The following is a 56,032-nucleotide window of genomic DNA, read 5'->3' as shown; positions in this document are numbered from 1 at the left end:
ACGCTCTAGCTCATACCGTATGACGGCGCCTTTGGGAAGCCAAATAGGTAGGCCTTGTCCTACCTTGGGATCGAACAGAAAGAGCTCCAGCTCCTGGCCCAATTTGCGATGATCGCGCTTTTTGGCCTCCTCAAGCCGACGCAGGTATTCCTTGAGCTGGGACTCCTTGGGAAAGGAGATCCCGTAGATGCGCGTCAGCTGAGGCCGATCGGCCCTTCCCCGCCAATAGGCCCCGGAGGTGTTGAGCAACTTAACGTGCTTAATATATCCGGTGGAGGGCAAGTGCGGACCGCGGCAGAGGTCCGTAAAATCGCCCTGTCTGTAGAAAGTGATCGTGCCATCGGCGAGCTCTTCGAGAAGCTCAAGCTTATAAGGATCGCCTTTTTGCCGAAAATAGGCGATGGCCTCGGCCTTGGAGACCTCCCGGCGCTCGAAGGGCACATCGCGCCGGATCAGGTCGCGCATCTTCTCCTCCAACCGCGCCAGGTCCTCTCCGGTAAGCCGGCGATCGCCTAGGTCTACGTCGTAGTAGAATCCGTTGTCGATGGGGGGGCCGATGCCGAATTTGACCCCCGGGAACAAGGCCTCCAGGGCTTCGGCCATCACGTGAGCCGTGGAGTGCCAATACGTCTTGCGGCCCCATTCGTCGGCCCACGTAAGCACTCGCACCCGGGCCGATCGGGGTATGGGACGGGTAAGATCCCACACCTCCCCATCGACCTCTATGGCCAGGGCCTCCTGGGCGAGGCGGGAGCTGAGCTGTTCTGCCAGCTCCAGACCGGTGATGCCCTCAGGAGCTTCGACCTGACGGCCGTCGGGCAGGGTGAGCGTGATCGGCATATGCCCAAATATGGGGTAACCTTGGACGCGCCGAAATTACATGCGGCCTCCAGCCGAGGGCAACCGCTTGCGTTGCACAGCAGATCCAGAGGCGAGATATTGCGGAGGCGCAACCTATTAGACTCCGGTTTTCGAACAATCCACCCGTGCGGCTTCCTCGATGGCCTCATGGCGGTTGGCTGCTAGGGGCTCTAGCCCTAAACGGGCTCGTTTGGGGACTGGACGTCCTTCTGTTCGCCCTTCGGGCCGGGGCCGGGCCTGCGCTCGAGGTGCCCGAACTGGGCTTTGCGCGCGGCCTGGTGCTCATCGCAAGCTACGGGGCTCTGTTCGCGTACTTTCACCACCGCTACGCGGCCAGCCGGCCTGCGCCGCTAGAGGCGCTTTGGCGGATGCTGCTGGGGGGCTTGGGCCTACTGTTTCTGAGCTGGGCTCTGGAGGCCGCGTTTGGCCCTCCGATCGCCTCCTCCCCCCCTGTCGGGTTTGCGGCCCTGCTGCGCGCCCATCTGCTGGATTTGGCCCAGGCTGTGTACGCGTTCTGGGCCCTGTTCAACCTGCGCGAGCTTGTCCTCTACAAGCGCACCCCTAAGGCGGTCCGCCGCTGGAACGCCATGCTTTTGGGCTTCGCCTTGAGCGCCTTGAGCCTCTTTATGGTGCCGTATCGAGAGGCACCTCACGGGCTGGCCATTGTTTTGGCCCTACTTTCGGGCCTGCTTATGCTCTGGTGTAGCTTTCGACTGGCTTGGCTCGTATACCTGCCCGCGCGTAAGAAGCTTGCCGCCCTGGTCCTGGCGGGCCTGAACGCCTTCCTTATGGGCGCGCTGCTTGCCCAAAACACCCTGGGCTTCTGGCCCACGGAGGCGGCGCGCCAACGGGCCGGCTGGCTATACGACTACCCGCTGGAGATGTTCGGGCTGCTGGTGCTCATCTTCGGGGTGCTGTACAACAGCACGACGATCTTGAGCGCGCTCTTCCACCTACCCACATCGGCCGTCTTTGAGCGCAAACACGTTGAACTCAGCAGCCTGCGCAACGTAAGCCGGCTCATCACGGAGCTTTTCGACGCGGACAAGCTCGTGCGCACCATAGCTGCCTCGGCCGCCGAGGCCGTCGACGCCCGGGCGGCCTGGCTGGAGCTGCTCGACCTGGAATCTGGCTCCACGCGGCCTCGCCTGGCCGCCTCGTACGGGATGCAGGAGGCCGAGATCAAACGTTGGGCCGACGGGGAGCTTTCGCGCACCGTCTTGGAAAGGCGACAGGAGCTTCTGCTTAGCCGCCTGCCCGACGGGAAAGGATCGCTACTGGCCGTTCCCCTTTACGCGCGCGAAGAACCCATGGGCGTGCTTTATGTGGCCAAAGACGTGGCCTTCGGCTTTGAAGAGGACGACGTCCTGCTCATCCGAACCCTGGCCGACCAGGCCGCCTTGGCCCTGGAAAACGCCCGGCTTCTGGAGGCCTCCCTGGAGCGGGAACGCCTGCGACGCGAGCTGGAGATCGCGCGCGCGATCCAACAGCGCTTGCTCCCTCAACAAATCCCGGAACAGCCGGGCCTGCGCATCCGGGCACGGGCCCTTATGGCTGAGCGCGTGGGGGGCGATTATTACGATTTTCTTTGGCGCGCCGACGGCCAGCTGGCCTTCGCCATCGCGGACGTCTCCGGCAAGGGGATATCGGCTGCGTTTTACATGGCCGAGCTGAAGGGTATCTTTCAAACGCTGGCCCGTGAGGTTCCGAGCCCGACCGATCTGCTAGAGCGCGCCAACGCGGCCTTAAGTGCGCACCTGGATGCGCGTCTGTTTGTGAGCATGTTGGTGGGATGGCTCGACCCCCGCACGTTTCGGCTGCGCTTGGCCCGTGCCGGACACCCGCCTGCGCTGCTGCGGCGCGCTGGCGGCGAAACAAGCTTCCTGCGCACGCAAGGTCCAGGCTTGGGGCTGATTCGGGATGGCCGCTTCCGAAGCCTGATTCAAGAGTGCATGCTCACGCTAGAGCCCGGAGACCTGCTCTTGCTCTACACCGATGGATTGGTGGAGGCCCGCAGCGCGCGCGGTGAGGAATTCGGATACGAGCGGCTGCTGGCCTTGTTGGCCGAGCACAACGGACCCCTTGAGGCCCTCGAAGAGGAACTCCTCAAGGCGGTGGCCTGGCACACGGGCCAGGCCGCCTGGCAAGACGACTGCACCCTGGTTATGTTGCAACGCCCAAGAGGGGAACCATGAGCCAGTTTTCCGTCTCCTTCCGCTCCCATGACGGGGTCGAGATCTTCTACCTGCGGGGCGAGCTGGACGCCCATACCGCCGCTGAACTGGAGGCCGCCTTTGAGCGGTCGCTCCAAGAAGGGCGCTACCGCATAGTGGTCAACTGCGCGGAACTCTCCTACATCTCTAGCGCCGGTCTGGGCGTGTTTATGGCTTACGTAGAAACCGTGCGCGCCCAAGGAGGGGATATCAAGTTCTGCCACATGAGCCCGAAGATCTACAACATCTTCGATCTGCTGGGCTTCCCCCTTGTATACGAGATCGTGCCGACCGAAGCCGAGGCGGTCGCCCGCTTTGCCCGCCATGCCGAAACCCCGCGACCGGAGTGAGCTCACCGTCCCCAGCCGAACCGAAGCCCTGGCCCGCGTGCGCGAATTTGTGCGCGCACAGGCCCTGCGCTCGGGCTTTTCGGAGGATCAAGTCGATCAGATCGTGATCGCCGTCGATGAGGCCTGCACCAACATCATCAAACACGCCTACGGAGGAGACGCCTCGCGGCGCATCCGGATCCGCGTGGAAGCGCACTCGGATCGATTGGAGATCGTGCTCCTGGATCGGGGCAAGATGTTCGATGAGGCCGCCTACCAGGAGCCCGATCTAGCTGCGCTCATCCGCACCGGCCACCGGGGCGGATTGGGCCTCATGCTCATGCGGCGACTCATGGACGCCGTGCGCTACGAGCACCGCAACGGCACCAACATGGTGCGCCTTATCAAGTACCACCGATGCACGCCTCCTTGATCGGTCCTGAGGCCCCGCAGCGCTACGACCTGAGCTCGCTTCTGGAGACGAGCCGGCTGCTGGTCGGCTCGCTGGATGCGGACTTCATCCTGGACAACCTGCTCCGAATCGCCATGGCCAAGCTGCTCAGCACACGCGGGGCGATCCTGTGGCGAGATGCATCGGGCCTGTTTCGTATAGCGCGCGCACGCGGCATCCCCGGCTGGAAGCCCGGAGGCGCGCTACGGCTTCCGCAGGCGCTCATCCGAGGCGAACTGGAGCCAGAGAACTGGCCTGAGCCGCTTCGCAAGGCAGGGCTTGTTGCGCTTTTCCCCCTCGTAGCCCAGAACGGACCCCTAGGTGCGCTGCTACTGGGCGCCAAGGCGACCGGGGAGACCTATTCTGCCTATGAGCGGCAGTATTTGGAGGCGCTGACGAACATCACGGCGCTGGGCCTTTCGAGCGCGTTCGTCGTGAAGCAACTGCGTCAGACCAACCGGGAACTGGACCGCCGCGTACACGAACTGCAGACCCTGCTGGACCTTAGCCGCACGCTCAACAGCACCCTCGATCGGGAGGCCCTGCTAAAGCGCATCGGCTACACGCTCATGGGACAGCTGCTCGTGTCCCGATTTGCGATCTTGTTTCGCCCACCCGGCCGCCCTGCAGCGATGCTGCTGGCGCGCGGACTGCCCGCACCGCTGTCGGCCGAAGCCATACCCGCGGCCTGGCTGGAAGAACCCCGAGCCCGGCGCATCGCATCTGAAGAAGCGCCCCCAGACTGGGGGCTGGAGTGGATCGTGCCCATTCGGCTGCAAGACGGTCCCCGGGGCGTGCTCCTTGTTGGCCCTCGCGCCGCGGGAACACCTCTAGAGGAGGCCGAACTTCGGTTTCTGGAGGCTGCCGCCCAGCTGGCCGGCATCGCCCTAGAGAACACGTACCTGATCGAGACCTGGCTGGAAAAACAGCGCCTCGATGAGGAGCTGCGCCTTGCGCAGCGTATCCAGCAGGGTCTGCTACCCCGCAAGCTACCGGACATCCCCGGATTTGAGCTCGCCGCCTACGCGCATTCCATCCGGCCTGTGGGGGGGGACTACTACGACGTGCTGCCCCTGGAGCGCGAGCGGTTTCTTGTGGCCATTGCGGACGTAACAGGCAAGGGCGTGCCAGCCGCTCTGCTTATGGCGAATCTCCAGGCCATGTTGCATGTGCTCGCCTCCATACCTATGTCGATAGAGGAGGCCACAGCCCGCATCAATGCCATCATTTGCCACAACACGGATCCCGGCACCTTCATCACCTTCTTTTGGGGGATTCTGGATCCGGGTCGGCGCACTTTCCGGTACGTCAACGCAGGTCACGTCCCACCGCTATGGCTGCGCGCCAACGGGGATCTGGAAGAACTCAGCACCGGCGGCCTGCTTTTGGGCGTCCTGCCCACGGCGGGCCCATATAGAAGCTGCGCTATCGAAATGGAACCGGGCGATGTGCTTTTTCTTTATACCGACGGGCTGACGGAAACCTGCGACCCGCAGGGCACATGGTACGACGTGGATCGGCTCCGGATGGCCCTGCGCAAATGGCGCGATACCCCTGCCCCGCTGCTTCTGGAGGCCCTACTGGGGGAGCTGCGGGCCTTTAGCGGCAGGGAAACCTTTGACGATGACCTGACCGCGCTCGTACTGCGCGCGCATCTATAGGGACCCCCGTATGCCTCGCGCTCTAGAAGAAGTACGCCTGGAAAGCCTTCCACTTGTAGAAGGTGTTCTCATCAAGGCCTACCGAGATACCGTGCGGCTGCCCAACGGACGGACCGCTATACGGGAATGGATCCGCCATCCGGGGGCGGCGATCGCCGTGCCCCTGTTTCCGGACGGCAGCACCCTGCTGGTGCGCCAATTTCGCTACGCGGTGGGCAAAACCTTTGTCGAGGTTCCGGCCGGCAAGCTCGACCATCCGGAGGCGAATCCGGAGGAGACGGCCCGAAGGGAACTGCAAGAGGAAACGGGCTACCGAGCCCAAAGGCTCACCTTCATCGCCCGCTTCTACCCCTGTATCGGCTACTCCAATGAGGTGATGTACCTCTATCTGGCCGAAGAGCTCACCCAGGAGCCCGCACCAAAGGAGGAGGACGAGCTCCTGGAGCCGCTTCGCTTGCCATGGCCCGAAGCCATGGCTATGGTCTACCGCAACGAAATCGAAGACATGAAATCCATGCTGGCCCTTTTGCTCATCGACCGCTACCTGCACCGGCGCCGCCTCGAGGACACTCCCTCTTAGTCTCCTCAAGAGGACGATAGGCCCAAAGCACCCGCGAAAGCCCCCCGTAATCCCGCTCCAGATGAGCCGGCCATCCGGACTCCTGAAAGAGCCGCTGCGCCGCAGGGCCATGATCGGCGTGCACCTCCAAGACCACCAGCCCCGCGGGGGTCAGCAGACGCGGCAGGTGCCCCAGGATGAGGCGATAGAAGAACAGGGGATCCTCCCCGCAAAACAGGGCTTCCTCCGGTTCGTAGGCCAGCTCCGGCTCCAAAGTCGGACGCTCAGCAAGGGGGATATAGGGCGGGTTGGAAACGATGAGGTCAAAAGGGGCTTGAGCGGACAGAAAATCCGGGCTTTGCACGTCCGCCTGCGCCCAGCGCACCCTTCGATTCAGGCGTCGGCCGTTTTTCCGGGCCACGGCCAGAGCCCTGCGGCTTACGTCCACGGCCCAAACCTCGGCTTCGGGGAAGAACCGCTTCAGCGTAAGCGCTAGACATCCCGATCCGGTGCCGATGTCCAAAATCCGCCTGAGATCCCTTGGGGCCCGCTCGCGCACCACCTCGACTACGTGCTCCGTCTCGGGCCTGGGCACGAGCACAGCGGGGGTGACGTAGAACAGGTCCTCATAGAAGGGGGCTTGCCGCAGGATGTAGGCTACTGGCTCCCGTCGGGCGCGCCGGCGCAGCAGGGCCCGAAACCGGGCCCGCTCAGAGGCCCCAAGAGGCTTTTCGGGGAACCCGTACAGGTCCAGACGCCGGCAGCCCAGCACATGGGCCAGCAGCATCTCGGCGCTCTGACGGGCCTCCGGCACCCCGTGTTGCGTTAGATACGCGACGGCCGCGCGCAGGGCCTGTAAGACGTTTTCCATTTAACATGGATGGATGCGGACAGGCGCCTCAAGGCGGGATGCGTTCGGAGGCGCGGCCGGTACAACGCCGCAAAAACATGAAGGCCAGGCCCGCAGGCCCGGCCCCGTGGACAGGGAGGGAGTCGAACCCCCGACACGAGGATTTTCAGTCCTCTGCTCTACCGCCTGAGCTACCTGTCCGGTGTGGGCCAAAAATACGTTCGGCGGAGGGCCTAGTCAAGCTTACCGGAACCCTGAGCGCGCACGAAGTCCTCAAAGCGCATGCGCTCAAAGGCCCGCTCTCCGATGTAACGGGCGATGAGCAGGAACCGCTCCGGGGGGTGATAGCCTGGAACGGGCGCGATCAGGCTGCCGTCGGGCTCCAAGAAAAGCGCGGTTGGATAGCCCGAAACCCGAAAGGCGCGCGCCCAAATGGCCGGCGTCACCTCTTGACCTCGGAACCGAAACCGGGTGCGCGCATCCTCGGCGTTAAGCCGCACGGGCACAAAGGCCCGGGCCAGATAGGCCTGCACCTCGGGGTGCGCGTAAACCTCCCGATCCATGCGCCGACACCAGGAGCACCAGTCCGTGTAGACGGCGACCAGTAGCGGTTTGCCGCTTCGCTGCGCCTCCTCTAGGCCCGAGCCGGGATCGAACCAACGAAACCCCTCTGCCGCCCCCTGCGCCCATAGGGGCCCAGAAAGCACCCAGCACGACAGCACCGCAAACAGAAGCCCGCCTCGCATAAGCGCTCCCCGTCGCCTTTACAGATGCGCCGAAACAGCGGAGGCCGAGCAGCCGTCGGCCCCGAGCCCTCCGTACGCCCTCAGGAGCGCGCGCACGCGCTCCAACACCCGTTCTGGGGTGAAGCCGAACCGCTCCCACAAGACCGCCTGTGGAGCCGAGGCCCCGAATCGGTCCAGCCCCAGCACGGCATCCGCATAACGGTCCCAGCCCAGCGTGCTGCCCGCCTCGATGGCCAGTTTCGGAACGCCTGGAGGCAGAACGGCGCGCCGGTAGGCCTCCGGCTGGGCTTCGAAAAGCTCCCAACAGGGCAGGCTCACCACGCGAGCCGCTATACCCTCCTGCCGCAGCCGTTCCCAGGCGGCCAAGGCCAAGGCCACCTCTGATCCCGTGGCGATGAGCACCACCTGAGGCCCAGGAGCGTCCCGCAGCACGTATCCGCCCCGCAGGACCGCCTCCGTATCCGTGCCCTCCAGCACGGGCACAGCCTGTCGGGTGAGGGCGAGCACCGTGGGGCCATCGCGGCGTTCGAGCGCGATGCGCCAGGCGTAGACGGTCTCGTTGGCGTCGGCGGGGCGGACGAGCCAGCAGTTGGGCATGGCACGCAGGGAGGCTAGATGCTCTACAGGCTGGTGCGTGGGGCCATCTTCGCCGAGCCCGATCGAGTCGTGCGTGCACACGAAGATCGTGGGAATCTGGGACAAAGCCGCCATCCGGATCGCGGGCCGCATGTAGTCGCTGAAGACCAAAAACGTGCCCACATAGGGACGCAGACCGCTCAAGGCCAGGCCGTTGGCGATGGCGGCCATGGCGTGCTCCCGAACCCCGAAGCGAAAGTAACGCCCCGCATAACGCCCCTGCTGAAAGTCCTCCACCGTGCCCTCCGGACGCGTGTTGTTGGAGGGGGTCAGATCAGCCGAGCCGCCCACCAAGAAGGGCATCCGGGGCAAGATCGCTTCCAACGTCTTGCCCGAGGCGGCTCGCGTGGCCAGATTCGTTCCCGGCTCGAATCGAGGGCGCGCCTCCCACCAGCAGCTCGGATCACCGCCCTCCGTGAGCAGCTCCTCCAGCTCGCGGGCCTCCTGCGGGTAGGCCTTTCGGTAGCGGGCCAACAGCTTGTTCCATCGGTTCTCCCAGATGCGCCCTCGCCGCAAGGCTTGCCGAAAGTAGCGCAGCACGGGCTCTTCGACCACGAAGGCCTCATCCGGAGGAAAGCCAAAGCGCTCCTTGACCAGGCGCACCTCTTCTGGGCCCAGCGGCTCTCCGTGGGCCTTGGCCGTATCTTGCTTGTTGGGGCTTCCGTAGCCGATGTGCGTGCGCACCTTCAGAAGGGCCGGCCGGCCCGCCTCGAGCGCCCCGCGAATGGCCTTGCGCAACATGCCCAGGTGGTTGCCGTCGGGCACTGCGCGCACATACCAGCCATAGGCCCGATAGCGGGCCATAACGTCCTCGCTCCAGGCCAGCTCCGTGGGGCCGTCGATCGTGATGCGGTTGTCGTCGTAAAGCACTATGAGGTTGTCCAGCCTCCAATGCCCGGCCAGCGCGGAGGCCTCCGCGGTCACGCCCTCCATCAGATCCCCGTCGGAGGCGAGCACGAAAACGCGGTAGTCGAAAAGCGCAAAGCCGGGCCGGTTGTAGCGCGCGGCCAGGTGCTTGCCCGCCGCGGCTATACCTACGGCCGTGGCCAACCCCTGACCCAGGGGCCCCGTGGTCACCTCCACCCCGGGCGTAAGCTCCCGCTCCGGATGCCCGGGGGTGCGGCTTCCCCACTGGCGAAACCGCTTGAGCTCCTCTAGCGGCAAATCGTATCCGGTAAGATAAAGCAGGGCGTACAGCAGCATGGACCCGTGTCCGGCGGAGAGCACGAAGCGGTCCCGATTGGGCCAATGCGGATTGCTCGGGTTATGTCGCAAAAACTCCGTCCAGAGCACGTAGGCCATCGGCGCCGCCCCCATGGGCATGCCGGGATGCCCGGAGCGGGCGCCTTCTACGGCGTCAACGGCCAGCAGGCGGATCGTATCGATGGCGCGTCTGTGGTTCATCACGAAGGCCTTTTGTCCGGAGCAAAAATCCGACCGCGGCCCAGTTGGGCGCAATCCAAGGGGGTTTCCGAATCGTTGCACTTTGATCCGGCTCAAAAGCGTATTTTCCGGCGTAGTCTGCGGGAGGCGGCATCATGCGTCACGTGATCCTGCTTTGCACCTGGCTTGTGCCCACTGGCCTCAGCTGGGCACAGGGGCTGGATTCGGCTGCGATCGTGCGCACCTACCGGCCCGTCGCCGAGCGCATTATCCGGGAGGCCACGCGCGACAGCTTCGCCTATGCGCGCTTGGCGGAGCTTTGCGATCGCTTTGGGCCTCGCTTCAGCGGTACGCCGAACCTGGAGCGGGCCATCGACTGGATTTTGGAGCAGATGCGGGCCGATGGACTGGAGAACGTGCGAGGGGAGCCCGTGCCGGTGCCCCGCTGGGTGCGCGGGGAAGAGTCGGCTGAACTCCTGGCCCCCGTGCGCCGCCGGCTGCCCATGCTCGGCCTAGGGGGCAGCATCGGCACCCCCCCTGAGGGCATCACGGCCGAGGTCTTGGTCGTGCGCGATTTCGAGGAGCTACGCCGTCGCGCCCATGAAGCCCGCGGCAGGATCGTGCTCTTCAACGCTCCGTTTACGAACTACGGCGAAACGGTGCGCTACCGCACCCAAGGGGCTATCGAGGCCGCGCGCGCAGGCGCCGTGGCGAGCCTGATCCGTTCGGTAACGCCGTTTTCCCTGCAAACGCCGCACACGGGCAGCATGAGCTACGACCCGCAGGTGCCGCGCATTCCGCATGCGGCCATAACCGTGGAGGACGCGGAGCTGATCGCGCGCTTTGCGGCCCGCGGAGAGCGCCCCGTGGTCCGCCTGCAGATGGGAGCGCGGCAGCTACCGGATACGCTTTCGCGCAACGTGATCGCGGAGCTCATCGGCCGGGAACGGCCCGAGGAGGTGGTCGTAATCGGCGGGCACATCGACTCTTGGGACGTCGGCCAGGGCGCCATGGACGACGCCGGGGGCTGCGTAGCGACCTGGGAGGCCGTGCGCCTGCTCAAACGCCTCGGCCTACGGCCTCGGCGCACGATTCGGGTCGTGCTCTGGACAAACGAAGAAAACGGGCTGCGCGGGGCGCTGGCCTACGCGGAACGCTACCGGCAGACTCGACACGTGCTGGCCATCGAGTCCGACGCGGGGGTCTTTCGCCCGCTCGGCTTCGGCTTTACGGGATCGGAGGCGGCCTACAGGATCGTGCGCGCGATCGGCTCCCTGCTGATGCCCATCGGAGCCCACCAGATCAGCCGAGGGGGCGGGGGCGCCGACATAGGCCCTCTTATGCGCCAGGGGGTCCCCGGAATGGGGCTTGTGGTCGACGGAACGCGCTACTTCTGGTATCACCACACGGAGGCCGACACGGTCGATAAACTCGATCCCGGGGAGCTCAACCTGTGCATCGCGGCCCTGGCCATCATGGCCTACGTGGTGGCCGAGCTTCCAGAGGGGCTGCCGCGAGATTAGCAGAAGACCACCTCTTCGATCACGGCTCGGCCAAGCCGCTCGTTGATGCGCTCTCGCCAGTGTGAACGGCTCAGGTGCAGCTCCTGGCGCCAGACGGGGCTTGCGATGCGCACGTAAAGACGGCCGCGCTCCACCCAGGCTTTTTGGGTAACGCGGGCGATCTGGGGTCCGGCCACCTCAAACCATTCCACCGCGGCCCGGGCCTCGTAGAAGGGCTTTTCTAGGCCGGCCTGTCGGATCCAATCCTCAAGCGCTTGTCCCAGCAAGCGGGGGCTGCCCATGTCCGACTCCCAAGTCCATGCAGGAGGGGGCCGCGATCTCCAGCAGACGCACATTCGGGTGCGCCTGCCTGAAAAGATCGGCCTCCGTGGTGGTCAAAAACACCTGTCCAAAGCGGCCGCTGCGCAAAACCTCCAAGAAGGCCTGAGCCCGACGGGCATCCAGATCGCTTAAGACGTCATCCAGCAGCAACAGGGGCCGCTCCATCAGGACCTCCTGCAGGTAGGCGTACTGCGCCCACTTGAGGGCGAGCACGAAGCTGCGGTGCTGCCCCTGAGAGGCGTACCGCCGAAGTTCGACGCCGTCCAGGTAAAAGACGACCTCATCCAGGTGGGGCCCCACCAGGGTGCGGGCTCGACGGCGCTCAAGGGGCCAGGCCTCCTTTAGGGCCTCATGAAAGCGCTCCGCTATGGCCTCCGGGCCCGCTACAGGCGCCACCTCAAAGGAGGGGCGATACACCAGGCGCGGCTCCTCGCTCACCTCGGCCACCTCCTCATAAGCCCGCCGCAGCAGGTCCTGAAAGGCTTCTAGGAAGCGCATTCGGCGCCAAAGCAAGCGGGAGCCGTAATGCACCAAGGCGTAATTCCAGGGCTCCAGCACCTCCAGCCACGCGGACTGGCGCTCCTGCCGGTGCTTCCAGAGCAGGGCGTTGCGCTGCCGCAGCGCGCGCCGATACGCCAGCAGATCCTCCAGATACAGGGGGCTGGCCTGGCTGATCACGTTGTCCAAAAATCGACGTCGCGTCTCCGGCCCCCCCGCCGTCAGGTCTCGATCCTGCGGGGCCAGGACCACCACGGGAAAACGGCCCACCAGGTCCGCTGCGCGTTCTAGGGGTGCCTGATTAAGCCAGAAGCGCTTTCCCGATTCGGGCTCATAGAAAACCCGAATCGTCCAGGCCAGGCCTTGATCCGATTCCAAAAAACCCTCAAGCTCAAAAAACGGCCGACCGAACTGCACTAAATGACGGTCCTCGAGGCCTAAAAAGCTTCTGCTCAGACAGAGCACATGAATGGCCTCTAGTACGTTCGTTTTGCCCCTTCCGTTGGGGCCGACAAGTACGTTCAAGACGGGCCCGAAAAGAAATTCCGCATCCCGATGGGCCCGAAAGTGGCGCAGCCGCAGCCGATTAAGGCGCATGCGGTAATTTACAACACCTGCGCCGCGGGCCCCAAAAGGGTGCGCGGGCGGCGCCCCAGAGCCGGGCCGCCGCCCGCTGACCTATACGTCGAAGTACAGCATAAACTCATGCGGATGCGGCCGCATGCGCATTTGCTGCACTTCGTTGTCGTATTTGTATTTGATCCAGGCCTGGATGACGTCTTCGCTGAAGACCCCCCCTACAAGCAGAAACTCGTGATCCCGCTCCAGAGCCTCGAGGGCCTCCTCGAGCGCCTTGGGGGCCTGAGGCAACGCGGCCAACTCGGCCGGATCCAGGTGGTAGATGTCCTTGTCAACCGGCGCGCCGGGATCGATCTGCTTGCGAATCCCATCTAGGCCGGCCAGCAGCAGGGCCGAGAAGGCCAAGTACGGGTTGCAGGAGGGATCCGGGAATCGGGCCTCGATGCGCTTGGCCTTCGGACTGTCGGAGTAAACGGGGATGCGCACGGCCGCGCTGCGGTTACGGGCGGAGTAGACCAGGTTCACCGGAGCCTCGAAGCCCGGAACCAGACGGCGGAAAGAGTTCGTGGTCGGATTCGTGAAAGCGATCACAGCCGGCGCATGGTGCAAGATCCCGCCGATAAACCAAAGGGCGAGCTGGCTCAAACCCGCATACCCACCTCCAGAGAAAAGCGGCTGCCCATCCTTCCACAAGGACATGTGCACGTGCATACCGGATCCGTTGTCGCCGAAGATGGGCTTGGGCATAAAGGTGACGGTCTTGCCGTGCTTCCAGGCCGTGTTCTTGACGATGTACTTGTAGTTCAACAGCGCATCGGCGCACTTGAGCAGGGGCAGGTAGCGGATGTCGATTTCGCACTGCCCGCCGGAGGCCACCTCATGATGCTGCGCTTCGACCTCGATCCCGATGGAGAGCATGTGCAGCACCATTTCGGCCCGCAGGTTCTGCAGCGAATCCGTAGGCGGCACGGGGAAGTAACCCCCCTTTGTGGTGGGCTTGTATCCCAGACTATCGTGCCGGCCGCGGTTCCAGAAGCCCTCATCGGAATCCAGCTTATAAAAGGCGTGATTGGGACCCTCGTCAAAGGAGGCGTGATCAAAAACGAAGAACTCCGCCTCCGGACCGAAATAGGCCACGTCCGCGATGCCGGTTTGCTTCAGATACTGCTCGGCCCGGCGGGCGATGCCTCGAGGGCAGCGGGGAAAGGGCTCCAAGGTCCCCGGCTCGTGGATCTCCCCCAGCAGGACCACGGTCTTGTGCTGGAAGAACGGATCCACGAAGGCCGTCGTGGGGTCCGGCAGCACGAGCATGTCCGATTCGTGGATGCTCTTCCAGCCCCGAATCGAGGAGCCATCGAAGCCTACGCCCTCGTCGAAGATCTCCGGCTTGAAATGCGCAACGGGAATGGAGAAGTGCTGTTGCTGCCCCAGAAAGTCGACGAAGCGGATGTCCACCATCTGGGCGCCGGTCTGCTCGATGAGGTCGAAGACCTGCCGGATGGCCTCTCTGCGCAGCTCCAGAGGCATGTCCATGGTAATCGGGGGTGGCATACGTCCTCCTAGGTCATTTAGGGGTTTCAAGCTCGACATGGCGCTCGGAGGGCTCAAGGGGCAACGCGCGCGTTTCCTTGAAAGTGGAAAGCACGATGCTCGTCTGCGTCTGCCTGACCCCAGGCCAGGCTTGAATGGTCGAGAGCAACCGCTCCAGCGTGGTTGTGTTGCGCGTGCGCACCTTCAACAGATGCGAGCCCTCACCCGTAATAGAATGACACTCCAGCACCTCGGCTAGCGCCGTGGCCCGCTGCACAAAGCCGCTATAATAACGGGAGCCGTCCACGAAGACCCGCACGAAAGCCGTGATATCGATCCCCAGGGGCTTGTGGGCCACCACGGCATGATAACCCTCGATTATGCCCCGCACCTCAAGCTTGCGCATCCGCTCCGAGACAGCCGGAAGCGACAGCCCAACGCGCTCGGCCAGCTCGTTGCGCTTCATGCGCCCGCGAGCCTGTAACAACAGCAAAATCTGCAGATCGATCGGGTCTAGAGTTTCCTGATGCATGTTCCGTAATTTTTAATGACGGTTCCAATATATGCCTAAATTATTCACATGTCAAGCGCTTTTCTTAATATTTTCTTAAAGTCAAAAGCGGTTTGACATTAATGTCAAAGAGGCCCATGAGCGAACAGACTAGCTCAGTTTAGCGGGGGATGCGTAAGCGAGCCGGGGCAGAAGGGAGCTCTTGTACAGAAAAGGGCCTCGTTTCTGCGACGAGGCCCTCTTGACCGGCGGTCCCGACGGGACTCGAACCCGCGACCTCCGACGTGACAGGCCGGCGTTCTAACCAACTGAACTACGGGACCGATTTGCGAACAAATATAGGGTCCTTTAGGGGACGCGTGCAAGCTACGGTTCGGCGCGGTATAGAATAGCTACCCCGATCTGCACGAAGCCGGCCAAGATCACCAGAGGGGCCAGATACAGGGAAACCCAGCCGTCTACGGCGTTCTCCAGCCGCATAGCCAGGAAGCCCGCGCCGATTAATACGACACCCAGAATCAGAAGCCCGTAGTTGATGGGCTCGAAGGGAAGTTGCACGCTGGGAGGCTTCGAGGCCGTCCGGCGCCGTCGCAGTGGTGCGGACATAGCTCATCTCCGGATGGCGACAGGCAAACATAGCTTACGTCCCATCCCGCAAGCAAGCTGGACTTTAATCTTCGATGCGACGCAGCTCCACCTGCCGACGTAGGCGCAGAGAGTCGCGCAACGAAACCTCCCAGAAGCCCTCCAAGCGAGCCAGATCTTGGTGCGCTGGATCCCAGCTCAGCCGCATTTGGCCTTGGGCCGGCTCGTCCTGCTGGCGAGGGCTAAGCTGCAGGCGAAGGCTCTGGTCTTGAGCCTGGTGTGCCGAAAACCGCCATGGCCCGTACTCCCAGATTCCTGTTCCTTCGTGTATCCAGCCGGCTAGCTGCGGACCTAGGGCCCAGAACAGGTCCTCTGGGATCAGGGGGATAAACAGGCGGGCACGTCGAGTCGACTTGGGTCCCCGTGCGCCCCAAGTGAGCGCACCCGTCTTTAGGTCCACATGCCCGATAAGATCCCAGTATGGCTCCTCGGGCTCCGGGCTTAACGTCCAGCCCCAACCGGCCGGGGCGGACAGAAGCTTTGGGGCATGCTCCGAATCCGTTATGAATAGGTACAGCTGCCGTTCCAGCTCCACTCGGCCGTCCCGATAGAGCAAGGCGTGTGTGCGGGCCCACCGCGCCGGAAGAGCCTTTAGATGGAGCTGGGGGCCTCCTTCCGGCTCCAGCACTAGGTCGAGCAGCACGATCTCGGCCCCGATGCGATCATAGGCCGCGTGCAATACCCGAACGCGAAAGCGCACCTCCAATCGAAGCGCACGCGCCCAGCGCCTCCGACCCGACTCCAGATACAACACCTGCCGATAGCCATAGACAGCCGTCCAGCGGGGCCCGAAGCGCGTCCAAAGCAGTTGCGCAAACGCAGGCCGTTGCCACTCGGAACGATGCTGGCAGTCCCAAGCTCGGCAGCGACGGCAGTAAAAGGCTTGCTCCCCTTGGGCCCCCGGCCTTCGGATTTGGGCTTCGGCTGCCGGCGCGGTCAAGGGGGGCTCAAACCGAGAGGTTGACGCCGGTTTAGGGGGCCCTTGAGGCGGGCGCGCCGGGCGTTCCACATCGAGGCGCCGCACCCGCAGGCTGTCCTGATGTAAAGCCCAAGCCCACGGGGCGAGATGGACAAGCGCCAACCCCAGAAGACCCCACGACGCGATCGCAGCCAACATGGCAGCCCTTATAGCGGACCCGTTCCGTGCTCACTAGCTTCGTGCCAATGGTCCGGCGCTCTGGAAATTGTCGTATTTTTCCCGGGGCCGAGGCGGCCTCGCCGTCCCGGATCACGGACACCGTGTCCTACAAGAGGGGCTTTGTGCGTGCAGACGTAGCCAATCGCCTGCTAAGGGCGGCCGAGCAAGCGGCCTTCTGCAGCTATGCACCCTACAGCGGTCGTCCAGCTGGATGCGCCGTTTGGACGGCCTCCGGTGAGGTCATAGGGGGAACGCGCGTAGAGAACGCCTCATACGGCCTGCTCATCGACCCCCTGCAGAACGCGCTAAGCACCGCCTTTGCATATGGACGGGAGCCTGTGGTGGCGATCGCGCTCACAGAGCCGTTTTCGCAGACAGATCTGGCCCTATGCGCCGGCTGGATAGAGGAGGCATGGCTGATCGACCCGGACGGCTTCGCCTTGCTCGGGCAGCGCCTGGGCCGGCCAGCAAAGACGGGGCCCCCGATGCTTCCAGAGGCCTGGAGGTTGCTCGATCCGTTTCTGAGCCAAGGCGAAGAGGCGAAGGGGCTTCTGCTGGCCCGTCAAGCCGCCCAAAGGGCCCGAGCGCCGGAGTCGGGCTTTCGCGTGGGCTGCGCAATACAGACCGCCGACGGCCGCTGGGTGCTGGGATGCAACGTCGAGCACGCCCACTGGCGGCATACGCTCTGCGCCGAGCGCAACGCCTTGGGAACCCTGCTGAGTTACGGAGGGCCACGGGCTCGGGCGCTTTACATCAGCACCGATCGGGGCTGGCCCTGCCCGCCTTGTGGGGCCTGTCGGCAGGTGATCGTTGAACTAGTGCCGCCGGAGGCGGAGATCGTGTTTTCCGAAGACGGGCGTCTTCCGGCCTCGGCGCTATTGCCCTCGGGCTTTCGGCCGGAGCTACTGGCCCGCTCCCCATGAAGCGCGTCGCCATCTTGGGCACAGGCCTCATCGGGGCCTCCCTGGGCTTGGCCATCCGGCGCGCCCAGCCCGAGTGGATCCGGGTGGGCTACGATGAGCCCCGGGCGCTTCGGCTCGCTCTGGAACGGGGCGCGGTGCAGGAAGCCGCCCCGTCGGCGCAAAAAGCGGTACAAGAGGCCGACCTGGTGGTGCTGGCCGCTCCGGTGGGGGCGATCGAAGAACTGCTGCGCCGGATCGGCCCTCATTTGGAGGACGGCGCCTTGGTCACGGACACGGGAAGCGTGAAAAGTTCCGTCCTGGCCAGCGCCCGCCGGTGGCTACCCCCTCGGGCTTACTTCGTCGGGGGCCATCCTATGGCCGGATCGGAGCGCTCCGGACCTGAACATGCTCAAGCGGAGCTTTTCAGGGGGGCCACGTATGCGCTCTGCCCCCTGGATGAACCCAGCTGGCAGGCGGCTGGGTTTCTGGTGGAGCTGCTTCAGAAGATCGGCGCTCGCCCTTTAAGGCTAGAGGCGCAGGAGCACGATCGCGTTGTGGCCGCCACAAGCCACTTGCCCCAGCTTGTGGCCACCGTGCTCATGCAGACTATCGGAGAGCTGGGGGGCTCTGACCCCCTATACCGCGCTCTTGCGGGAGGCGGGTTTCGGGATATGACCCGCCTTGCGGGCTCTTCGTTTGGGATCTGGCGCGACATCTTGGAGCACAACCTGCCGGAGGTCTTGGCCGCGCTGGGAGCTTTCACGCGGCATATGGAGCGGCTTTTAAGCGAGCTGGAGTTTCGCTCCTGGAATGCCGTAGCGGAGCGCTTTGAGCAAGCCCGCGCCCACCGGGAGGCCTTCAGGCGGCAGACGGAGGGCTCATAGGCCCCCGCGCCAGGCGTAAATCGTATCGGGTTTAGCGCCCCCGGCGCGGAGCGGCCGTCGGGGGACCGAGCGGCCGCGGCGTAAGCACCCTGCCGGGAAGCGCGCCCGTCAGCCGGCCCTCATCGAGCACTGGTACGCCGTTTACGAACACGTATCGGATCCCCTCGGCATGCTGATGGGGATCGAAGAAGGTGGCCTTGTCCTCGATCCGATCCAAATCGAAGATCACCAAATCCGCATAGTAGCCCTCGCGGATGTAGCCGCGATCCTTAAGCCCCAGGATCTGGGCCGGCAGCCCGCTGGAGCTGCGGATGGCCTGCTCCAGGGAGATCACGCCCCAGTCGCGCGCGTAACGGGCGATCTTGCGCGGATAGGTGCCATAGAAACGCGGGTGCACCGCCGGGCCGTCCTCGGGCAGCGCGATGCCGCCGTCTGTGGCCGTGGCCGTCCAGGGCTGCTGCATGTAGAGCCGCACGTCCAGCTCATCCATGGAAAAGCCCCGCATGCGCGCCCCACCAGGCCGATTGAAGCCTTCGCGCTGTATGCGGATGGCCGCCTCCACGGGGGAAAGCCCCCAAGCCCGCGCCACTTCGGCCAGCGATTTGCCGATCAGGGAGGAGTCCGGATACTCGAAAAGCACGATCCGATCCGGCCCTCCGCGGCGTTCGATCTCATGTTGGATATCCGCTCGCAAGGCCTGGCCGCGCTCGGCCAGCGCGCGCTCGAAATGGGCCTTGTAGTCGGGTCGTTGCCCATCGGTGCCCCGAGCTATGCCGGCAAAGACCCAATCCGGAATGAGCACCGTATTGCCATCAGAACCCGAGGTCGTGTAGGTGTACTGATCGGCGTAGATCTGAACCCCCTGTTTGCGGGCCTCATCGATGAGGTAAATTGCCGCTTGACTGGAACCCCAATAGCCGTAGTTTTTGGCCTTGATGTGCGAAGCCACCACGACGGCGCCGGTCTGCCGGCCGATCTCGATCGTCTCTTGCACGGCATCGAGCAACGTAGGTGGACCCGGCGGGTCTTGGCTCGGCCAATACCACATGGGAGTGCGGCCCTCGCTGCGTTCATGGGCGATATAGACGCCCCCATATGGGACGATCTCGCGCACCAAGGCGATGAGCTCATCGGTCGTGCTCCAGCGACCGGGCACGTACTCCAGTCCGGCTGAAAGCCCCCAAGCGCCCTCCTGCATGCCCTGACGCACGAGCGCGCGCATGCGCTCGATCTCCTCCGGGGTGGCCGGCCGTCGGAAATCTTGTCCCATCACCTGCGCGCGCACCGTGCCGTGACCCACAAGCAAGATCGCATTGGGGCCGATTCCGAGCCTTTCCATCTGCGCGCGCTGCTCCTGAATAGGCCAAGGGGAGCGGCCGTCCTGGTTGACGACCACGGTCGTGATCCCCTGGCTGATCAGGTTGGGCCCGCTTCGGCGCCGGGCGTCCTCATGCCGCAGCCCTCGATAGGCCGGGGAGCTATCGTCGGCGTGCGAATGCAGGTCGATAAAGCCCGGGCATACGTACAACCCCGTGGCGTTGATCACCCGGCGGGCCGTAGCGTGCTGAAGATTGCCGATCGCCGCAATTCGGTCCCCACGGATGCCGATGTCCGCGTAAAACCAGGGATTGCCTGTGCCGTCGAGCACGCGCCCGCCGCGGATGAGCACGTCAAACTCTTGCGCCCAGGCGGAGCCGACAAGCAAAGCGCTTGTTAAGAGCCCTAGCCATCGCATAAGATGCCCCTTTCTTGCGTTTCGATGAGGATGATAGGTCAGGGCCCTTCTGGAGGCAACGGCGGAAAAGTGAAAGTTTCGTAACGGCATCGGAAACCCCGTCTCCATGCCGGGCGTTGCCATTCCGTCCCAAAGGAGCTGATCGCGATGCGCACCTACTTGGAACAGGAACCTATCTGCGCTCTGGCCACCGCACCTGGGCAGGGAGCGTTAGCCGTCATTCGCGTCAGCGGCAAGGGGGCGATTGCGCTCGTCGCCTCCCACTTTCAAGGCAAAGACCTGCGCACGGCGCCCAGCCATACGGCGCACTTTGGTCGGATTCTGGATGCGCAGGGTCGCACGATCGACACGGTCGTGGTGACCCTCTTTCGCGCCCCGCGCTCTTACACGGGCGAGGATGTGGTCGAAATCAGCGCCCACGGCGGCTGGCTGGTAAGCCGGCTTATCCTGGAGACGCTGATGGAAGCCGGCTGCCGGCCCGCCGAGCCCGGCGAATTCACGCGGCGAGCCTTCCTGAACGGCAAACTGGACCTGGCGCAGGCGGAAGCCGTTGCCGATCTCATCCAAGCCAGCTCCCGATGGGCGCATCAGGTCTCGATCGCCCATTTAGAGGGGAAGCTATCAGAACGCCTGCGCGGTTTCCGGGACCGGCTGCTGCATCTTGTGGCCATGCTGGAGCTTGAGCTCGATTTCGCCGAGGAGGATGTTGAGTTCGCCGATCGGGCCGAGCTGCTGGCCCTTTTGGAAAGCCTGATGGCGGAGCTTGAGGCGCTGGTCTCCAGTTTCGCCTTGGGACAGGTGATCCGCGAGGGCGTGGTGACCGCGATCGCCGGTCGGCCCAACGCGGGCAAATCGACCCTACTTAATCAACTTGTGGGCCGGGATCGGGCGATCGTCTCCGAGATCCCCGGCACGACGCGCGATCTTATTGAGGAGCAGCTGCAGCTGGACGGGCTGCTGTTTCGGCTCTTTGATACGGCCGGCATCCGGGAAACGGGCGATGTGATCGAGGAGGAAGGCGTGCGCCGCACGCTTCGCATCTTGCAGGAAGCCCACCTGCTGCTCTACGTATACGACGCTACGGTGGGCTGGACGGAGGAGGAGAAGCGGTTTTTGGAGGCCTACCGGCTCCGCCATCCCGAGAAAGCCGTGCTCGTGCTGGCCAATAAGGTCGACCGGTTGCCCCCCGGCTATACGCTTTCCGATGCGACGCATCTGCCCATATCCGCCCAAACGGGCTGGGGCTTGGACCGGCTGCGCCAGGCCATGCGGGAGTGCGTCATAGGCGCAGGGGTCCCACCGGAGGCCTCTGGGGTCATCACCAACGCGCGACACCATGCCGCCCTGCGCCGGGCCCTTGAGGCCCTAAACCAAGCCCAGGAGGCGTTCCGGGCCGGACGTTCCTCGGATCTGCTCGTGGTGCCCCTCAAGGCGGCCCTGCACGAACTGGGCACCATCACAGGCGAGGTGACCACCGAGGATGTGCTTGCGTATATCTTCGCGCGTTTCTGCATCGGCAAATGAAACCGAGGCTCTGGCCATATGGGCCGGCGCTGCTGGCGCTGGGTCTGTACTGCGATCGGCCCATGGTGGAGGTGGCCCCGCCGCAGATCCACGTGCTGGCCCCCGATCCAGCGGAGGTAATACGGACTTCGGAGGTCGAGCTCGTGGTGCGGGCCACGAGCTTTCGGCCCATAGCGGGCCTGTGGGCCAACGGCCAGCCCCTCCTGTACCAGGAGGCCGACCGCAGCTGGCGCGGGCTAATCGCGCTCAGGCCCGGTTTGAACCGAATTCTGCTGGAGGCGGCCGACCGGGAAGGGGTTCGGGCCCGCGACACGCTCCCCCTGCTTCGGGCTAGCCTGTTGGTGCGCCGGGGATCGGACATGCATGGCCCGCGGGCCTTTCATACGGCCACGGTCCTCCCGAGTGGGGAGGTGCTGTTGGCCGGCGGATTTGCCGACATGGAGGAAGAGGCCCTGCGGACGGCCGAGCGCTACGACCCCCGAACCGGCCGGAGTCGGCCTACGGCGGAGCCCATGCGCGTCGGCCGGGCCGGGCACGTAGCGCTTCAGCTCCCGGACGGACGCGTGCTTCTTATGGGCGGTGTGCGGCGTTATCCCCCTCGCACAGGCGCCGATTTCGTGCAGGAGGTCGAGCTGTACGATCCGCAAACGGACTCGTTTCGGCTGGTGCCCACAAGCGGCTATCCCGTGGATCGAGCTTTTTTCGACGCGGTCTGGTATCCGCACCCCAGCGGACCTTATGTGTGGACGTTCGGCGGTTGGGGAGACTTAAGCCCCGCCTCGCCGACGTTTCTGCTGGGCATCCGCCAGGACGGTCGGTTTTATCTCTTCCGCAACGACTCTCTTTTGCTTTACGGCGCAAGCGGCTCCCCCTTGTATCTGGAGCCCTCCTTTGGGCACAGCTTGGTCGCGTTTCGCGATCGGCTCTACGGGCTGTTTAACACCGCCTTTTACGCCTCCGGGGCCGCCTCGCAAAACCGGCTGCTGGATCTGTCGCGGGTCCGCACGAGCCCGCTTACGGGCTTCCGACGGGAGCGCACCTGGCATGCTGCGGCCGAGCTAAAAGACGACCTCTGGCTCGTGGCCGGAGGGGCTAGCCTATCCGGAACGGCCCCTCGCGCGTTTCTGGGCACGCTGGAGCTTTTCAGCTTTGAAGTCCAGCGCTTTTACTTGTATCCGGAACCGCTTTTTCTGGCCCGGGCGGGCCTGCGTGCAACAAAACTGGCCGACGCCCGAATAATGCTCTCAGGCGGCTGGTCCGCTTACGGGGTTAGCCGCGCTGTGGAGTGGATCGCACTGCTTCCGTAGAGTTACATAGATGCGCCCACTGGACTACCTGTTGCGGCTTGTGGTGATCGCCCTAGTGGCCGCGCTGGCCATTGGGCTCCTGGGCCTGCTCTTTCAGATCGGGCTGGGCCTGCTTCGGCTGGCCTTCCGGATCTTCCTTTTTCTCTTGATCCTGGCCGTTGTGCTGCGTATCCTAGCCGCGCTGCGGCGCTAAAAGGCGCATGCGCCATGAGGCGGCTGATTGTGCTGTTGGCGCTCCTCTGTCTATCGGCTTCCCTTCACGCCCAGGGCTTCCGGATCTGGAACGGGCGCAATCATCCGGAGCTGCGCTGGCAAAAACTTGAAACCCCGCATTTTCGGATCGTCTACCCGGAACACCTGACCGCCCTGGCCTTGCCCACGGCGGCGATCGCCGAAAGCACCCGATCGGCCCTTGTTCGCGCCCTGGGCTTTGCCCCGCGGCGCAAGCTAGGGGTCTATCTAATCGACTCGGATGAGATCGCAAACGGCTACGCAAGCCCAACGGGCAACGCCTTCATCTGGGCGCATGCCCTGGATGCGGCAGAGCTTTTTAGCGGCCCCGAGAAGTGGCTGCGCAAGGTCGTTGCCCACGAGGTCGCGCACCTGATGCACTTTGAGGCCACGCGCACGCGGCTGGGCCTATGGGGCTACGTGCTGGGCCGGCCCCTGCCAAGGGCCTTCGCCGAAGGCCTGGCGCAGTACTGGACCGAATCCTGGGACGCGCTGCGAGGCGACCTCTGGCTGCGCACGGCGGCCATGGACGGACGGCTTTCGTATGCCGACGGCCGATCGGCTTGGAGCGGACGCCTGCTGTACGCCGTCGGCCATAGCCAAATTCGCTACCTGGCCCAACAGAGGGGAGATTCGGCCATAGCGCGCCTGCTGAAATGGCGCAGCCGATGGGGCCTATACGACTTCCCGAGCGCCTTTCGGACCGCTACAGGTCTTAGTCCGGCCCAGTTCGAAGAGGAATGGCGCCGCGCTGTGCTGCGCTACTACAACGCGCAGGCGGCCGTCCACGATGCGCTCCCCAGAGGGCGGCAAGATCGCTGGACGCTTGGGCCGCGCTATGTTCATCAGGTGCGCTACAGCCGCGACACGCAATGGGTGGCACTTACGGGGCTGTGGGACCTGGACCGTCCGAATCGGGGCCTATGGGTTCGACGCACCCAGCGGGGATCCCGGTTTCGGCTGCTCGCGATGGGCGTGGAGCCGCATTTTGCCCTGCATCCGGAGGGCCGTGCGGTCGTATACGCCCGATTCGTGCGCGGCGCACATGGCGAGCTTGTGCGCGACCTTTTCGCAACCGAGCTCGCCACAGGCCGCACGCAGCGGCTGACGCGCAACGCGCGAGCGGCCCACCCAGACTGGTCTCCGGACGGATCCTGGATCGTCTACGTGCGAGCCGAGGGCCCGGCGGCCAACCTATGGCGGATCCGCGCGGATGGCACCCAGGAGGAACCGCTTACGCGCTTTCAAGACGAAACGCAGTGCCTGCATCCGCGCTGGTCGCCCGACGGACGCCGGATAGCCTTCACGCTTTTTGATGCGGCCGGAAACCGGGACATCGCCGTGCTGGACCTTGAGCGACGGCTCGTGTTCGTGCTGACCTCGGATGCAGCCGACGACCGGGGGCCCGTCTGGTCCCCCGATGGACGCTGGATCGCCTTCACCTCCTTCCGGGACGCCATACCCAACGTCTACCGCATCTGCTCAGACGGCGCCGCAAAACCGGAGGCGCTCACCCGCTTCGCCTACGGCACTCAGGTGCAGGCTTGGCTGCCCTCCGGAGAGCTTGTGCTCATCGTGACGGCCTCCAAGGAGTACGATCGCGTCTATCGCCTCCAGCCCAGCGCTGCACCACCAGGGACCGCCTCGGACTCCATCGGGATGCGGGTTCTGTCGCGTTTGGGGGCCTGGACGAAACGTCGTCCGCCTGTGCCGCTTGCGAGCTCGCCGCCAAGAGCCGATTCGGGCCTTGTGCGAACGCAGGGCCCGTATGTGAGCTGGCGTCACGTGCAACCCGTTCTAAGTGGGCTTCTGCCCTGGTACGGGTCAAACCGCCACTGGGGGCTAGCCGGGCTTTCCCTCTGGATGGAGCCCCTGGGCAAGCACATGCTGCTGGGGGCCTTCGTCCTGAACGCGGCCCGACCGGGCCGGTCTAGCTTTCTGTTGGCCTACGAAAACGCACAGCTAGAGCCTACGATCGCGATCTCCGCGGGGCGTCTGCCCAGCTACCTTAGCCTGTCGCCGGATGGGAAACTTGAGCTCGAAGAGGCCACGCAGCTGGAGCTGGATCTAAGCTGGCCCGTAAACGCGCTTGAGACCCCCCCGCGACGAGCGGCCTGGGGCCTTCGGCTGCGCCACGTCCGCTACGAAGTTCGCACCCCAGAGATTTTCCTTCGCTGGCCGGAGCCCATTCGGCCCCAAGACGGCTCCGCAAGCGAGCTCATCCTCTGGGGGATGGTGCGCTCAGAGGAACCCTACCGATTGGCCTCTGTTCTGCCCCAACGCGCCTACGGCTTAAAGTTAGCCTATCGCCTTTCGGCCCCCCTACTGGGCGGCACCTCCAATCGATTTCGCGTAGACGCGGACGCCTTTCTTTCCCACCCCGTGGGAGGCGGCTGGGTGCTCTACGGTCGAATCCTAGGCGCCTACCGCGCGGGCGCCGATCTGCCTCGGGAGTACATCGGCTTTAGCCGGGGCGACTACGTCACGATCCAGCCCCCCTCCTCTATCTGGCCGGCGCGGGGGCCCGCCGGAGGCACCTTCTTTTGGCGGCCCCGCGTGCGCGGTTACCGGGCCTTCGCCTACGGAGATCGGCTCTTTTTCGGCACCCTGGAGGCGCGGCGTCTGCTGCTGCCTCACCTGCAGAGCGTCCTTTTGGGACTTGCGCAGCTAGGCGGACTAAGCGGGGCGCTCTTCTGGGAGGCCGGATCCGTTTGGGACCGCTATGGAAGCCCGGTGAGCCGGCGCGCGGGAACGGGCTTGGAGCTAAAGAACGAGCTCCGATTGGGCGCTTTTGCGCTTACGCACGCCTTCGGGGTGGCTTGGGCGCTTGCGGGGGAGAAGGGCGCGCGGTCTCGGGAACTTTACTACCGCGTGCAGGCGAGTCTTCCGGTCTGGTAACCTAGGACCCGGCTCGATACCGGGCCGCGTAGCGCACGTAGTTTTCGGCCGCCTGTTCTAGCTCCGCCCGTTCCTGCTCCGTAAGCGGCCGCACGACGCGAGCCGGAACCCCCAACATCAGATGTCCGGCGGGCACGCGCATGCCGGGTGGCACCAGGGCGCCTGCACCGATCAGGCAATGGTGTTCCACATAGGCCCCATCGAGCACGGTCGCGTGCATGCCCACGAGCACGCAGTCTTCGATCACGCAGCCGTGCAGCACGGCGCTGTGTCCTACAGTGACGCGGCTGCCCACCACAAGCGGCCAGCGCCGATGCGTTACATGCAGCAGACAAAGGTCTTGGATGTTCGTCCGCTCCCCGATGCGGATCTCGTGCACATCACCCCGGATTACGGCGTTGTACCAAACGGAGCTATAGGCGCCGATCTCGACGTCGCCGATGATCCGCACCCCTTCGGCCAGGTAAACCGTGGGATGCAGCCGAGGCCAGCGGCCCTCAAAAGATTCGATTGTGACCCCTGCCGGCGCCTTCATGGCGCCCTCGGGGGATTCCAGCTGCCGCGCTTCCATCGGATGAGCTCCACGGTAACATGTCCTACGATCACAGACAGCCGGGCCCGCAAGGGCACGCGGGCCTCATCGGCAGAAAACCAGCCTTCATACGGCCCCTTAAAGCCCAATAGACCTTCGAAATGGGCGATCCCCTCAAGACGCCAGGCTGCCACAGGATACGGCGCGGCGGGTATCCGCACCGCGCAGCGCTCAGGTTGCGGTTCCATCTCCGTTACACCAAAGCGGTAACTCACCCATGTGGGCTCTTCGTAGCGCGCCTCTGAGCCCACGATGAAGCGCGTAAAGAAAAACGTGCTGATTCCGTCCTGCCCCCGCTCTCCCAGCGGGAAAGTGCGCGTCTCGGATCCGTTGCGCGCCGAGCGCCTCCAGGTCGTGGCGCGACGGCGGGCGTAGTCGAAACGATACTCCGAGAGCAAGCTGTCTCCCGTATCCCGCTCCTGAGCCCAGAAGTAGCGGCTGCGCAGAAGCGAACCCACGCGCTCAAAGTATGAATGATACACGCCGTTGATGTCCACGAGCGCCGATACGGCGGGCGCGGACCGAATCTCCGTACTGGCGTAGTACACCGGAGATCCTTCAAAAGCCGCAAGGCCGTGCAGCCGAACCGTAATCCAACCCAACGTGATCGGCCCCCAGCGAACACGATAGACAAGTTCTTCCCCCGGCCAGAGGATATCGGCTGGCTTCGTCTCCGGGGACACCAGAGTGCCCATTGATATGGCCAACAGCCACCCCCACATGCTACCCAAACCGCCCGGGCTCGCCTGCGAAGATACCGGCCCCCTTATGTCCGGACAACGTTCCCTTTTCGGGCCCCGATGGCGTATCTTGAGGCGCCAAAGGGAGAGCGGGCGGCGATGCGGATCGGGGTGCTTTTCGGCGGGGTCTCGGTTGAGCACGAGGTCTCGATCTTAACGGGCCTTCAGGCCCTTTACGGGCTTCAGCAAACCGTCCATGCGGCCTATCCCGTGTACATCGACAAACAGGGCCATTGGTACACGGGTCCTGCGCTGGCGGAGCTGGAAAGTTTTCAGCAGATCGAGGCGATACCCCGCAGGGCCACGCGCGTAGCCCCGGTGCGTACTTCAGAGGGTCGCGTGGTGCTCGAGGAGCTGCCTGCCCCCCGCTGGCGCCGACCGCGGCGATGGCCCCTCGATATGGCCCTGCTGGCGTTGCACGGCGGCGAGGGGGAAAACGGGGGCCTTCAGGGGCTGCTGGAGACCCTCGACGTGCCCTACACGGGTAGCGGCGTGCTCGGCTCGGCTCTGGGCATGGACAAGGTGCTGACCAAGTTCGTCTGCCTGGCCAACGGCCTGCCCGTGTTGCCCTTCGTCTGGTTCCGAGAACGGGATTGGGAGCAAAACCCCGTGCGCTGGACGGCCGAGGCCGAGCGCTTGGGCTATCCGCTTGTGGTCAAGCCCGCTCGGCTCGGATCCAGCATCGGAGTGCGGCGCGTAACGGACCGCCCCTCTCTGGAAGAGGCCGTAGAGCAGGCTTTCGGCTTCGATGATAAGGTTCTTATCGAGACGGCCCTCCTAGAACGCCAGGAGATAAACTGCGCCGTGCTGGGGACTCCGGAAGAGGCCCTACCTTCGGTCTGCGAAGAGCCCGTAGGGGCCGATGAAGTGCTCTCGTATGCGGATAAGTACTTGCGCGGCGATGCGCGCAAGGGCATGGCCGGAGCGCAGCGGCGCATCCCGGCGCCCATATCGGAGGCGCTTGCGCGTCGGATTCAAGAACTAGCCGTGCAGGTCTTCCGGCTTTTTGAGCTTTCCGGCACCGCGCGCGTGGATTTCCTAATCGACCGGGCCACGGAAACGGTATACGTAAACGAAGTCAACACCATTCCGGGCTCGCTGGCCTTCTATCTTTGGGAGCGCTCCGGCGTGCCGCTTCCGGAGCTGCTAGAGCGCCTGATTCGAATTGGCCTAGAGCGTTATCGCGTTAAGCACACGCGCACGCGCTCCTATGCGACTAACCTGCTAGCCAAGCGGAGTCAAGAGGGGCTTAAGCTGCTAAAGGGGCCATAAAATAAGGATGAGAGCACCTTCTCCTGAAGGGAGAAAAGCGCTCTCACCCCAAGGAGACCACCAAGCGTCAGGAAAGTACGATCACGCCCCATGTCTTGTCAAGCATCGGAGAGCTTACACATGCAGACGAGCTTTAGGGCCCGCGTAGACGTGCTGCGCCAAGCGGAGCTCAGCCTCGGAGCGCAGGCTCTGGGCGTGGTGGGGTTTGCCCTGCTAACCGCCTTGGGGGCCAAAGTGCGCCTTTATCTGTGGGAGGTGCCCTTTACGCTGCAGACCCTCGGCATGTTGGGGGCGGGGCTCTTTCTTGGGCCCCGAAACGGGTTGCTGTCGCAGACGTTGTATCTCGGCCTGGGCCTGTTTTTGCCCGTGTTCGCCGGATCCGGATATGGGCCCGGCTACCTATTGGGGGCCACAGGGGGGTATCTGTTGGCCTTTCCGCTTGCCGCCTACGTCGTGGGCCGCTTAACGCAGACGCAGCGCTCCTGGTCGGCTTGCTTGGTCGCACTCCTTGCGGGAGGGGCGATCGTTTTCGGAATTGGCCTGCCGTGGCTGCACTGGGCTGCGGGACACGCTAGCTGGTCGGAGACGCTCCACAAGGGCCTGCTGCCGTTTCTACCCTGGGAGGCCACCAAGTGGCTCCTGCTTAGCTCTCTGTACCGAGCCCTGCGTAGTTGGAGGTGAATCGCGCTTATCCGAGCCTGCTGATCGGGTGGGTCCTGCTTGGGCTCGGATCTCCCGTAGGTTCAGCTTGGGCGCAGCCGCGTTCGATCTTAGAGGACACGCTCTTTACGCGCCAGGTGCGCCTCGGGCTAGATCGGCTCTACAATTTGGACTTCAGCGGAGCCCAAGCGGCCTTTGAGCCGATTCTGCGGCGCTATCCCCAACATCCCGTGCGCGCCTTTCTGCCGGGCCTCATGGTTTGGTGGCGGGTCCTGCTGGAGCTGGATGTGAGCACCGCGCACGATGAGGCCTTCTTTCGGCAGATGGACGAAACGGCGCGCCTGGCCGAGACCCGGCTGCGAAAAGATCCCAACGATCCGGATGGGCTCTTTTACCGCAGCACGGCCTTGGGCCTCAAGGCTCGTCTGCTGGCGAATCGGGACCGCTGGTTAGCCTCCCTGTGGGAGGGACGCAAGGCGCTGGGTGATCTTTTTCGGCTGCTGCGCGTGGACTCCCAAAACGTCGACTTGCGCTTGGGGCTAGGGCTGTATCGCTACTACGCCGAGGCGATCCCGGACCGCTACCCCGTCACACGGCCTTTTGTGTGGCTGCTCCCCTACCCGGGCAACCGCCAGCAGGGACTGGGAGACCTGGAATGGGTCGCCCGCCATGGGCTATATACGCGCACCGAGGCGGCCTATTTCCTGACTATGATCTTTATCGAATACGAGCAAACCCCGGCGCGCGCCCTGCCGTATGTGCGCGCGCTCCGGCAGCAATATCCGCACAACGCCCTCTTCCACCGCCTGGAGGCCTATGTGCTGCTCTCGAGCGGAGATTGGCATACGGCCGCCGCAAGCTATCAAGGGATACTGGAGCGCTACGCGCAGCGCCGCATGGGCTATCACGCGCGCCTGGCGCAAGAGGCGCACTATCAGTTGGGACAAATCGCGCTGCGCCTGGGGCGCCTAGATGAGGCCCTAGAGGGCTTCCGAGCAGCCGAGCGGTTGGCTCTTGAGACGGAACCCGCTTCCCCGTACCTCATCCTATCCCGGCTGCATCAGGGCATGACGCTTGACCTCATGGGCCGCCGCCAAGAGGCTATCTTGCGCTATCGGGCCGTGCTCGAGATGCCCGATCAGGCTGGAGCGCACCGACGCGCCCGCCGCTATCTACGTCAACCATACGGAGATGGCTAGGCGATCGGGGGTAAAATTTCACCTCGCCTCCGCTTGCAAAGAGACCACCGCCTGTGTAGCATTGAGCCGACGAGCTCATTAGGAGGTAGCGCATGATCCCACAGCGCATTCTGGTTCCGACGGACCTATCCGAGAACGCCGCGCGCGCCTATCCCTATGCCCGAGCCCTGGCCGAACGATTCGGATCGCGCCTGGACGTAGTGCACATCATCCCCTCCACGGATGAGCTGTCCCTGCTGCTTGCGCGCTCCGGCGCACCCTTTGAACAAACAAAAGAGCTCTACACGATGCTGCAAGCCGAACGGCAGGCTCAACTGGAGGCGATCGCCCAGGAGGCCTTCGGAGATCTATTGGGGGAGATTCGGATCAGCCTAGGACGGCCCTTTGAGGCGCTCTTGGAGAGCATCAACTCGGGCCGTTACGAGCTGGTCGTGCTCAGCACCCGTGGAGCGGGAAACGTCCCCGTGGGAGCGGGGGCTACGGCCGAACGGATTCTACGACGTGCGCAGGTGCCCGTATTCGCCGTGCCCGCCGACGCCCCCGAAACGCCACGCTGGGAGCGCATTCTCTATCCCACGGACTTTTCGGAGGTCTCCCGCGCCGCCTTGCCGTGGGCCCTGTTGCTGGCGGAGGCCTTTGGGAGCACGCTCGTCGTCTTCCACATGCTGTATCTGGGCGAAGACCCGCAGGTGATCGAAAAGGCCCCTTCCGAGGCGGAACTAGAGGCCATGCGCCAACGGCTGCATGCGCATCTGGGGACCGTTCATCCCCTGGAGTCCGAGGACAGCATCCGACGCACAGCCGAGTCGGCCCCGGTGCGCCTTGAACGCGTGCTCGTGCGGGGCTATGCAGCTTATGATGAGATCTTGCAATATGCGGAGGAGCAGGCCGATGCGATCGTGATGGCCACCCACGGACGCACAGGACTAGCGCATCTGCTTTTGGGCAGCACGGCCGAAAAGGTGCTCCACCATAGCCGAAAGCCCGTGTTGGTCATCCGTCCGGAGCGCTTTCGCTCCTAGACCACCGCCACGGGGCCCGACGCATCGCCTCCACGTCGGGAGAGCCGGTGAGGAACATAGCCGCGCGCAGCTGCCAAAGGAGCTGCTCCGCATAACGCTCTAGCTCCCCACGACCGCCGCGAGCCAAGGCGAGCAAAAACGGGCGGGCGATGCCGACCAAATGAGCCCCCAGGGCCAAGCATTTGGCGACCTCCAGCCCGTTGGTGATGCCTCCGGAGGCGATTACCGTAACGTTCGCATCCACAACCTTGAGCACCTCTTGAAGCGCTAATGCCGTGGGGATGCCCCATTCGCGGAAGACCCAGCCAGGCTCTTCCGGGGCGTTGCGCCGCAGGAGCTCCACCGCCGCCCAGCTCGTGCCCCCAGCCCCGGAGACATCTAAGATCCGAACCCCCACCTCCACCAAGCGACGGGCCACGGCGCCAGACAGCCCCGCACCGGTCTCCTTAACAATAACGGGCACTGGAAGCGCGTGCACCAGCCGCTCCAGGCCCCGCAAGACGCCCCGAAAGCGAGGACACCCTTCGGGCTGCAGCAACTCCTGCAGGGGATTCAGGTGCACAGCCAGGGCGTCGGCTCCGATTTCCTCCACCAACCGACGAGCCTGGTGTTCCAGAAGCCCTTGGGCCACCTCGGCCGCCCCGATGTTGCCGATCAGCGGGATCGAGGGGGCCCGGCGGCGCACGACCCGAAACGTCTCCCACTGGGCGGGGTCCTCCAAAGCGACCCGCTGGCTGCCGACTCCAAGCGGAAGCCGCTTCGCCTCACAGAACTCAGCCAGCTGCTCGTTGATCGTGCCCCCGTCGGAGAACCCTCCCGTCATGGCGGAGACCAGCACAGGCATGCTGATGGACCGACCTAAGAACTGAACCTCGGTGCACACCTCCTCGAAGTCCAGCTCCGGCAGCGCACAATGCAACAACTCCACCTGCTCCAGCCCGGTTGTCTTTGTGTAAGCCACCGGACCTGACAGGCATAGCTGTACGTGATCGGCCTTTCGAGCCGAAATAGAGCGCGGCGAATCCACAGCTGCCCGCCTTTTTTACGTGGCGGCTAACGCCGGGCGCCCCTCCAAGAGTTTCACGATGCGCCGATGGACCTCCTCCACCTCTCCGACGCCGTTGATACGGTGCAAAAGCCCCTGTGCTTCGTAGTACGCTTTTACGGGCTTGGTCTGCGCCTCGTACACGGATAAACGCCGGGCGATGGCCTCAGGTCGATCATCTGGGCGTTGTGCGATCGGGCCTCGGGCGCAAGCCAGACAACGGCCATCTGGAGGCGGAGGACGAAAAAGGAGGTGATAATTTTCCCCGCAATGCTCGCACACTCGACGTTGCGACAAGCGGCGGATGATCTCCTCGGCGGGAACCTCTAGGCTGATCACAGCCTGCAGGCTCAGCCCAATCCGGTCCAACAGCTGATCCAGCGCTGCAGCCTGAGCCACGGTCCGGGGAAAACCGTCCAGGATAAAGCGCCCGTTTTCGAGCTGTTCCAAGCGGCGCTCCACCATGCCGATCACGATCTCATCGGGCACGAGCATACCCTGCTCCATGTAGCGACGAGCCTGCCGGCCCAAAGGCGTATCGTGATGCACCTCCTCCCGAAGCATGTCGCCGGTAGCGATGACAGCGGCTTGATAACGCTCCCGAAGCAGCTTCGACTGGGTCCCCTTGCCTACTCCGGGGGGACCAAACAACACCATCCGCATGCGCGCTTCCTTACCCGTGACGCCGCGACTGGGAACACGACCCGACCGTGTACCAGGCGATGATGGACTGTCGAAAAATACAGAACCCAAAGGGCTGGCGCAATGCAAAGATCCCATGAAAAGCGCAGATCGGGTTCCGCACCCGGCCGGAACCCGATCTGCCTCTCCACATGCCCCCAAACCCCACCGGGAGTGCCGGCACATATGCTATGATAACAAGGGACATGCCGAAAGCGTATGGACCTTCATAACAGGCCACCCCGGACCGGTTGTCCCAGAGCAAGACCCAGAGCGGGACTAGGACAGCACGCGCGTAGAGAGCACAAGCGCCGTTATCGTGCGCTCGATTTCGGGAATGCGCTGAATGGCCGTGATGACACGTTCCAACTGCTCCGGGGTGCGCGCTTCGATGCGGATCAGGTAGTCCGTGGACCCGGTGAGGCTATGGACCTCTCGAACCTCGGGCATGCCCTCCAGGCGCAGAGCCAAGGAGTCCGTGTCCAGTTTGGTCACGACCTGCACAAAGGCCACCTGCAGGGGCCCCAGCTTGTCGCGCGCCACCACGGCGCGATAGCCCAGGATATATCCCTCTCGTTCCAGGCGTTTGACGCGCTGGTGCACGGAGGGCGGGCTCAAATGAACCGCCTCGGCGATCTCCCGATACGTAGCCCGGCCGTTTCGCTGAAGATAATCCAAAATTTTCAGATCCAACTCATCCAACATGGTGCACCCGCTAGCTACCCGGCACGGGAAAATACAACTCTCCCCTCGTCCGGAGCAGCGAGAGAAAAAACTACCTGCGCCTGAACAGACAACCGCCCCTCTTTTAAGCGAACCTCACGCAGAAGCGCATGGAATGGCCTTTGCTTGCCCGTCGCACATCGAGCGCATACCTTCGCATCGTATGTCGAGCTTGCTTGGCCGTATACCGCTGGCGCTATGCGTCTTCGCCCTGGGCTTAGCGCAAATAAGGGTCTCCGCAGCACAGCCGACGTTGCTGCGAGAGATCACCGTCGTCCCACGCAAAGATGGCCAAGGTTATGTGGTGCGTTTCCACACCAACCGCTTGCCGAGGGAATATAGCTGGCAAATGGGGCCAGCAGGGCACATCCGCATCTTGCTCCCCCAGGTGCGCTTGGCCAGGTTTTCGCCTCCTGCTGCGCCCATAGGCCCTGTGCGATCAATCCGGCTGCATAAGCAGGGCTCCACACTGCGTGTGGAGCTGGCGCTAGATCCCACCCTTCCGGTGCGCCCGGCGCTATATCCAGACGCCGAACGCCCCCACCTGCTGCTCGGCTTGACGCTTACGACGCCCGAAGCCCCAGCCCCCACGGCCCAGCATAGCGCCCCCAGTGCTGCGCCAACGCCACAAGGGGAGGTGAGCAAATCCCGCTGGAGCTTGGACGTAGTGGCCATCGACCCGGGACATGGGGGACACGATGCGGGAGCCGTCTACCACGGGGTGCGGGAGAAAGACATCACGCTAGGCATCGCGGAGCGCCTGGGCCGGATGTTAGAACAAGAACTCGGGCTGCGGGTAGTGCACACGCGCACCGATGATCGCTTCGTGGACCTGTATCGAAGGGGGCAGATCGCCAACGAAGCCGGAGCCAAACTCTTTATCAGCATCCATGCCAACGTCTCCCCTAGCTCGCGGCATACGCGCGGCACCGAAACGTACTTTATGGGGCTACACAAAACCGAAGAGGCCCGGCGCGTAATGGAACGCGAGAACGCCGTTATCCGGCTTGAGGCAGATCCAGAGCGCTACCGGGACTTCACCGAAGAGCAGCTCATCATCCACACGCTCGCCCAAAGCGCATTTTTGCGCGAGGCCGAGCGCTTAGCTGAACTGGTGGAGAAGGCCTTCGCGGCGCAAGGCCGCCCGAGCCGAGGGGTAAAGCAAGCGGGCTTTGTGGTCCTCTGGCGTCCCTCGATGCCCAGCATTCTTGTTGAAGTGGGGTTCCTGAGCAACCCCGAAGAGGCCCGCTGGCTGGCAAGCTCGGAGGGACAAGAGTCTGTGGCGCGCGCCATCTTCAGGGCCGTGGCGCAGTATAAGCTGCGCTACGAGCGCGCACTGCAAGCTAGCTTTGCCGCCGACAGCAACCCGTAAGGAGAACCGGCTAGGGGGCGCCCTACGAGGTGGCCGACTGCGCCTCGGGCACGGCCGTCTCGGCCGGCGCGTTCAGGGTCATGATGAGGCGCACGCCGTGTAACACCAAGTACGGATCGTGCTCGTCTACGGGCAGGTATTGCGACAAAAACCCCGACCAGCCGCCGGTGAGGATGACCTTGGAGTCCACCTTCAAGTGCTTGCGGATGCGCTGCACCAGGCCCGTGACGAGGTCGATCATCCCATAGAGGACCCCCACCTGAATGCAGGCCTGCGTGGAACGCCCCACTGGGTAGCGGGGTAGCTGCAGGTTGACCTCAGGCAACAGGGCCGTATCCTGGTGCAGGGAGCGCAAAATAAGCTCTAGCCCAGCCGTAATGGCCCCTCCCAGAAACACCCCTTGATCGTCCACCACGTTAAACGTAAGCGCTGTGCCGGCATCTACGACGATCACGGCCTGCCGATGCCGGTTAAAGGCCGCCGCCGCCCCACAGAGGCGATCCATGCCCAACGTCTCCGGCGTATGGTAGCCCATCTGCACCGGAAGCTTGAGCTTAGGCTGCACCAGCAGCGGCGCAGAGCCCGTAACAGCCTGAATGGCCTCGTTCATGACGCCCGTCAGGGCGGGGACCACCGAAACCAGCCCAGCGCGCTCTACGGAGCGATCCCCGATCCCCTCGCGCAGCCAATCCACATAGGCCGAAACGGGGGCGCTGGCGTCGGTTCGGCGCTGGAAGGTGTGCACGAGCCGATAGCCTTCGAACAGGCCCCCTACGACGGTCGAATTACCGATATCCACGGTCAGCCACATGGAGCTCTCCTCCGATTGACACCTCTGCGGCGTACACACAGGCCTCTTGGCCCGCTTGGGTTCGTATGCGCAACCCCCCGTCAGGGGCCAGCCCCAGCAGCAAAACCTGCCGTGGGGCGGCCTCAGGCGGCCATCTGAGCGGAACCCAGGAGCCCCGAAAGAGCATCCGGGCCTCGTATGCGGCCTGAAGCGAGTCGATCCGCCCCTCCTGCAGGATCTCCCACCAGGCCTCCAAGCGCTCCAAAATGGCCGCCAATAGCGGCTCTCGTTCTACGAGCCGGCCGATCTCGCGGCGCAAGGAGGTGGCGCGCTCCGCCAGCGCTGCGGGAAACAAGCCCTCGTTCACGTTCAGCCCCACACCCACAACCAGACGCTCGGCGGCAGATTCGATCAAGATACCGGCCACCTTACGTCCATTGAGCCAAACGTCGTTTGGCCATTTGAGCTGCACTCCGCACCCCGGCGCCCACTCGGCCAGGACCTCCGCTAGCGCCACCGCGCAGGCCAGCGCCTGCCATCCCGCCGCAACGGGGGCCGGCTCCAGTAGCACCGAGACCAGCAGGTTCTGCGCCGGCGAGGAAAGCCAAGAGCGCCCCCATCGGCCCCGACCGGCGCGCTGGTAGTCGGCCACCACAAGCGCCCCCGTCGGAGCCCCGGCCTTGGCCCACGCCTGCAAGAGCGTGTTCGTCGAGTCCACCTCGGGCTCGTAACGGGCCACCCGCCCCAAGAGCCGAGTGCGCAGACACGCCTCAAACCGAGCAGGTTGCCAGTTTGCCAGGGGCTGTGCATTTTTGTCTGTCATAAGCTGAATCGACAAAAAATAGCCTCTTAAAGCCCGAAAGTCAATCAATTTAGGCATATAGCCATATTTAAACGGTCCATATCAAAGGTGAAATACCGATTAGTCGGCTGCATAGTGACGCTAGGTGGGCTTCTTTCCGTAGTCACAGCCCAGGCATCGGAGCTGGAGCTCGTGCGTCAGGCTATGGAGGCGGGGCGCTGGATTGAAGCCCGAGCCCGCCTGGAACGCCTGCTTCGGGAACGGCCCGATTGGTATGCAGCGCGCCGGATGCGGGTGGAAGTATACCTGCGTCTGGGGCTGCTGGCCGAGGCCGAGGCTGAGGTGACCGCCCTGCGCGCCCAAGGGGAGTCGGATCCCGAGTGGTGGCGCCTCATGGGGGATGTGCAGGCGGCTGGGGGGCGTTGGGACGGCGCCTATGAGGCCTATCAACGAGGCCGGGAGCTCAGCCCCCGGGATCGAACCCTGCTGCTTCGCCTGGGCGGGGCCGCGCTTTGGATTCAGGCCTTTGAGCCGGCGCGTCAGGCCTTCGAGGCCGTGCTTCGGGAGCGGCCTCAGGATCCCGAAGCGCATTACGGACTGGCACGCCTGGAAGCTCTTTTGGGAAAACCGGAGCTCGCTCTGCGGCATCTGGAGGTCTGCTTTGCACAGGGCTGGATTCAGCCGGAAGCGATCCGCAGGGATCCGGTCTTCGTCAAGGTGACGCGCTTGCCCGGCTTCCCCCGCTAACGAACTGTAGCGGCCTCTAGAGGCCAACCCATGCGCCGCAAAACGCGGGTCAGACGGCAGACGGCCTCCTGAACCTCTTCGGGGCGCGTGGGTTTGCCCGTGGAGATGCGCACCGAAGCGCGAGCGGTGGGCTCATCGAGCCCTATGGCCCGCAGCACATGAGAGGGCTCAAAGGCCCCACTGGAGCAGGCCGCCCCGTTGGAGACACAGAGGCCCTCCAGATCCAAGTTGAACAGCAGTAGCTCCCCGTCCAGCGCGCGGCCCGCTCGGGGAGGAAAGGAAATGTTCAGGATGTGAGGCAGTCGGTCCTGTTCGGGGCTGTTTATCCGCACCGCCGAGCCCAGGACGGCGCTCAACTCGGCCAACAGCAGCGCGCGCAGCCTTTCGGCGTGAGCCCAGTATCGAGACGCCTCTTGCCAGGCCAGCTCCAGGGCGCGCGCCATGCCGACAAGGCCGGCCACGTTCTCCGTGCCCCCCCTGCGGTTGCGCTCCTGCGACCCGCCGCGCACAAGAGGCTCAAACGGGGTTCCCGATCGCACATACAGGAACCCGACCCCCTTGGGACCATAAAACTTATGCGCCGAGGCCGAAAGCAGATCCACGCCGAGCTCATCGACCCGGAAGCGAAACTTGCCCATGCTTTGCACGGCATCGACGTGCACCCAGACCCCCCGCTCCCGGCAGGCGCGCGCGATCTCCGCAACGGGATTAAGGGTTCCGAGCTCGTTGTTGGCGTGGATCACCGAAACCAGAGCCGTATCGGGCTCAAGTGCCGCACGCACTTGATCCGGGTCCACGCGGCCCCACGCGTCAACCGGCAACACCGTGGCTCGCACCCCGAGGTGCCTTAAGGCCGGTAGCACGTGCAGCACGGCGTGATGCTCCACGGCCGTGGTTACAATGTGCCGACGGCCTGTGGCCAAGACCAGCCCCCAGAGGGCCATGTTGATGGCCTCTGTGCCGCCGCTTGTAAAGATTAGCTCGCCCGGCTGCGCCCCTATAAGGGCGGCTATGCGCTCTCGGGCCTCCTCAAGGGTAGCGCGCACGCGCCGACCGGCCTGGTGAATCGAGGAGGGATTGCCGTACTCTGGCCCCAGATAGGGCATCATGGCCCTGCGCGCGCGCGGGTCTAGAGGCGTAGTGGCCGCGTAGTCCAGATAGATCGCGCTGGCCGATCGACTCGCCATGGCGTAACTTGTGGCCTCTTGGCTTTAAGCATACCTAGCCCGCCGAATTCGGGTTCCAAAGGCAAAGGGCGTCTGCATGGACAAGCTCGTCGTCATAGGGGGAAGGCCGCTTGTGGGGGAGATCGCGGTCAGCGGCTCCAAGAACACCGCGCTGCCGTTGATGTCGGCGGCCGTGTTGGCCGATGGGGTCACGACGCTATACAACGTGCCTCGGCTGCGGGACATTTACACCTACAGCAACGTGCTGCGGGTTACGGGGGCGCACGTACACTACGATCCCGAGGAGCGCACGATGCAGATCGACGCCTCTCGGGTGGTGCACTTTGAGGCGCCTTATGAGCTCGTCAAAAAAATGCGCGCCTCCTTCTACATCTTGGGCGCCCTGCTGGGCCGCTTCGGCCGGGCGCGCGTCTCCCTTCCGGGCGGGTGCGCTTGGGGCCCGAGACCCGTGAACCTGCACCTGGAGGGCTTTCAGGCCCTGGGGGCCGAGATCATCCTGGAGCGCGGCTACGTCGTGGCCCGAGCGCCCGCCTCCGGCCTACGAGGAGCCCGCATTCGATTCGATCCCCCTAGCGTGGGGGCTACGGTGAACGTGTTGCTGGCCGCTGTGCTGGCTAGAGGCAGCACGCGCATCGAAAACGCGGCCATGGAGCCCGACGTGGTCGTCTTCGGCCAGGCGCTCAACCAAATGGGCGCCCATATCGAGGGCCTCGGTTCTCCGGTCATCGAGGTAGAGGGTGTACCGGAGCTTAAACCCATCGCGTTCAGCACGCCTCCGGATCGCATCGAAACCGGCACCTACATGATCGCCGCCGCTATGACGCAAGGCCGCGTGCGGCTGCTCCAGACCAGGCCGGATCATCTGGGCCAATTTCTGGAGATCTTCTCCCAGACAGGCGCGCAAGTCGAAATCGGACCCGACTGGATTTACGTAGAGGGACCTGAGCGGATCCGGCCCGTAAGCATTCAGACGGGCGTCTACCCGGGGTTCCCGACGGATTTGCAGGCTCAGTGGACCGCTATGATGACCCAAGCCGACGGGCCCGCGACGGTTACGGACACGATCTATTTTGACCGCTTCAAGCACGTGCCCGAGCTGGTCCGCATGGGCGCCGAAATCCGCGTCGTGGGCAACACCGCCCACATCACAGGGGGCAGACGGCTCATGGGCGCTCAGGTCATGTCCACGGACCTTCGGGGTAGCGTCTCCCTCGTGCTAGCCGGCCTTGTGGCCGAGGGCCGCACCGACGTGCTGCGGGTCTACCACCTGGATCGGGGCTACGAGGAGCTGGAGCGCAAGCTGGCCGCACTCGGAGCGGACATCCGCCGGGAGCAGTACGAGGAATTCGGCACCCTCGTGCTTCCGCTTGAAGAAGAGGAAAACTCCTAACGGGCTTGCATTCGGGGGCTTAGGCGGCGTATTTTATCGCCGTATCGTGGCGCATTCGTCTAGGGGTCTAGGACGCCGCCCTCTCACGGCGGAAACACGGGTTCGAATCCCGTATGCGCTACCACAAAAAAGCGGATGAAGCAGACGCTTCATCCGCTTTTCGTTTCTGGACTAGCCTTGTATGCGGGCCAGCGCCCGCTCTATGGCCTCCAGCAGGTAGGCCTCGGGCACGGCCCCCTCGACGTGCTCCACTTCGTTGATGACCGTCTTAGGCACCCCATAAACCTGATAACGGTTGGCCAGGTGCGGAAACTCGATCGCCTCCACCATGGCCGCCCGCACATGGGGGTTAAGGTAGGCGAAACGGAAGGCGGTGACCACAGCCCGCGGGCAATACGGACACGTAGGGGTCACGAAGACCTGCAGGTCCACCGGCTGATCCAGCCGCCGAACCCGCTCGATGAGCTCCTCCGAGAGCCCGGTTTGGCCCGTGGACAGAAGCCGGATCGCCTCAAGGAGGCTGGCGAACTCGTATCCTGAGGGGATCCCGTAGAGGCGGATCCCCACATCGGAGTCCCCCATCACGACCGTGGCCGGGATCTTGTCCACCCCGTACAGGGCAGCCTGCTCCCGATCTAGGGCGAAATTGTAGACCTCAAGCGAGATCGCATCCGATAACGCGGCCACCTCTTCCAGCAGCTGCCGCGTCTCGCGGCAATACTGGCACTCTAGCTCTTGTGTGAAGTAGACCAGTCTTACGGGATCGCGCAGCCCGGCTAGCTCCTGACGTACCAACTCGCGTTCTTGATCGCGTAGTAGCGGCATATTGGCATTCCCTTTCTATTGACCGTTTCGCAGTGGCAAGCCCGCCCGACGCCAGGCGAGGATGCCACCTCGGACGTTGTAGACGTTCTGATAGCCCAGCTGCTGCGCGACCGCCTCTGCAACGAGCGCGGAACGGTTGCCGGAGCGGCACAAAAAGAGCACCTCGGCCTCTCGGTCGCGCGGCAACCTTTCGGGATCGAAAGCGCTCAGCGGGTTGTGCACAGCCCCAGGCACGCTCCCCTCCTCGCGCAGCTCCTCGGATTCGCGCACGTCCACTAGCACGGCGCCCCGTTGCATGCGCTCGTGCGCCTCCTGAGGGCTTACCTCTTTATAAGGGGCAGAAGATCGAAAAAAAGACCACAAGCTCATCGCTACGGAGTCCCCCCTCGTTTAGGTTGCCTAAGCCAATACTGTACGGCCCGCTCTACATACGGCAGCGCCGTGGTGTCGCGCAGACCGGCCCGCCTGGCCTCCGCTTTGGCTTGCTCGGGGCTATGGCCCTTCAGGCGCAGATATCCGTAGTAAAGCTGAGCGGACCGGTTACCCGAAGCGCAATGCATGTAAATCGGCTTGGGACTTTCCTCTATGGCCCGAGCAAAAGCGCGCACCAGCTCCGGGGTGATCGACTCCGGCCTACCCACCGGGATCGAAACGTAACGAAGCCCAAGGCTTGCGACCAGCTGCGCCTCATCAAAGGGCCGCAGCTCCCCGGGCAGGCGGTTGTCGATGATGGTCCGATATCCGGCCGCGGCCAGGGCTCGCAGGGCGGCCTCCGAAGGCTGCCCTCCGCAGGCCAGATCCGGCCGCACTTGAACCCAACCGGAGACCTGAGCCGGCGCCTGAGCCCAAAGACTGGAGGCCAAGCCCACCGTGAACAACCACAGAAGTTGCCCTCGCATCTTGCTCGCCTTCTGTTTTGTCCAGCTTCAAGCCGTTGGATGCCTTGGGGATTCTGCAGTGTCACCCGCTTGCGTACCCCCGGGGGAATATATATCTTCTGAACGCGATCAGAATGTGGAGACGGTCCGGATGCCCACTGCAAATGCCGCTTCGTCCGCTGAAACCCCTGCAATACAAGAAAGAGCCGAAATCCTGCGCCGGCTCGCCCGCGTAGAGGGCCAAATCCGAGCCCTGCAGCGCATGATCCGCGAAGGGGCTGACTGCGTGGCCATCGCCCAACAGATGGCCGCCGCCCGGCAGGCGCTGCATAAAGCCTTCACCGAGCTGCTCTCGCAGATGCTCATCCATGAATGCGTTGCCCCAGAGGGGTTAACCGACGAGGAACACCAGAACTTGCGCCGCTTTACCGAGGTGCTGCGTCGTTATTTATAGGCTCCCTGGGAGCTTGATTTTGTCTCGGGCTTTATATACTGTATGGAGTATCCCAAAGAAAGGATCTGCGCCATGCACTGGAAAGAGCAATACAGGCCAGAGGAAGTGGCCGACATGTTGGCTCAAGGGGTCTTGCTGGCCGTGCTCGATGTGCGCAACGAGGAGGAGTTTCGACGCTGGCGCCTTGAGGGCCGCACGAGCCCCAAGATGCTCAACCTGCCGTATTTCGAGGCTCTGGAAGATGAGGAGGCCTTCGCACGGCGCGTGGAAGCGGAGCTAGGCCGGGGGCCGATTTTGGTTGTCTGCGCCAAGGGCGGGGCATCGGATTGGGTCGCGCAGGAGCTGCTAAGGCCCCGCGGCTTTCAGGTGGCCAACCTCGCCGGCGGCATGGAAGCTTGGGGCTCGGCATACCGGAGCCGTCTGCTGCCGGAATCCGCATCGGATACGGTGCGGATCTGGCAATTGGATCGCTTCGCGCGCGGCTGCCTGCATTACGTGGTCGCCTCCGGACAAGAGGCGCTCGTCATCGACCCGCCGCGGCATCTGGGGCCGGTGCTTGCGCTCATCGCGCAGCACGACCTTAAGGTCCAGGCCATTTTGGATACGCACGCGCACGCGGACCACGTTTCCGGCGGCCCGGCCCTTGCGGCCCGCACGGGCGCCCCGTACTATCTGCACCCCTACGACGGGATCCACCCGATCGACGTGCTGCCGGCTGCGATCCCGTTTGCGTACCTACAAGATGGGATGCGCTTTTCCATAGGGTCGGCCACCTTGGAGGTTCTGCACATCCCCGGCCATACGCTGGGCAATACGGCCTTCCTCGTGCAGGCCGAACGCCGCTACCTCTTTACCGGCGATAGCCTGTTTATCCAGAGCGTCGCCCGGCCCGATCTGGGGGGTAGAGGGGAAACATGGGCGCCTCTGCACTACCGGTCCCTGCGCCGGCTCCTGAACCTGCCCGAGGACACGATCGTGCTGCCCGGCCACTACGCCTCGGCCGCCCGCGAGCAGCGCACAGATGGGCTTTTTGCCGCTCCTTTAGGCCAGCTGCGGCGCAGCAACGCAGACCTAAGCCTCATGGAAGAGGAATCAAGCTTTGTGCGGCACCTCTTGGCCCACCTGCCGGAATTTCCGCCCCAATATGTGGACATCAAGCGCGTAAACGCGGGGCTGCTTGAGCTGGATGAGGAGGGCTTAAACGAACTAGAGCTCGGCAAAAACATCTGCGCCCTTGCGGGCGCTTACGCTTCATGAAGGGAGGCTGCTATGAAGGACTTCGTCATCGCACAGGAGCTCGACGCCCGGGGCCTGCAATGTCCCATGCCCTTGGTCAACGCGCACCGCGCCATTAAGCAAATCCCCGTAGGTCAGGTCCTGAAGGTGCTTGCCACCGACCGCGGCTCAGTACTGGACTTTAAAGGCTGGGCGGAAACGGACGAATCCATTGAGCTCGTCAAGCAAGAAGAGTACACCGACGAACAGGGCCGGCGCGTATACGCCCACTACGTTCGCCGCGTGGAAGGATAAGCCATTCTTGGGAGGAGGAACCATGGCCGAGATCGTCACACAAGACCTGGAGGCCCGGCTGCAGGAGCTGAGCCAGCGCCTAGAGGCCCTGGAGGCGCGTTATGAGCGGGAGATGCGCCGCGTGCAGCGGCATCTGCCCGAAAACCGCGTGGCCATCATTTGCTTTAGCGGCAACCTGGACAAGGCTATGGCCGCGCTCATCATCGCCACCGGGGCCGCCTCGATGGGCATGCAGGTCTCGGTCTTCTTTACGTTCTGGGGGCTGAGCGTGATAAAAAATCACGCCACGCTGCGGGGCAAGCGCTTCACGGAAAAGCTCTTCAGCCTCATGCTGCCCCAGAACATGCGCCAGCTGGGGCCTTCGCAGATGAACTTCGGCGGCATCGGGGCGCGCATGATGCGAGCCGTCATGCGCCAAAAGCGGGTGCAGTCGCTGGAGGAGCTTTTCCAACTGGCGCGCGAGCTGGGTGTACGCGTAGTGGCCTGCGCCATGAGCATGGACGTCATGGGCATCCGGGAAGAGGAGCTCTTACCGGGCCTGGAGCTGGGCGGGGTGGCGACCTACCTAGCGGACGCCTCGAAATCCAAGATCACGCTCTTCATCTAAGAAGCGGGGCCCGTTTCAGTAGCCCCTCGGGCGCAGGGAGAGAGGTTTTCGGACCATGGCTACCTACGGCTTTATCATCGACAATCGCAAGTGCATCGGCTGTCACGCCTGCACGGTGGCCTGCAAGGCGGAGCACGAAATCCCGCTCGGCGTCAACCGCACCTGGGTCAAATACGTCGAGAAGGGCCGGTATCCGAACACGCGCCGGCTTTTCGCCGTACACCGCTGCAACCACTGCGCCGAGGCCCCATGTGTGGAGATATGCCCTGTGGAGGCGCTCTTTGTGCGGCCCGACGGGATCGTGGACTTCGACTCCCAACGTTGCATCGGATGCAAATCCTGCATGCAGGCCTGTCCCTACGATGCGCTTTATATCGATCCGGAAACGCATACGGCGGCCAAGTGCAACTACTGCGCGCACCGTATCGACTTAGGCCTGGAGCCGGCCTGCGTGGTTGTCTGCCCTGAACACGCCATCATTGCCGGGGATCTGGACGACCCGAACTCGGAGATCAGCCAGCTGCTGGCCCGTGAAGCCGTGCAGGTGCGCAAACCCGAAAAGGGCACCTTGCCCAAGCTGTGGTATATCGACGGGGATACCGCCTCCCTGGATCCCCTGGCCGCACCCCCGGGGGCCGACTACGTCTGGAGCGCCCAGGCAAGGGGGGTGGGCCACTTCGCCCCCCAAGCCGGCCGACCTCAAAACGGCCAGGACACGAGCAGATGGGTGCAGGAGCTGGCCGTTCTGCCCGCGGGCTGGGCCGAGGCGGAACGCAAAGTGGCCAAGGAAGTGCGGCATCAGGAGGAAGATCCCCTGCTCCGCATGCAACGCAGCGTCTACGGCCAGGAGCACATACGGCGCGCCTACGACGCACCGCGCAAGGGCGTGCTCTGGGGCTGGGAGGTATCGGCCTACGTGTGGACCAAGGCCATCGCTGCGGGGGCCTTCTTGGTGCCGCTTCTGCTGCAGGATCTGGGGCTAGTACGCCTTTCCGCGATGGCCGAGTGGGCCTTGGGGATCGTAGCCCTGCTGTTTTTGGCCCTTACCGGGCTGCTTCTCATCAAGGACCTAGACCGACCCGATCGGTTCTTGTATGTGCTGCTGCGGCCCCAAAAGCGCTCTTGGCTTGTCCGGGGCGGCTACCTGATCACCTTCTACGGGGCGCTGCTCAGCCTCTGGATGGGAGCACGCTGGCTAAACCTTGCAGCCCTGGAAGAAGCCGCCCGCCTGCTCAGCTATCCTACGGCCGTCGGAGTGGCCATCTACACGGCCTTCCTGTTTGCGCAGGCAAAGGGGCGCGACTTCTGGCAAAGCCCTCTCCTGGTGCCCCATATGTTCGTGCACGCCCTTGTGGCCGGCGGCTCTGTGGGCCTTGCTGTGGCGGCACTCGAAGGCTTAGAGGGGCGAGTGTTTGCCTGGGTGAGCTTGGGATCGGGCCTGCTCGCCTTGCTTGTAATGGCCGCCGAGCTGCTTGTGCCGCATCCGACGCGAGATGCGCATCTGGTCGTAAGCATGATCACGCGCGGCTACTACCGGCGCCTGTTCTGGAACGCGGTATGGATCGGACATGTGCTGCCGATCTTGGGGCTTCTGCTAGGGCTTTGGCTAGGATGGCCCGCTTGGGCTTTAGCCCTTTTCGGCCTGGCGCTGCTTGCGGCCCTTTTGCCCATAGAACACCTGTGGGTGCGCGCCCCTCAGCTCATCCCGCTAGCGTAAGGAGAAGACGGCCATGGCGAAAAGCTGGATCGAACGCGCGGCCGAGGCCCTCCGGTTGATCCCGCGCTTGGAGCGCAACGGCGAGCCGCTGCCTCGACTGGAGCCGGGAAGCGGCCTGCGACGATATCCCCCCATGGAGCGCTGGGACGAGTGGGAGGAATACGATCCCAAAGCCTGGCCTCGGCGTTTGCGGCGCCGGTACATGATCGTGCCCACGATCTGCTTCAACTGCGAGGCCGGCTGCGGCCTGCTGGCCTACATCGACAAGGACACCGGTCAGGTGCGCAAGCTAGAGGGCAACCCCTATCACCCCGGCTCGCGGGGCCGCAACTGCGCCAAGGGGCCGGCTACGATCAACCAGCTCACGGATCCCGACCGGATCCTGTATCCGCTGCGCCGCAAGGGGCCGCGGGGCTCAGGCCAGTGGGAGCGCGTCTCGTGGGAGGAGGCCCTGGAGGACATCGCAGGCCGCATTCGCAGAGCGCTCTCGGAGGGCCGCAACAACGAGGTCGTCTACCACGTCGGCCGCCCGGGTCATGAAGGCTACATGGAGCGCGTGCTGGCGGCCTGGAACGTAGACGGCCACAACAGCCACACGAACATCTGCTCCTCCGGGGCCCGGTTCGGATACGCGATCTGGCAAGGTTATGATCGGCCCTCACCGGATCACGCCAACGCGCGCTTTATCCTGCTGCTGAGCTCGCACCTGGAAACGGGCCATTACTTCAACCCGCACGCCCAGCGCATCATCGAGGGCAAGATGCGCGGAGCCAAGCTGGCCGTCATGGACCCGAGGCTGTCGAACACGGCCAGCCTGGCCGACTATTGGCTGCCCACCTACCCGGGCTCGGAGGCGGCGGTGCTGCTGAGCATGGCCCGTATTCTGCTTATCGAAGGGCGCTACGATCGGGAGTTTCTGGAGCACTGGGTCAACTGGCACGACTACCTGCGGGCGCGGCATCCAAACAGACCGCGCACCTTTGAGGCCTTCATCGAGGCCCTGATCGAGGAATACGCGGCGTTCACGCCCGAGTTCGCCGCACGCGAGGCCGAAATCGACCCGGAACTCATCATCGCGGTGGCCCGCGAGATCGGGGAGGCGGGCTCGCGCTTTGCCACGCACATCTGGCGCTCGTCCTCAAGCGGCAACCTGGGCGGCTGGGCTACGGCGCGCGCCCTGCACTTCCTGAACGTGCTCACGGGCTCCGTCGGAACCTATGGAGGCACAAGCCCGAGCGCCTGGAACAAGTTCAAGCCCACGGTGCCGAATGTGCCGCCGGCTACGCGCTTCTGGAACGAGCTGCACTTCCCTCTGGAGTACCCCCTTGCGCACTACGAGATGAGCTTCCTGTTGCCCCATTTTCTGAAGGAAGGCCGAGGGCGGCTTGAGGTCTACTTTACGCGGGTCTTCAACCCGGTCTGGACGTACCCGGATGGCTTCTCCTGGATCGAGGCCCTGCGCGACGAGTCCAAAATCGGCCTGCACGTGGCCCTGACCCCCACGTGGAACGAGACCGCCTACTGGGCCGACTACGTGCTTCCGATGGGACACGCCTCAGAACGACACGACATCGTAAGCTACGAGACCCATTCGGGCATCTGGATTGGCTTCCGACAGCCCGTGCTGCGCGAGGCCCTGCGCCGACAGGGCCGCCCGGTGCGCTACACATACGAAGCCAACCCGGGCGAGGTCTGGGAGGAGGACGAGTTCTGGATCGAGCTCTCCTGGCGCATCGATCCGGACGGCCACCTGGGCATCCGGCGGCATTTTGAGTCCCCCTACCGAGCAGGGGAGAAAATGACGATTGAGGAATACTACCGCTACATCTTCGAACACGTGCCCGGACTACCTGAGGCGGCCGCGCGGGAGGGGCTCGATCCTCTGGAATACATGCGCCGCTACGGCGCCTTCGAGGTCAAACGGCAGGTATACCAGAAGCACTTAGACCCGATCCCGGAGGAACTCGCCCAGAGGGCCGAGATCGATCCGGAGACGCACATCGCCTACGTGCGCGGCTCCGACGGGGAGCGCGAAGCCGTGGGCGTCTGGTATAAAGGTCAGATCCGAGTCGGATTCCCCACGCCAACGCGCAAGCAGGAGTTCTACTCGCAGACCATGGTCGACTGGGGCTGGTCTGAGTACGCGATCCCCGTTTACATCAAAAGCCACGTACATCGAGACCGCATCAACCGAGAACGCGGGGAGTTTCTGCTCTTGCCCACCTTCCGGCTGCCGACCCTGATCCACACCCGAAGCGGAAACGCCAAATACCTGGTGGAGCTTTCGCATCGCAACCCGATCTGGATCCACACCTCGGATGCCGCCCGGTTGGGGTTGCGCACAGGCGATCTGGTGCGCGTTACGACCGAGATCGGCTACTTCGTCGACCGCGTCTGGGTGACGGAGGCCGTCAAACCGGGCATCGTGGCCTGCTCGCACCACATCGGGCGTTGGCGTCGCGAACAAGACCCTCCGGGCAATCGATGGGCTACGAACACGGTGCGCATCGAAGAGCTTGGCCCGGGCCAGTGGCGTATGCGCGTGGCGCAGGGCATAGAGCCCTTCGAGAGCGCCGATCCCGACTCGAAGCGGATCTTCTGGCGCGACGGCGGGGTGCACCAGAACCTCACGCACGCGGTGCACCCGGACCCCATCTCGGGCATGCACTGCTGGCATCAGTGGTGCCGGATCGAGCCGGCTCGACCCGAGGACCGCTACGGGGACGTGTTCGTGGACACGGAAAAGGCCTTTGCGATCTACAAGCAGTGGCTAGCCCTCACGCGCCCCGGACCAGGCCCCCATAACCTACGGCGCCCGCTATGGCTGAACCGCCCCTTCCGCCCCGCCACGGAGGCCTTCTACGTCTCTTCTGCTGAGGCGGAGCTCGGTCCCGGCGGGAAAGGGCCATGATCCATCCGCCAGAAGACCGGATCCATCCGGCCCCTTTTCTTGAGGACCTGCGGCGCTACGACGCCCACAAGCTGCGCCTGGATCTGCAGGCGGGGCTTACGGTGGCCGTTTTCGCCATCCCACAGGTCATGGCCTATGCGATCCTGGCCGGCGTGCCCCCCGTCTACGGGCTTTACGCGGCGATCACGGCCTCGGCCGTAGCCGCGCTCTGGGGGAGCTCGCCCTTCGTCAACACGGGACCCACGAACTCGGCCTCCCTGCTTACGGCCGCCGCCTTGTCGGCCCTTGCGAACAGCCCGGCGTTTCTGGAGCTTGTCTTCGCCTTTACGCTTCTGGTGGGGCTCATCCGGCTGGCCTTCGGCTTGTTGCGCCTGGGAGGGCTAGTGCGTTTTGTGCCCGAATCGGCCTTCTTGGGCTTTACGATCGGCGCGGGCCTGCTTATTGGGCTTGGCCAGCTGCACCATCTGCTCGGCGTGCCGGCCCCATCGGGCAGCTGGTTTCCGGGTAGGCTCTGGCAAACGCTCAGCCGCCTGCCCGAGGCCAACCCCTGGGCGGCCGGCGTTGGATTGGGCACGGCCGCCTTGCTGCTGACCTTCGAGCGCTACAACCGGCGTTTTCCGGTCGCCTTGGGGGTGATCGGCTTGGCCACCGGGCTCGTTTGGATCCTGGCCCCTGCAGAATTGGCCTTGGTCCAGGATATAGCCCCGATTCCCCGGGGGCTGCCCCAATGGCATCCCCCCATATTGGAGCTAGAGCTGATCGACAGCTTGCTGCCCGCAGCCTTGGCCGTGGCCCTGCTGGGCCTGATCGAGGCCGTATCGATCGGACAAGCGCTTGCGCTCAAACACGGCCAGCGGCTGAACTTCAACCAAGAGTTCTTCGGCCAAGGGCTCAGCCACGTCGTGGCCGCCTTCTTTCAAGGCATCCCGGGATCGGGTTCCTTTAGCCGATCAGCCCTGATCGAGCAAGCCGGTGGCCGCACACGACTGGCCAACGTGGCCTATGCGTTCTGGATCGTGATCGCCGTGCTCAGCGCGGGACCGCTCCTAGAACGCATACCCGTAGCCTCTCTGGCCGGGCTGCTGCTGTATATCGGCTATAAGCTCCTTGACCTGCGCCTATTGAGGCGGGTCTGGCAGACCTCCCGTACAGATGCGCTCGTGCTCGGCCTAACGTGCGCCGTGACGGTGCTATACCGGATCGAATGGGGTATTTTCGTCGGCATCCTGGTCGGGCTGGCCGCCGTGCTGCATCGAGCCCGGATCCTACATCTATTTGAGCTCATCCCACGGCCCGATGGCTCCTTTGCCGAGGAGCTCTACCTGCCGGGCCGCGCGCACGCGCCCAGCGCCCTTGTGGCCCTCAGCGTATACGGGGAGCTGTTTTTCGCCGTGGCCCAAGAGCTCCGGGAACAGCTGCACGAGATTGTCGCGCTGCAGCGGCCGCGCCTGATCCTGCTGCGCACCCGGGGCGCGCATTCGATCGATTATGCCTGCTGGAACGTGCTTTTTGAATTCGCAGAGCACTTGGAGCGCAGCGGGGGTAAGCTCATCCTCGTGGGCGTGCGACCGGATTACGCGCGGCTTATTCAGGAGGCGGGCATGCAGGCCGTGCTTCCTCCGGAGCAGGTCTACCCCGCCACTTCCTCGCTGCTAGAGGCCTTCAGGCAAGCCCTCCGGGATTGGCTGCCCCGCCTGGAGGAGGAAGCCCTCTCCCCCGCCTGGCGGGCCTACCGGGAAAAGGAACTAGCCGCAAACCCCCCGATTCCAGGCCGCCTGCCGCGGAGGCTCCAGTAGACATGCAAGCCACCGAGATCTGAGCACCCGATGGATCGCATGTAAGCGAAGAGGGCTAAACAAGGCGCCCTCTTCAGCAAGTGAGGGCGCCAAGTCAAAACGCGCTCTGGACTTACTTATCAACCCTCTCCCGCGGCCTGCCGCAGAAACTCCAAGATGGCTCGCGCCTCCTGCTGCGTTACGTTCTGAAACGTCATCTTGGTCATGTACTCTTCGACAAGTTGCTTGACCACCGGATGCCGCTCCTGCATGCCCTCGGGGTTTAAGATTATGTTCATGATGTACTCCGGTGAGCGCACAAGCGCGACCTCCCGCAGCGGGGGGCCCACATAACGCATATCGAGCTTATGACAACTGGTGCATTTCTGTTCAAAAAGCGCCTTGCCCTGATCGGCCAAGGCGGGATCAACCGGCCCCAACTGCATCCGCTCCTTGATCGGCCCGATCTCAAGCTCAACGGGCCGCGCTCCCAGAGCACTTCCCCCCTTCTCAACCGAAGGCTCTGCCTGGGAACCCCCTCGTCCGCAGCCTATCCATACGCCCAACCCAAGGATCAAACCCGCAGCCAATAAGAGACGCATACGTCAACCCCTTTCGCTTGAGTTCTTTTAAGCAGGCGATTCTTAATATACCCGAATGAGGAAAGGTCGTGCATGAAGGTTTTGTGAATTTTTAGCTTTTAAGACCTTTAAAGTTTTTTATGCCAAAACATCCCGCCTTTCCCCTTCGCTTTGCGGCTACACCCCGGAGGGAGCAATCGCCCTGCCCCGGCGAAGAGAACGCCTGAGGGCCTGGCTCCTGGCGTAGACAATCAAAATCGCCGCTTGGGCAAGCCATACGGATATCGCACCTCCCGGGTGCGCAGCTCTTAGCTTATAAGGCAGCCTCTTAGGCCGCTTGTAGCGACGGTGCACCCTCAGAAACTACGCGTGCGCGCGACCTAGCCCTCCCGTGTCGCAGACGGAGAGGCGAAATAATCGGCTCGCGCATGCCTCCCCTCCTTACAAGAGGCATCGGCCATACGGCAACCATAGCCAGCACCTTATGGATGGCCGCATGCGTCGCGCATCCGAGCAAATGGCCGGGCAGACCCAAGCCCAGACTGCGGCCATCGGCCCGATCGGAAGCAGCTAAGGGGTGCAGATACCGGAACGCACGCGGCCTCATGGAGCGCAAAACGGCCCTCATGCAGACGCCTCATAGGGTGCAGCGAGAGCCCCTCCCGAGCCTGTTTTAGCCTTAGCGTTTCCGCCTTGGGGCGAGCAATTCCCACACCGGCTTGGTATCGCCCCACAAAGCCTGCGCTAAAGGCACGCACTCGTAGAGCCGGAAGCTGCTAAACCGCTCCACCGCGCCCGTGGGGCCGGCGCCAGGGGGCACAAGCCCGGTTGGACTGTTCAGCGAGGCCTCTCATCCGATGCCCCCAAAGGCCGCATCTAGCATCGCCCCATGCTGAGCTTTTGGGGGCCGGGGCGTTGTTTTTTACTGGGAACGCTCGCATTTCTTAACGAGGTTCATGCAACATTGCAATACAAGTAGGGGGTATCTATGTCGGCAACCGATCGAGACGCTTTGCGCGTAGCCAAGCAGGTTTTTCGGGAGAATAAGGCTTTTACCCTCGTTACGCAAGGTTCCTCGGGCGTTTGGGCCGGCAAGGCCTACTTCGCCGAGCACGACGGCTACCTTTATACAGCCCTGGAGCAGGGCCGCAACTATCGCAACCTACTCGAGAACCCGGAGGTGACCTTCGTGATCGAGCGCGGGGTGCCGGATCGCTTCGTGCAGGGCAAGGGCATCGCCGAACCGCTGGGTCCCATCGAAGATCGGCCCGAGCGGCATTACATCTTTCGCAAGGCCCTGGAGCTTGTGCTGTATGCGAAGCTTATCCCCGGGGTCACGGTTTTTCGGATCCGGCCCACGAAGCTTTTTGTTTCCGACTTTACGAAGTTCTGGAAGCCGCGCGCCGAGGTGGAGGTGACCGAGGACGTTCTGGAGCTATTCCGCACGGAGCTCAAGGATCGCCATTCCAGTTGGCGCCTCTATTGGAAGGCGGTCCGACCGTTTTCCTTTACCGTCACCTTAGCCCCGGTGCTGCTGGGGGCGATGCTGGCCCCCCAGCTCTCTTGGCCGCTTTTGGGCCTTACGCTTCTAGGGGCGCTTCTGGCGCATGCCGGAATCAACGTGCTGAGCGATTACATGGACTGGCGCCGCGGCGCAGACACCTGGCGCGTGCTCGGCTCTAGCCGCGTGCTTGTCGACAAGCTCATGCGGCCTCAGCTCCATCGGGCCTTTGGCGCGTTGCTGCTTGTTTTGGCCGCGCTCATCGGCGCCTGGTTGGCCCTTCGAAGCGGGCCGGCGGTCGGCTATCTTGCCCTAGCCGGCGCGGCCTTGGGGGTCTTCTACACCGCCCCTCCGGTTGGGCTCAAGTACCGGGCTCTAGGCGACATAGCCGTTTTTCTGGCCTTCGGCCCTCTGATGGCCCTCGGCTCCTATTATGTGCAAACGGGCGCGCTGGCTTCGGATCCGGTTTGGCTTTCGGTGCCGCTTGGGCTATTGACGATCGCCGTTCTGCACGGCAACAACTACCGGGATATCCTGGAAGATCGAAGCGCGGGCTACCGAACCCTAGCCGGGCTTTTAGGCCCTCGGGGGTCGGCTTGGTATTATGTGGCCCTGCTTGCGGGCGCTTACGCGCTGAGCACGGCCTTCGTGGCGGCCGGATGGCTTCCCGTCTGGGCCCTGGCCGTATGGGCCACGTTGCCTGTGGCCGCGCGTAACATCCAGGTGGCCTTCAATCACGCCCGCGTGGCCTTTAGCTTCTTGGATCTGCTCAGCGCCCAGCTGCATCTGTACTTCTCGGCCGCCCTGATCGGGGGGCTATTTCTGGATCGCCTTTTGAGCTAACGGGTTTGCGCCGATGTTGCGCTATCTGACCGCGGGGGAATCGCACGGGCCGGCGCTTGTGGGCATCGTCGAAGGCATGCCGGCCGGGGTGCCCCTGGAGGCCGAGTTCATCCAACGGCACCTACAGCGTCGGCAGCTGGGCTATGGTCGTGGAGGGCGGATGAGGCTCGAAACCGACACGGTTCGCATCCTATCCGGTCTCCGCTATGGCCGCACGATCGGCAGCCCCGTGGCCCTTCTGATCGAAAACGCCGTCTTTCGGCGCGACGCCGTCAACTGGGCTCACGTTATGGCTCTGGAGCCCGTCCCGGATCCCGCCCCTCCGGTCACTGTGCCTCGGCCGGGGCATGCGGACCTGGTGGGCTGGCAGAAGTACGGCTTCGATGACCTGCGCCCCGTAATCGAGCGCGCCAGCGCCCGGGAAACCGCCATGCGCGTGGCCTGCGGCTCCGTGGCGCGCGCCCTCTTGGAGGCGCTGGGCGTGCAGATCGGCAGCCACGTGCTGCAGATCGGTTCTGCGGCCTACTCGGATCGCGCGCACGTCGAGGCCCGCACGGCTCCGCTCCTGGAACGGGGGGCCGGGGCCGTAGCGGAGGCCGCTGACGCCTCGCCTGTTCGCTGTCTTGATCCGGAGCTGGAGGCCCAGATGCTGGCCGCGATCGAAACCGCCAAAAGCCGCCGGGACTCCCTAGGAGGGGTCTTTGAGGTGCTCGTCACGGGCCTGCCGCCAGGCCTGGGCTCATATGTGCACTGGGATCGCAAACTCGACGGCCGGCTGGCTCAGGCCGTCATGTCTATTCAGGCCATCAAAGCCGTGGAGATCGGCTACGGTTGTGAGCTAGCCGCCCGTTATGGCTCAGAGGCCCACGATGAGATCGTGCTCCAGGAGGGCCGCTTTGCGCGCCGCACCAACCGGTCCGGGGGCATCGAAGGCGGGGTCTCCACGGGCGCGCCCATCGTGTTGCGCGCGGCCATGAAGCCCATCCCGACCATCGCCTCCAACGCCCTATGGACCGTAGACGTGCGCACGCGCCAGCGCACACGCACCCGCTATGAGCGCTCCGATATCTGCACCGTGCCCGCTGCGGCCGTGATCGCCGAGGCGGTCGTGGCCTTCTGCTTGGCCCAGGCTCTGCTGGAGGTAACCGGGGGAGACCACCTGGAGGAGATCCGGGAGCGGTTTTCCGCGCTGCAGGCGCGCGCCTACGCCGGTTTCGCCTAGCCGCTCGACGCAGAACCTAGGAAAGCAAAGCGCAGACGACTTTTCTCCGGTCCGTGCCGATCGGCTACGGGGTTGCGGGGTATATACAGGGTTACCTCCGTACCCCATCCGGCCTGGCTGCGTATGGTCCAACGCCCTCGCAATCGCTCCAGAGCACGGCGAACCAGGGTAAGTTCCAGCCCGCTAGCCCGGGTAAAGTAGGCCCGCTCCGCTGTGAGGCCGAAGGGATCCTCCAGGGCGATCACATCGGATTCCGAGACGAGCGTAAAGGAATCCCAAAACCGAATGGATAGCTCTCCTGGACTGTGCGCCGCAAGCTCCAAGCGAAGCCGGATTCTTTCCTGAGGCGCCCCCAGAACGCGCCGAAAAAGCGCCTCCAGGATCGTCTCCAGCAAGGGCGAATTGGTGTGCGCCAGAAGCGGGGAGTCGGGAATAACACACTGCATCTCATGCCCTTGGCTCTGAACGCTGGGCAAGACCCGCTGCACCACGGCGCGGGCTATGGCGCCCACGTCGGCCTCCCAGAGCGACACAGGCTGCTCCTCTAGGAGCAGCTCGGCCAGCTGCGTGTAATCCTGCACAAGCCGGCTGAGCCGACCGGCGGCTTCTGAGGCGATGCTCCATAGCTCTTGCAGATCGGCCTGCGTTCGGACGTAGGGGCCCATCATCTCCAGGGCACTCGTGATCGGGGTAACAGGGGTGCGCAGCTCATGCGAAAGCAGCGTGATAAACTGGCGCTTCATTGCATCAAGCCGCTCTAGTTCACCGCGGCGAAGCGCCTCAAAATTCGAGCGCAGCGCATCGGTTGTTTGCCGGTGCTGTAGTTGCACGTAATGCGCCCACTGATGGCGCAGACTGTAGGCCGTAGCAGAGGCCAAAAGCACACCCGCGACCCAGAGTAGCCCTTCTTCAAGAGCTAGACCGCCAAGCCCGATTAATCCCAAGCCCCAAACGGCGCCCAAAGCCCCCACTAGGCGGGCATCGGCGTAAAAGACATACAGAAAAAGTCCCAAAAGCCCCCATCCCCAGAAGGAGGACCCCGTCTCCAAGG

52 protein-coding genes and 3 tRNA genes (2 of these 55 cut by a window edge) are annotated in these 56,032 nt (G+C 64.0%); 29 read left to right on the top strand and 26 right to left on the bottom strand.

Going from position 1 to position 56,032, the window contains the following annotated elements; genetic code table 11:
* Window positions 1–840, bottom strand: the beginning of a protein-coding gene (gene thrS, locus NZ993_02390; protein MCS7154645.1) for a threonine--tRNA ligase. 1,116 nt of this gene lie to the left of the window's left edge; 840 of the gene's 1,956 nt are visible here — the first part of the coding sequence; it begins with the start codon at window positions 838–840; the stop codon falls past the left edge of the window.
* Window positions 841–986: 146 nt separating this feature from the next.
* Between thrS and NZ993_02385 the strand changes: the two genes are divergently transcribed.
* The 5 genes from NZ993_02385 to NZ993_02365 are packed head-to-tail and all read left to right on the top strand — an operon-like array spanning window position 987 to window position 6,095.
* Entirely contained in the window at window positions 987–3,056 is a 2,070-nt protein-coding gene (locus NZ993_02385; protein ID MCS7154644.1) for a SpoIIE family protein phosphatase, read from the top strand.
* On the top strand, window positions 3,053–3,424 hold the full coding sequence (locus NZ993_02380) for an STAS domain-containing protein (GenBank protein ID MCS7154643.1): 372 nt from the start codon (window positions 3,053–3,055) through the stop codon (window positions 3,422–3,424). The genes NZ993_02385 and NZ993_02380 overlap by 4 nt, the downstream gene beginning before the upstream one ends.
* Window positions 3,399–3,836, top strand: a complete 438-nt coding sequence (locus NZ993_02375; protein MCS7154642.1) for an ATP-binding protein — start codon at window positions 3,399–3,401, stop codon at window positions 3,834–3,836. Before NZ993_02380 ends, NZ993_02375 begins: the two co-directional genes overlap by 26 nt.
* Window positions 3,821–5,515 carry a SpoIIE family protein phosphatase gene (locus NZ993_02370; GenBank protein ID MCS7154641.1) on the top strand — a complete coding sequence of 565 codons (1,695 nt, stop codon included), beginning with the start codon at window positions 3,821–3,823 and terminating at the stop codon, window positions 5,513–5,515. The genes NZ993_02375 and NZ993_02370 overlap by 16 nt, the downstream gene beginning before the upstream one ends.
* A gap of 10 nt (window positions 5,516–5,525) precedes the next feature.
* A complete protein-coding gene (locus tag NZ993_02365) occupies window positions 5,526–6,095 on the top strand; it encodes an NUDIX hydrolase (protein MCS7154640.1) in 570 nt (189 codons plus the stop codon).
* Here NZ993_02365 and prmC read toward each other — a convergent pair.
* The 4 genes from prmC to tkt form a co-directional block, all read right to left on the bottom strand.
* Complete coding sequence (gene prmC, locus NZ993_02360) at window positions 6,046–6,945, bottom strand: peptide chain release factor N(5)-glutamine methyltransferase (GenBank protein MCS7154639.1); 900 nt, start codon at window positions 6,943–6,945, stop codon at window positions 6,046–6,048. The genes NZ993_02365 and prmC overlap by 50 nt on opposite strands.
* Window positions 6,946–7,052: 107 nt before the next feature.
* Window positions 7,053–7,125, bottom strand: a tRNA-Phe gene (locus tag NZ993_02355).
* A 32-nt stretch (window positions 7,126–7,157) separates the two neighbouring features.
* A complete protein-coding gene (locus tag NZ993_02350; GenBank protein MCS7154638.1) occupies window positions 7,158–7,670 on the bottom strand; it encodes a thioredoxin family protein in 513 nt (170 codons plus the stop codon).
* 18 nt (window positions 7,671–7,688) lie between these two features.
* Window positions 7,689–9,710 carry a transketolase gene (tkt, locus tag NZ993_02345; GenBank protein ID MCS7154637.1) on the bottom strand — a complete coding sequence of 674 codons (2,022 nt, stop codon included), beginning with the start codon at window positions 9,708–9,710 and terminating at the stop codon, window positions 7,689–7,691.
* A gap of 134 nt (window positions 9,711–9,844) precedes the next feature.
* Here tkt and NZ993_02340 point away from each other — a divergent pair, with 134 nt between their 5' ends.
* A complete protein-coding gene (locus tag NZ993_02340) occupies window positions 9,845–11,212 on the top strand; it encodes a M28 family metallopeptidase (GenBank protein MCS7154636.1) in 1,368 nt (455 codons plus the stop codon).
* Here NZ993_02340 and NZ993_02335 read toward each other — a convergent pair.
* From NZ993_02335 to NZ993_02305, 7 genes are all read right to left on the bottom strand, one after another.
* Window positions 11,209–11,493, bottom strand: coding sequence for a DUF721 domain-containing protein (locus NZ993_02335; protein MCS7154635.1), 285 nt, complete (start codon window positions 11,491–11,493; stop codon window positions 11,209–11,211). The two genes, NZ993_02340 and NZ993_02335, sit on opposite strands and share 4 nt — an antisense overlap.
* Entirely contained in the window at window positions 11,459–12,628 is a 1,170-nt protein-coding gene (recF, locus tag NZ993_02330; protein ID MCS7154634.1) for a DNA replication and repair protein RecF, read from the bottom strand. Before recF ends, NZ993_02335 begins: the two co-directional genes overlap by 35 nt.
* Window positions 12,629–12,709: 81 nt before the next feature.
* Window positions 12,710–14,161, bottom strand: coding sequence for a type I glutamate--ammonia ligase (gene glnA / locus NZ993_02325; GenBank protein ID MCS7154633.1), 1,452 nt, complete (start codon window positions 14,159–14,161; stop codon window positions 12,710–12,712).
* Window positions 14,162–14,174: 13 nt separating this feature from the next.
* Window positions 14,175–14,672: an Lrp/AsnC family transcriptional regulator gene (locus NZ993_02320; protein ID MCS7154632.1), complete on the bottom strand. Its 498-nt coding sequence runs from the start codon at window positions 14,670–14,672 to the stop codon at window positions 14,175–14,177.
* Between the two features lie 228 nt (window positions 14,673–14,900).
* Window positions 14,901–14,974, bottom strand: a tRNA-Asp gene (locus NZ993_02315).
* A 43-nt stretch (window positions 14,975–15,017) separates the two neighbouring features.
* The gene (locus NZ993_02310) at window positions 15,018–15,257 is read right to left on the bottom strand and encodes a DUF3098 domain-containing protein (protein ID MCS7154631.1); all 240 of its coding nucleotides are present in this window, start codon (window positions 15,255–15,257) and stop codon (window positions 15,018–15,020) included.
* 64 nt (window positions 15,258–15,321) lie between these two features.
* Window positions 15,322–16,236: a hypothetical protein gene (locus tag NZ993_02305; GenBank protein MCS7154630.1), complete on the bottom strand. Its 915-nt coding sequence runs from the start codon at window positions 16,234–16,236 to the stop codon at window positions 15,322–15,324.
* 320 nt (window positions 16,237–16,556) lie between these two features.
* Between NZ993_02305 and NZ993_02300 the strand changes: the two genes are divergently transcribed.
* A complete protein-coding gene (locus NZ993_02300) occupies window positions 16,557–17,357 on the top strand; it encodes a cytidine deaminase (protein MCS7154629.1) in 801 nt (266 codons plus the stop codon).
* Window positions 17,354–18,220 carry a prephenate dehydrogenase/arogenate dehydrogenase family protein gene (locus NZ993_02295; GenBank protein ID MCS7154628.1) on the top strand — a complete coding sequence of 289 codons (867 nt, stop codon included), beginning with the start codon at window positions 17,354–17,356 and terminating at the stop codon, window positions 18,218–18,220. Before NZ993_02300 ends, NZ993_02295 begins: the two co-directional genes overlap by 4 nt.
* Window positions 18,221–18,251: 31 nt before the next feature.
* Here the strand turns inward: NZ993_02295 and NZ993_02290 are convergent, their stop codons facing one another.
* A complete protein-coding gene (locus NZ993_02290) occupies window positions 18,252–19,955 on the bottom strand; it encodes a D-aminoacylase (protein ID MCS7154627.1) in 1,704 nt (567 codons plus the stop codon).
* A gap of 147 nt (window positions 19,956–20,102) precedes the next feature.
* Here NZ993_02290 and mnmE point away from each other — a divergent pair, with 147 nt between their 5' ends.
* From mnmE to NZ993_02270, 4 genes are read left to right on the top strand one after another with little or no spacing between them, the layout of a single operon-like run.
* The gene (gene mnmE / locus NZ993_02285; protein ID MCS7154626.1) at window positions 20,103–21,479 is read left to right on the top strand and encodes a tRNA uridine-5-carboxymethylaminomethyl(34) synthesis GTPase MnmE; all 1,377 of its coding nucleotides are present in this window, start codon (window positions 20,103–20,105) and stop codon (window positions 21,477–21,479) included.
* Window positions 21,476–22,786, top strand: a complete 1,311-nt coding sequence (locus NZ993_02280) for a kelch motif-containing protein (GenBank protein ID MCS7154625.1) — start codon at window positions 21,476–21,478, stop codon at window positions 22,784–22,786. The genes mnmE and NZ993_02280 overlap by 4 nt, the downstream gene beginning before the upstream one ends.
* Before the next feature lie 10 nt (window positions 22,787–22,796).
* Entirely contained in the window at window positions 22,797–22,979 is a 183-nt protein-coding gene (locus NZ993_02275; protein MCS7154624.1) for a hypothetical protein, read from the top strand.
* 14 nt (window positions 22,980–22,993) lie between these two features.
* Entirely contained in the window at window positions 22,994–25,915 is a 2,922-nt protein-coding gene (locus tag NZ993_02270) for a hypothetical protein (GenBank protein ID MCS7154623.1), read from the top strand.
* A 1-nt stretch (window position 25,916) separates the two neighbouring features.
* Here NZ993_02270 and NZ993_02265 read toward each other — a convergent pair whose 3' ends face one another.
* A complete protein-coding gene (locus NZ993_02265) occupies window positions 25,917–26,486 on the bottom strand; it encodes a gamma carbonic anhydrase family protein (protein ID MCS7154622.1) in 570 nt (189 codons plus the stop codon).
* Window positions 26,447–27,229, bottom strand: coding sequence for a DUF3108 domain-containing protein (locus NZ993_02260; protein MCS7154621.1), 783 nt, complete (start codon window positions 27,227–27,229; stop codon window positions 26,447–26,449). Before NZ993_02260 ends, NZ993_02265 begins: the two co-directional genes overlap by 40 nt.
* A 117-nt stretch (window positions 27,230–27,346) precedes the next feature.
* Here NZ993_02260 and NZ993_02255 point away from each other — a divergent pair, with 117 nt between their 5' ends.
* The 4 genes from NZ993_02255 to NZ993_02240 all read left to right on the top strand — a co-directional run bounded on the left by NZ993_02255 (window position 27,347) and on the right by NZ993_02240 (window position 31,400).
* Window positions 27,347–28,519 carry a D-alanine--D-alanine ligase gene (locus NZ993_02255; protein MCS7154620.1) on the top strand — a complete coding sequence of 391 codons (1,173 nt, stop codon included), beginning with the start codon at window positions 27,347–27,349 and terminating at the stop codon, window positions 28,517–28,519.
* Window positions 28,520–28,639: 120 nt separating this feature from the next.
* On the top strand, window positions 28,640–29,200 hold the full coding sequence (locus NZ993_02250) for a biotin transporter BioY (protein ID MCS7154619.1): 561 nt from the start codon (window positions 28,640–28,642) through the stop codon (window positions 29,198–29,200).
* Entirely contained in the window at window positions 29,197–30,378 is a 1,182-nt protein-coding gene (locus NZ993_02245; GenBank protein ID MCS7154618.1) for a tetratricopeptide repeat protein, read from the top strand. Before NZ993_02250 ends, NZ993_02245 begins: the two co-directional genes overlap by 4 nt.
* 92 nt (window positions 30,379–30,470) lie before the next feature.
* Window positions 30,471–31,400: a universal stress protein gene (locus NZ993_02240; GenBank protein ID MCS7154617.1), complete on the top strand. Its 930-nt coding sequence runs from the start codon at window positions 30,471–30,473 to the stop codon at window positions 31,398–31,400.
* On the opposite strand, the gene fni is transcribed toward NZ993_02240, so the two are convergent.
* The 3 genes from fni to NZ993_02225 form a co-directional block, all read right to left on the bottom strand.
* The gene (gene fni, locus NZ993_02235) at window positions 31,372–32,427 is read right to left on the bottom strand and encodes a type 2 isopentenyl-diphosphate Delta-isomerase (protein MCS7154616.1); all 1,056 of its coding nucleotides are present in this window, start codon (window positions 32,425–32,427) and stop codon (window positions 31,372–31,374) included. The genes NZ993_02240 and fni overlap by 29 nt on opposite strands.
* Before the next feature lie 15 nt (window positions 32,428–32,442).
* Window positions 32,443–33,108 carry an adenylate kinase gene (locus NZ993_02230; GenBank protein MCS7154615.1) on the bottom strand — a complete coding sequence of 222 codons (666 nt, stop codon included), beginning with the start codon at window positions 33,106–33,108 and terminating at the stop codon, window positions 32,443–32,445.
* Window positions 33,109–33,405: 297 nt separating this feature from the next.
* Complete coding sequence (locus NZ993_02225) at window positions 33,406–33,831, bottom strand: Lrp/AsnC family transcriptional regulator (GenBank protein MCS7154614.1); 426 nt, start codon at window positions 33,829–33,831, stop codon at window positions 33,406–33,408.
* A gap of 181 nt (window positions 33,832–34,012) precedes the next feature.
* Between NZ993_02225 and NZ993_02220 the strand changes: the two genes are divergently transcribed.
* A complete protein-coding gene (locus tag NZ993_02220; GenBank protein ID MCS7154613.1) occupies window positions 34,013–35,221 on the top strand; it encodes an N-acetylmuramoyl-L-alanine amidase in 1,209 nt (402 codons plus the stop codon).
* A gap of 22 nt (window positions 35,222–35,243) precedes the next feature.
* Here the strand turns inward: NZ993_02220 and NZ993_02215 are convergent, their stop codons facing one another.
* Together NZ993_02215 and NZ993_02210 are read right to left on the bottom strand one after the other, a co-directional pair.
* Window positions 35,244–36,032, bottom strand: coding sequence for a type III pantothenate kinase (locus tag NZ993_02215; protein ID MCS7154612.1), 789 nt, complete (start codon window positions 36,030–36,032; stop codon window positions 35,244–35,246).
* On the bottom strand, window positions 36,007–36,849 hold the full coding sequence (locus NZ993_02210) for a biotin--[acetyl-CoA-carboxylase] ligase (protein ID MCS7154611.1): 843 nt from the start codon (window positions 36,847–36,849) through the stop codon (window positions 36,007–36,009). Before NZ993_02210 ends, NZ993_02215 begins: the two co-directional genes overlap by 26 nt.
* 72 nt (window positions 36,850–36,921) lie before the next feature.
* On the opposite strand from NZ993_02210, the gene NZ993_02205 reads away from it, so the two are divergent.
* Window positions 36,922–37,560, top strand: coding sequence for a tetratricopeptide repeat protein (locus NZ993_02205; protein MCS7154610.1), 639 nt, complete (start codon window positions 36,922–36,924; stop codon window positions 37,558–37,560).
* Here NZ993_02205 and NZ993_02200 read toward each other — a convergent pair.
* A complete protein-coding gene (locus NZ993_02200; protein ID MCS7154609.1) occupies window positions 37,557–38,747 on the bottom strand; it encodes a cysteine desulfurase in 1,191 nt (396 codons plus the stop codon). The genes NZ993_02205 and NZ993_02200 overlap by 4 nt on opposite strands.
* A 76-nt stretch (window positions 38,748–38,823) precedes the next feature.
* Here NZ993_02200 and murA point away from each other — a divergent pair, with 76 nt between their 5' ends.
* Together murA and NZ993_02190 are read left to right on the top strand one after the other, a co-directional pair.
* The gene (gene murA / locus NZ993_02195; GenBank protein MCS7154608.1) at window positions 38,824–40,137 is read left to right on the top strand and encodes a UDP-N-acetylglucosamine 1-carboxyvinyltransferase; all 1,314 of its coding nucleotides are present in this window, start codon (window positions 38,824–38,826) and stop codon (window positions 40,135–40,137) included.
* A 48-nt stretch (window positions 40,138–40,185) separates the two neighbouring features.
* Window positions 40,186–40,261, top strand: a tRNA-Glu gene (locus tag NZ993_02190).
* Between the two features lie 47 nt (window positions 40,262–40,308).
* Here the strand turns inward: NZ993_02190 and NZ993_02185 are convergent.
* From NZ993_02185 to NZ993_02175, 3 genes are read right to left on the bottom strand one after another with little or no spacing between them, the layout of a single operon-like run.
* Window positions 40,309–40,962 carry a thioredoxin family protein gene (locus NZ993_02185; protein MCS7154607.1) on the bottom strand — a complete coding sequence of 218 codons (654 nt, stop codon included), beginning with the start codon at window positions 40,960–40,962 and terminating at the stop codon, window positions 40,309–40,311.
* 15 nt (window positions 40,963–40,977) lie between these two features.
* Window positions 40,978–41,331, bottom strand: a complete 354-nt coding sequence (locus NZ993_02180) for a rhodanese-like domain-containing protein (GenBank protein MCS7154606.1) — start codon at window positions 41,329–41,331, stop codon at window positions 40,978–40,980.
* A gap of 2 nt (window positions 41,332–41,333) precedes the next feature.
* The gene (locus tag NZ993_02175; protein ID MCS7154605.1) at window positions 41,334–41,861 is read right to left on the bottom strand and encodes a protein tyrosine phosphatase family protein; all 528 of its coding nucleotides are present in this window, start codon (window positions 41,859–41,861) and stop codon (window positions 41,334–41,336) included.
* A gap of 130 nt (window positions 41,862–41,991) precedes the next feature.
* On the opposite strand from NZ993_02175, the gene NZ993_02170 reads away from it, so the two are divergent.
* From NZ993_02170 to NZ993_02140, 7 genes are all read left to right on the top strand, one after another.
* A complete protein-coding gene (locus tag NZ993_02170; GenBank protein ID MCS7154604.1) occupies window positions 41,992–42,294 on the top strand; it encodes a metal-sensing transcriptional repressor in 303 nt (100 codons plus the stop codon).
* 72 nt (window positions 42,295–42,366) lie between these two features.
* A complete protein-coding gene (locus NZ993_02165) occupies window positions 42,367–43,551 on the top strand; it encodes an MBL fold metallo-hydrolase (protein ID MCS7154603.1) in 1,185 nt (394 codons plus the stop codon).
* 12 nt (window positions 43,552–43,563) lie between these two features.
* Window positions 43,564–43,824, top strand: a complete 261-nt coding sequence (locus NZ993_02160; GenBank protein ID MCS7154602.1) for a sulfurtransferase TusA family protein — start codon at window positions 43,564–43,566, stop codon at window positions 43,822–43,824.
* Window positions 43,825–43,846: 22 nt separating this feature from the next.
* Complete coding sequence (locus tag NZ993_02155; GenBank protein ID MCS7154601.1) at window positions 43,847–44,431, top strand: DsrE/DsrF/DrsH-like family protein; 585 nt, start codon at window positions 43,847–43,849, stop codon at window positions 44,429–44,431.
* Window positions 44,432–44,486: 55 nt separating this feature from the next.
* Window positions 44,487–46,148, top strand: a complete 1,662-nt coding sequence (nrfD, locus tag NZ993_02150) for a polysulfide reductase NrfD (GenBank protein ID MCS7154600.1) — start codon at window positions 44,487–44,489, stop codon at window positions 46,146–46,148.
* Between the two features lie 13 nt (window positions 46,149–46,161).
* The gene (locus tag NZ993_02145) at window positions 46,162–49,059 is read left to right on the top strand and encodes a molybdopterin-dependent oxidoreductase (protein ID MCS7154599.1); all 2,898 of its coding nucleotides are present in this window, start codon (window positions 46,162–46,164) and stop codon (window positions 49,057–49,059) included.
* Window positions 49,056–50,855: a SulP family inorganic anion transporter gene (locus NZ993_02140; GenBank protein MCS7154598.1), complete on the top strand. Its 1,800-nt coding sequence runs from the start codon at window positions 49,056–49,058 to the stop codon at window positions 50,853–50,855. The genes NZ993_02145 and NZ993_02140 overlap by 4 nt, the downstream gene beginning before the upstream one ends.
* A gap of 119 nt (window positions 50,856–50,974) precedes the next feature.
* Here the strand turns inward: NZ993_02140 and NZ993_02135 are convergent, their stop codons facing one another.
* Entirely contained in the window at window positions 50,975–51,436 is a 462-nt protein-coding gene (locus tag NZ993_02135) for a cytochrome c (GenBank protein ID MCS7154597.1), read from the bottom strand.
* Between the two features lie 967 nt (window positions 51,437–52,403).
* Between NZ993_02135 and NZ993_02130 the strand changes: the two genes are divergently transcribed.
* Complete coding sequence (locus NZ993_02130; protein ID MCS7154596.1) at window positions 52,404–53,759, top strand: prenyltransferase; 1,356 nt, start codon at window positions 52,404–52,406, stop codon at window positions 53,757–53,759.
* A 16-nt stretch (window positions 53,760–53,775) separates the two neighbouring features.
* Window positions 53,776–54,981, top strand: a complete 1,206-nt coding sequence (gene aroC / locus NZ993_02125) for a chorismate synthase (protein MCS7154595.1) — start codon at window positions 53,776–53,778, stop codon at window positions 54,979–54,981.
* On the opposite strand, the gene NZ993_02120 is transcribed toward aroC, so the two are convergent.
* A protein-coding gene (locus NZ993_02120; protein ID MCS7154594.1) for a HAMP domain-containing histidine kinase crosses the window boundary here: on the bottom strand, window positions 54,978–56,032 show its 3' portion. 385 nt of this gene lie beyond the right edge of the window; 1,055 of the gene's 1,440 nt are visible here — the last part of the coding sequence; its start codon lies beyond the right edge, outside the window; it ends in the stop codon at window positions 54,978–54,980. The genes aroC and NZ993_02120 overlap by 4 nt on opposite strands.

This window comes from Bacteroidota bacterium (genome assembly GCA_025059945.1).
GTDB lineage: Bacteria > Bacteroidota > Rhodothermia > JANXDC01 > JANXDC01 > JANXDC01.
This window is presented reverse-complemented; position numbering and strand designations above follow the sequence as displayed.

What these genes read in the sequence shown, in the direction of transcription:
- NZ993_02380 (MCS7154643.1), top strand. Translation starts at nt 3,053, where the DNA reads ATGAGCCAGTTTTCCGTCTCCTTCCGCTCCCATGACGGGGTCGAGATC.
- NZ993_02375 (MCS7154642.1), top strand. Translation starts at nt 3,399, where the DNA reads ATGCCGAAACCCCGCGACCGGAGTGAGCTCACCGTCCCCAGCCGAACC.
- NZ993_02370 (MCS7154641.1), top strand. Translation starts at nt 3,821, where the DNA reads ATGCACGCCTCCTTGATCGGTCCTGAGGCCCCGCAGCGCTACGACCTG.
- NZ993_02365 (MCS7154640.1), top strand. Translation starts at nt 5,526, where the DNA reads ATGCCTCGCGCTCTAGAAGAAGTACGCCTGGAAAGCCTTCCACTTGTA.
- prmC (MCS7154639.1), bottom strand. Translation starts at nt 6,945, where the DNA reads ATGGAAAACGTCTTACAGGCCCTGCGCGCGGCCGTCGCGTATCTAACG.
- NZ993_02350 (MCS7154638.1), bottom strand. Translation starts at nt 7,670, where the DNA reads ATGCGAGGCGGGCTTCTGTTTGCGGTGCTGTCGTGCTGGGTGCTTTCT.
- tkt (MCS7154637.1), bottom strand. Translation starts at nt 9,710, where the DNA reads ATGAACCACAGACGCGCCATCGATACGATCCGCCTGCTGGCCGTTGAC.
- NZ993_02340 (MCS7154636.1), top strand. Translation starts at nt 9,845, where the DNA reads ATGCGTCACGTGATCCTGCTTTGCACCTGGCTTGTGCCCACTGGCCTC.
- NZ993_02335 (MCS7154635.1), bottom strand. Translation starts at nt 11,493, where the DNA reads ATGGGCAGCCCCCGCTTGCTGGGACAAGCGCTTGAGGATTGGATCCGA.
- recF (MCS7154634.1), bottom strand. Translation starts at nt 12,628, where the DNA reads ATGCGCCTTAATCGGCTGCGGCTGCGCCACTTTCGGGCCCATCGGGAT.
- glnA (MCS7154633.1), bottom strand. Translation starts at nt 14,161, where the DNA reads ATGCCACCCCCGATTACCATGGACATGCCTCTGGAGCTGCGCAGAGAG.
- NZ993_02320 (MCS7154632.1), bottom strand. Translation starts at nt 14,672, where the DNA reads ATGCATCAGGAAACTCTAGACCCGATCGATCTGCAGATTTTGCTGTTG.
- NZ993_02310 (MCS7154631.1), bottom strand. Translation starts at nt 15,257, where the DNA reads ATGTCCGCACCACTGCGACGGCGCCGGACGGCCTCGAAGCCTCCCAGC.
- NZ993_02295 (MCS7154628.1), top strand. Translation starts at nt 17,354, where the DNA reads ATGAAGCGCGTCGCCATCTTGGGCACAGGCCTCATCGGGGCCTCCCTG.
- NZ993_02290 (MCS7154627.1), bottom strand. Translation starts at nt 19,955, where the DNA reads ATGCGATGGCTAGGGCTCTTAACAAGCGCTTTGCTTGTCGGCTCCGCC.
- mnmE (MCS7154626.1), top strand. Translation starts at nt 20,103, where the DNA reads ATGCGCACCTACTTGGAACAGGAACCTATCTGCGCTCTGGCCACCGCA.
- NZ993_02280 (MCS7154625.1), top strand. Translation starts at nt 21,476, where the DNA reads ATGAAACCGAGGCTCTGGCCATATGGGCCGGCGCTGCTGGCGCTGGGT.
- NZ993_02275 (MCS7154624.1), top strand. Translation starts at nt 22,797, where the DNA reads ATGCGCCCACTGGACTACCTGTTGCGGCTTGTGGTGATCGCCCTAGTG.
- NZ993_02270 (MCS7154623.1), top strand. Translation starts at nt 22,994, where the DNA reads ATGAGGCGGCTGATTGTGCTGTTGGCGCTCCTCTGTCTATCGGCTTCC.
- NZ993_02265 (MCS7154622.1), bottom strand. Translation starts at nt 26,486, where the DNA reads ATGGAAGCGCGGCAGCTGGAATCCCCCGAGGGCGCCATGAAGGCGCCG.
- NZ993_02260 (MCS7154621.1), bottom strand. Translation starts at nt 27,229, where the DNA reads ATGTGGGGGTGGCTGTTGGCCATATCAATGGGCACTCTGGTGTCCCCG.
- NZ993_02255 (MCS7154620.1), top strand. Translation starts at nt 27,347, where the DNA reads ATGCGGATCGGGGTGCTTTTCGGCGGGGTCTCGGTTGAGCACGAGGTC.
- NZ993_02250 (MCS7154619.1), top strand. Translation starts at nt 28,640, where the DNA reads ATGCAGACGAGCTTTAGGGCCCGCGTAGACGTGCTGCGCCAAGCGGAG.
- NZ993_02240 (MCS7154617.1), top strand. Translation starts at nt 30,471, where the DNA reads ATGATCCCACAGCGCATTCTGGTTCCGACGGACCTATCCGAGAACGCC.
- NZ993_02230 (MCS7154615.1), bottom strand. Translation starts at nt 33,108, where the DNA reads ATGCGGATGGTGTTGTTTGGTCCCCCCGGAGTAGGCAAGGGGACCCAG.
- NZ993_02225 (MCS7154614.1), bottom strand. Translation starts at nt 33,831, where the DNA reads ATGTTGGATGAGTTGGATCTGAAAATTTTGGATTATCTTCAGCGAAAC.
- NZ993_02220 (MCS7154613.1), top strand. Translation starts at nt 34,013, where the DNA reads ATGTCGAGCTTGCTTGGCCGTATACCGCTGGCGCTATGCGTCTTCGCC.
- NZ993_02215 (MCS7154612.1), bottom strand. Translation starts at nt 36,032, where the DNA reads ATGTGGCTGACCGTGGATATCGGTAATTCGACCGTCGTAGGGGGCCTG.
- NZ993_02200 (MCS7154609.1), bottom strand. Translation starts at nt 38,747, where the DNA reads ATGGCGAGTCGATCGGCCAGCGCGATCTATCTGGACTACGCGGCCACT.
- murA (MCS7154608.1), top strand. Translation starts at nt 38,824, where the DNA reads ATGGACAAGCTCGTCGTCATAGGGGGAAGGCCGCTTGTGGGGGAGATC.
- NZ993_02185 (MCS7154607.1), bottom strand. Translation starts at nt 40,962, where the DNA reads ATGCCGCTACTACGCGATCAAGAACGCGAGTTGGTACGTCAGGAGCTA.
- NZ993_02180 (MCS7154606.1), bottom strand. Translation starts at nt 41,331, where the DNA reads ATGAGCTTGTGGTCTTTTTTTCGATCTTCTGCCCCTTATAAAGAGGTA.
- NZ993_02175 (MCS7154605.1), bottom strand. Translation starts at nt 41,861, where the DNA reads ATGCGAGGGCAACTTCTGTGGTTGTTCACGGTGGGCTTGGCCTCCAGT.
- NZ993_02170 (MCS7154604.1), top strand. Translation starts at nt 41,992, where the DNA reads ATGCCCACTGCAAATGCCGCTTCGTCCGCTGAAACCCCTGCAATACAA.
- NZ993_02165 (MCS7154603.1), top strand. Translation starts at nt 42,367, where the DNA reads ATGCACTGGAAAGAGCAATACAGGCCAGAGGAAGTGGCCGACATGTTG.
- NZ993_02160 (MCS7154602.1), top strand. Translation starts at nt 43,564, where the DNA reads ATGAAGGACTTCGTCATCGCACAGGAGCTCGACGCCCGGGGCCTGCAA.
- NZ993_02155 (MCS7154601.1), top strand. Translation starts at nt 43,847, where the DNA reads ATGGCCGAGATCGTCACACAAGACCTGGAGGCCCGGCTGCAGGAGCTG.
- nrfD (MCS7154600.1), top strand. Translation starts at nt 44,487, where the DNA reads ATGGCTACCTACGGCTTTATCATCGACAATCGCAAGTGCATCGGCTGT.
- NZ993_02145 (MCS7154599.1), top strand. Translation starts at nt 46,162, where the DNA reads ATGGCGAAAAGCTGGATCGAACGCGCGGCCGAGGCCCTCCGGTTGATC.
- NZ993_02140 (MCS7154598.1), top strand. Translation starts at nt 49,056, where the DNA reads ATGATCCATCCGCCAGAAGACCGGATCCATCCGGCCCCTTTTCTTGAG.
- NZ993_02135 (MCS7154597.1), bottom strand. Translation starts at nt 51,436, where the DNA reads ATGCGTCTCTTATTGGCTGCGGGTTTGATCCTTGGGTTGGGCGTATGG.
- NZ993_02130 (MCS7154596.1), top strand. Translation starts at nt 52,404, where the DNA reads ATGTCGGCAACCGATCGAGACGCTTTGCGCGTAGCCAAGCAGGTTTTT.